56 protein-coding genes and 1 tRNA gene (2 of these 57 only partly in view) are annotated in these 55,015 nt (G+C 67.0%); 40 read left to right on the forward strand and 17 right to left on the reverse strand.

The window, feature by feature from the left end:
• On the reverse strand, positions 1 to 1,031 hold the 5' portion of the coding sequence (locus tag WI26_RS05770; RefSeq protein WP_069225424.1) for a DUF2242 domain-containing protein. Its footprint begins 22 nt before the window's first position; only the first 1,031 of its 1,053 coding nucleotides appear in the window; the start codon lies at positions 1,029 to 1,031; the stop codon falls past the left edge of the window.
• 129 nt (positions 1,032 to 1,160) lie between these two features.
• Positions 1,161 to 2,054 carry a LysR family transcriptional regulator gene (locus WI26_RS05775; RefSeq protein WP_069225425.1) on the reverse strand — a complete coding sequence of 298 codons (894 nt, stop codon included), beginning with the start codon at positions 2,052 to 2,054 and terminating at the stop codon, positions 1,161 to 1,163.
• Between the two features lie 108 nt (positions 2,055 to 2,162).
• Here WI26_RS05775 and WI26_RS05780 point away from each other — a divergent pair, with 108 nt between their 5' ends.
• Positions 2,163 to 2,918, forward strand: a complete 756-nt coding sequence (locus WI26_RS05780) for a TerC family protein (protein WP_069225426.1) — start codon at positions 2,163 to 2,165, stop codon at positions 2,916 to 2,918.
• 60 nt (positions 2,919 to 2,978) lie between these two features.
• Positions 2,979 to 3,281, forward strand: coding sequence for a zf-TFIIB domain-containing protein (locus WI26_RS05785; RefSeq protein WP_069225427.1), 303 nt, complete (start codon positions 2,979 to 2,981; stop codon positions 3,279 to 3,281).
• Between the two features lie 106 nt (positions 3,282 to 3,387).
• Here WI26_RS05785 and WI26_RS05790 read toward each other — a convergent pair whose 3' ends face one another.
• Positions 3,388 to 3,798: an Hsp20/alpha crystallin family protein gene (locus WI26_RS05790; protein WP_069225428.1), complete on the reverse strand. Its 411-nt coding sequence runs from the start codon at positions 3,796 to 3,798 to the stop codon at positions 3,388 to 3,390.
• A 16-nt stretch (positions 3,799 to 3,814) separates the two neighbouring features.
• Positions 3,815 to 4,255, reverse strand: coding sequence for an Hsp20/alpha crystallin family protein (locus tag WI26_RS05795; RefSeq protein WP_069225429.1), 441 nt, complete (start codon positions 4,253 to 4,255; stop codon positions 3,815 to 3,817).
• Between the two features lie 245 nt (positions 4,256 to 4,500).
• Between WI26_RS05795 and WI26_RS05800 the strand changes: the two genes are divergently transcribed.
• Positions 4,501 to 5,418: a 3-hydroxyacyl-CoA dehydrogenase NAD-binding domain-containing protein gene (locus tag WI26_RS05800; RefSeq protein WP_069225430.1), complete on the forward strand. Its 918-nt coding sequence runs from the start codon at positions 4,501 to 4,503 to the stop codon at positions 5,416 to 5,418.
• A gap of 38 nt (positions 5,419 to 5,456) precedes the next feature.
• On the opposite strand, the gene WI26_RS05805 is transcribed toward WI26_RS05800, so the two are convergent.
• Positions 5,457 to 5,735 carry a DUF4148 domain-containing protein gene (locus WI26_RS05805; protein ID WP_069225431.1) on the reverse strand — a complete coding sequence of 93 codons (279 nt, stop codon included), beginning with the start codon at positions 5,733 to 5,735 and terminating at the stop codon, positions 5,457 to 5,459.
• A 180-nt stretch (positions 5,736 to 5,915) separates the two neighbouring features.
• The gene (locus tag WI26_RS05810) at positions 5,916 to 6,764 is read right to left on the reverse strand and encodes a LysR substrate-binding domain-containing protein (protein ID WP_069225432.1); all 849 of its coding nucleotides are present in this window, start codon (positions 6,762 to 6,764) and stop codon (positions 5,916 to 5,918) included.
• A gap of 333 nt (positions 6,765 to 7,097) precedes the next feature.
• Between WI26_RS05810 and madL the strand changes: the two genes are divergently transcribed.
• The 11 genes from madL to WI26_RS05865 all read left to right on the forward strand — a co-directional run bounded on the left by madL (position 7,098) and on the right by WI26_RS05865 (position 16,205).
• The gene (madL, locus tag WI26_RS05815) at positions 7,098 to 7,493 is read left to right on the forward strand and encodes a malonate transporter subunit MadL (protein ID WP_059449382.1); all 396 of its coding nucleotides are present in this window, start codon (positions 7,098 to 7,100) and stop codon (positions 7,491 to 7,493) included.
• Between the two features lie 11 nt (positions 7,494 to 7,504).
• Complete coding sequence (gene madM, locus WI26_RS05820; protein ID WP_069225433.1) at positions 7,505 to 8,272, forward strand: malonate transporter subunit MadM; 768 nt, start codon at positions 7,505 to 7,507, stop codon at positions 8,270 to 8,272.
• A 175-nt stretch (positions 8,273 to 8,447) separates the two neighbouring features.
• Positions 8,448 to 10,094, forward strand: coding sequence for a malonate decarboxylase subunit alpha (mdcA, locus tag WI26_RS05825; RefSeq protein WP_059465573.1), 1,647 nt, complete (start codon positions 8,448 to 8,450; stop codon positions 10,092 to 10,094).
• Positions 10,095 to 10,104: 10 nt separating this feature from the next.
• Complete coding sequence (mdcC, locus tag WI26_RS05830) at positions 10,105 to 10,419, forward strand: malonate decarboxylase acyl carrier protein (protein WP_069225434.1); 315 nt, start codon at positions 10,105 to 10,107, stop codon at positions 10,417 to 10,419.
• Positions 10,416 to 11,339 carry a biotin-independent malonate decarboxylase subunit beta gene (locus WI26_RS05835; protein ID WP_059508742.1) on the forward strand — a complete coding sequence of 308 codons (924 nt, stop codon included), beginning with the start codon at positions 10,416 to 10,418 and terminating at the stop codon, positions 11,337 to 11,339. Before mdcC ends, WI26_RS05835 begins: the two co-directional genes overlap by 4 nt.
• A gap of 181 nt (positions 11,340 to 11,520) precedes the next feature.
• Positions 11,521 to 12,228, forward strand: a complete 708-nt coding sequence (gene mdcE / locus WI26_RS05840) for a biotin-independent malonate decarboxylase subunit gamma (RefSeq protein ID WP_069225435.1) — start codon at positions 11,521 to 11,523, stop codon at positions 12,226 to 12,228.
• A complete protein-coding gene (gene mdcG, locus WI26_RS05845) occupies positions 12,215 to 12,883 on the forward strand; it encodes a malonate decarboxylase holo-[acyl-carrier-protein] synthase (RefSeq protein WP_059465618.1) in 669 nt (222 codons plus the stop codon). The genes mdcE and mdcG overlap by 14 nt, the downstream gene beginning before the upstream one ends.
• Positions 12,880 to 13,752 (forward strand): triphosphoribosyl-dephospho-CoA synthase MdcB, encoded by an 873-nt coding sequence (mdcB, locus tag WI26_RS05850; RefSeq protein ID WP_069225436.1) that lies wholly within the window; start codon positions 12,880 to 12,882, stop codon positions 13,750 to 13,752. The genes mdcG and mdcB overlap by 4 nt, the downstream gene beginning before the upstream one ends.
• Positions 13,749 to 14,681, forward strand: coding sequence for an acyltransferase domain-containing protein (locus WI26_RS05855; protein WP_069225437.1), 933 nt, complete (start codon positions 13,749 to 13,751; stop codon positions 14,679 to 14,681). Before mdcB ends, WI26_RS05855 begins: the two co-directional genes overlap by 4 nt.
• 160 nt (positions 14,682 to 14,841) lie before the next feature.
• Positions 14,842 to 15,363: a phospholipase D-like domain-containing protein gene (locus tag WI26_RS05860; protein WP_069225438.1), complete on the forward strand. Its 522-nt coding sequence runs from the start codon at positions 14,842 to 14,844 to the stop codon at positions 15,361 to 15,363.
• Between the two features lie 173 nt (positions 15,364 to 15,536).
• Positions 15,537 to 16,205: a phosphoribosyltransferase gene (locus WI26_RS05865; protein ID WP_069226357.1), complete on the forward strand. Its 669-nt coding sequence runs from the start codon at positions 15,537 to 15,539 to the stop codon at positions 16,203 to 16,205.
• On the opposite strand, the gene phaZ is transcribed toward WI26_RS05865, so the two are convergent.
• Complete coding sequence (gene phaZ, locus WI26_RS05870) at positions 16,192 to 17,415, reverse strand: polyhydroxyalkanoate depolymerase (RefSeq protein ID WP_069225439.1); 1,224 nt, start codon at positions 17,413 to 17,415, stop codon at positions 16,192 to 16,194. The two genes, WI26_RS05865 and phaZ, sit on opposite strands and share 14 nt — an antisense overlap.
• Positions 17,416 to 17,576: 161 nt before the next feature.
• On the opposite strand from phaZ, the gene WI26_RS05875 reads away from it, so the two are divergent.
• Together WI26_RS05875 and WI26_RS05880 are read left to right on the forward strand one after the other, a co-directional pair.
• Positions 17,577 to 18,206: a glutathione S-transferase gene (locus tag WI26_RS05875; protein ID WP_069225440.1), complete on the forward strand. Its 630-nt coding sequence runs from the start codon at positions 17,577 to 17,579 to the stop codon at positions 18,204 to 18,206.
• A 343-nt stretch (positions 18,207 to 18,549) separates the two neighbouring features.
• A complete protein-coding gene (locus WI26_RS05880; protein WP_044844954.1) occupies positions 18,550 to 18,747 on the forward strand; it encodes a hypothetical protein in 198 nt (65 codons plus the stop codon).
• 109 nt (positions 18,748 to 18,856) lie between these two features.
• Here WI26_RS05880 and proP read toward each other — a convergent pair whose 3' ends face one another.
• The gene (gene proP / locus WI26_RS05885) at positions 18,857 to 20,341 is read right to left on the reverse strand and encodes a glycine betaine/L-proline transporter ProP (protein WP_069225441.1); all 1,485 of its coding nucleotides are present in this window, start codon (positions 20,339 to 20,341) and stop codon (positions 18,857 to 18,859) included.
• 538 nt (positions 20,342 to 20,879) lie between these two features.
• Here proP and WI26_RS05890 point away from each other — a divergent pair.
• Positions 20,880 to 21,212 (forward strand): YnfA family protein, encoded by a 333-nt coding sequence (locus WI26_RS05890; RefSeq protein ID WP_060102980.1) that lies wholly within the window; start codon positions 20,880 to 20,882, stop codon positions 21,210 to 21,212.
• Positions 21,213 to 21,246: 34 nt separating this feature from the next.
• On the opposite strand, the gene dnaQ is transcribed toward WI26_RS05890, so the two are convergent.
• From dnaQ to WI26_RS05905, 3 genes are read right to left on the reverse strand one after another with little or no spacing between them, the layout of a single operon-like run.
• On the reverse strand, positions 21,247 to 21,981 hold the full coding sequence (gene dnaQ / locus WI26_RS05895) for a DNA polymerase III subunit epsilon (protein ID WP_059465584.1): 735 nt from the start codon (positions 21,979 to 21,981) through the stop codon (positions 21,247 to 21,249).
• Between the two features lie 38 nt (positions 21,982 to 22,019).
• Positions 22,020 to 22,463 carry a ribonuclease HI gene (gene rnhA / locus WI26_RS05900; RefSeq protein WP_059540188.1) on the reverse strand — a complete coding sequence of 148 codons (444 nt, stop codon included), beginning with the start codon at positions 22,461 to 22,463 and terminating at the stop codon, positions 22,020 to 22,022.
• Positions 22,460 to 23,272, reverse strand: a complete 813-nt coding sequence (locus WI26_RS05905) for a class I SAM-dependent methyltransferase (RefSeq protein ID WP_059465586.1) — start codon at positions 23,270 to 23,272, stop codon at positions 22,460 to 22,462. Before WI26_RS05905 ends, rnhA begins: the two co-directional genes overlap by 4 nt.
• A gap of 18 nt (positions 23,273 to 23,290) precedes the next feature.
• On the opposite strand from WI26_RS05905, the gene gloB reads away from it, so the two are divergent.
• The 8 genes from gloB (at position 23,291) to WI26_RS05945 (ending at position 33,815) form a co-directional block, all read left to right on the forward strand.
• Positions 23,291 to 24,097, forward strand: a complete 807-nt coding sequence (gloB, locus tag WI26_RS05910) for a hydroxyacylglutathione hydrolase (protein WP_069225442.1) — start codon at positions 23,291 to 23,293, stop codon at positions 24,095 to 24,097.
• A gap of 151 nt (positions 24,098 to 24,248) precedes the next feature.
• Positions 24,249 to 25,823 carry a transglycosylase SLT domain-containing protein gene (locus WI26_RS05915; RefSeq protein WP_069225443.1) on the forward strand — a complete coding sequence of 525 codons (1,575 nt, stop codon included), beginning with the start codon at positions 24,249 to 24,251 and terminating at the stop codon, positions 25,821 to 25,823.
• 159 nt (positions 25,824 to 25,982) lie between these two features.
• Complete coding sequence (locus tag WI26_RS05920) at positions 25,983 to 27,215, forward strand: MFS transporter (RefSeq protein WP_069225444.1); 1,233 nt, start codon at positions 25,983 to 25,985, stop codon at positions 27,213 to 27,215.
• 362 nt (positions 27,216 to 27,577) lie between these two features.
• On the forward strand, positions 27,578 to 28,723 hold the full coding sequence (gene carA, locus WI26_RS05925) for a glutamine-hydrolyzing carbamoyl-phosphate synthase small subunit (RefSeq protein WP_069225445.1): 1,146 nt from the start codon (positions 27,578 to 27,580) through the stop codon (positions 28,721 to 28,723).
• Between the two features lie 37 nt (positions 28,724 to 28,760).
• Complete coding sequence (leuE, locus tag WI26_RS05930; RefSeq protein ID WP_059540192.1) at positions 28,761 to 29,432, forward strand: leucine efflux protein LeuE; 672 nt, start codon at positions 28,761 to 28,763, stop codon at positions 29,430 to 29,432.
• 60 nt (positions 29,433 to 29,492) lie between these two features.
• A complete protein-coding gene (gene carB, locus WI26_RS05935; RefSeq protein ID WP_069225446.1) occupies positions 29,493 to 32,747 on the forward strand; it encodes a carbamoyl-phosphate synthase large subunit in 3,255 nt (1,084 codons plus the stop codon).
• 118 nt (positions 32,748 to 32,865) lie between these two features.
• Positions 32,866 to 33,342 (forward strand): transcription elongation factor GreA, encoded by a 477-nt coding sequence (greA, locus tag WI26_RS05940; RefSeq protein WP_021163362.1) that lies wholly within the window; start codon positions 32,866 to 32,868, stop codon positions 33,340 to 33,342.
• Positions 33,343 to 33,356: 14 nt separating this feature from the next.
• Positions 33,357 to 33,815: a DUF4149 domain-containing protein gene (locus tag WI26_RS05945; RefSeq protein WP_069225447.1), complete on the forward strand. Its 459-nt coding sequence runs from the start codon at positions 33,357 to 33,359 to the stop codon at positions 33,813 to 33,815.
• 63 nt (positions 33,816 to 33,878) lie between these two features.
• Here WI26_RS05945 and WI26_RS05950 read toward each other — a convergent pair whose 3' ends face one another.
• Positions 33,879 to 34,406: a YhbY family RNA-binding protein gene (locus tag WI26_RS05950; protein ID WP_069225448.1), complete on the reverse strand. Its 528-nt coding sequence runs from the start codon at positions 34,404 to 34,406 to the stop codon at positions 33,879 to 33,881.
• 194 nt (positions 34,407 to 34,600) lie between these two features.
• Between WI26_RS05950 and WI26_RS05955 the strand changes: the two genes are divergently transcribed.
• The 11 genes from WI26_RS05955 to phoR all read left to right on the forward strand — a co-directional run bounded on the left by WI26_RS05955 (position 34,601) and on the right by phoR (position 46,826).
• Entirely contained in the window at positions 34,601 to 35,263 is a 663-nt protein-coding gene (locus WI26_RS05955; protein ID WP_059508753.1) for an RlmE family RNA methyltransferase, read from the forward strand.
• 166 nt (positions 35,264 to 35,429) lie between these two features.
• A complete protein-coding gene (gene ftsH / locus WI26_RS05960; protein WP_059465595.1) occupies positions 35,430 to 37,325 on the forward strand; it encodes an ATP-dependent zinc metalloprotease FtsH in 1,896 nt (631 codons plus the stop codon).
• Between the two features lie 28 nt (positions 37,326 to 37,353).
• Positions 37,354 to 38,295, forward strand: a complete 942-nt coding sequence (gene folP, locus WI26_RS05965) for a dihydropteroate synthase (protein ID WP_069225449.1) — start codon at positions 37,354 to 37,356, stop codon at positions 38,293 to 38,295.
• Between the two features lie 36 nt (positions 38,296 to 38,331).
• Positions 38,332 to 39,687: a phosphoglucosamine mutase gene (glmM, locus tag WI26_RS05970; RefSeq protein ID WP_059540195.1), complete on the forward strand. Its 1,356-nt coding sequence runs from the start codon at positions 38,332 to 38,334 to the stop codon at positions 39,685 to 39,687.
• A 440-nt stretch (positions 39,688 to 40,127) separates the two neighbouring features.
• The gene (gene pstS / locus WI26_RS05975; protein ID WP_069225450.1) at positions 40,128 to 41,162 is read left to right on the forward strand and encodes a phosphate ABC transporter substrate-binding protein PstS; all 1,035 of its coding nucleotides are present in this window, start codon (positions 40,128 to 40,130) and stop codon (positions 41,160 to 41,162) included.
• 94 nt (positions 41,163 to 41,256) lie between these two features.
• Positions 41,257 to 42,240 carry a phosphate ABC transporter permease PstC gene (gene pstC / locus WI26_RS05980; protein WP_069225451.1) on the forward strand — a complete coding sequence of 328 codons (984 nt, stop codon included), beginning with the start codon at positions 41,257 to 41,259 and terminating at the stop codon, positions 42,238 to 42,240.
• Complete coding sequence (pstA, locus tag WI26_RS05985) at positions 42,237 to 43,130, forward strand: phosphate ABC transporter permease PstA (RefSeq protein ID WP_059540197.1); 894 nt, start codon at positions 42,237 to 42,239, stop codon at positions 43,128 to 43,130. The genes pstC and pstA overlap by 4 nt, the downstream gene beginning before the upstream one ends.
• Positions 43,131 to 43,145: 15 nt before the next feature.
• Positions 43,146 to 43,994 carry a phosphate ABC transporter ATP-binding protein PstB gene (gene pstB / locus WI26_RS05990; protein WP_059465601.1) on the forward strand — a complete coding sequence of 283 codons (849 nt, stop codon included), beginning with the start codon at positions 43,146 to 43,148 and terminating at the stop codon, positions 43,992 to 43,994.
• A gap of 18 nt (positions 43,995 to 44,012) precedes the next feature.
• Complete coding sequence (gene phoU, locus WI26_RS05995) at positions 44,013 to 44,717, forward strand: phosphate signaling complex protein PhoU (RefSeq protein ID WP_059523442.1); 705 nt, start codon at positions 44,013 to 44,015, stop codon at positions 44,715 to 44,717.
• A 30-nt stretch (positions 44,718 to 44,747) separates the two neighbouring features.
• Positions 44,748 to 45,449, forward strand: coding sequence for a phosphate regulon transcriptional regulator PhoB (gene phoB / locus WI26_RS06000; RefSeq protein WP_006750313.1), 702 nt, complete (start codon positions 44,748 to 44,750; stop codon positions 45,447 to 45,449).
• Between the two features lie 57 nt (positions 45,450 to 45,506).
• Entirely contained in the window at positions 45,507 to 46,826 is a 1,320-nt protein-coding gene (gene phoR / locus WI26_RS06005) for a phosphate regulon sensor histidine kinase PhoR (protein ID WP_059465603.1), read from the forward strand.
• A 119-nt stretch (positions 46,827 to 46,945) separates the two neighbouring features.
• Here the strand turns inward: phoR and ppk1 are convergent, their stop codons facing one another.
• Positions 46,946 to 49,009, reverse strand: a complete 2,064-nt coding sequence (gene ppk1, locus WI26_RS06010) for a polyphosphate kinase 1 (protein ID WP_069225452.1) — start codon at positions 49,007 to 49,009, stop codon at positions 46,946 to 46,948.
• A gap of 279 nt (positions 49,010 to 49,288) precedes the next feature.
• Here ppk1 and ppx point away from each other — a divergent pair, with 279 nt between their 5' ends.
• Complete coding sequence (gene ppx, locus WI26_RS06015; RefSeq protein ID WP_069225453.1) at positions 49,289 to 50,803, forward strand: exopolyphosphatase; 1,515 nt, start codon at positions 49,289 to 49,291, stop codon at positions 50,801 to 50,803.
• Positions 50,804 to 50,845: 42 nt separating this feature from the next.
• Here the strand turns inward: ppx and WI26_RS06020 are convergent, their stop codons facing one another.
• Complete coding sequence (locus tag WI26_RS06020; protein ID WP_059465606.1) at positions 50,846 to 51,286, reverse strand: hypothetical protein; 441 nt, start codon at positions 51,284 to 51,286, stop codon at positions 50,846 to 50,848.
• A 149-nt stretch (positions 51,287 to 51,435) separates the two neighbouring features.
• Positions 51,436 to 51,512: transfer RNA gene (locus tag WI26_RS06025), tRNA-Pro, on the reverse strand.
• 159 nt (positions 51,513 to 51,671) lie between these two features.
• Here WI26_RS06025 and sixA point away from each other — a divergent pair.
• Both sixA and WI26_RS06035 read left to right on the forward strand, forming a co-directional pair.
• The gene (gene sixA / locus WI26_RS06030; protein WP_069225454.1) at positions 51,672 to 52,133 is read left to right on the forward strand and encodes a phosphohistidine phosphatase SixA; all 462 of its coding nucleotides are present in this window, start codon (positions 51,672 to 51,674) and stop codon (positions 52,131 to 52,133) included.
• A gap of 158 nt (positions 52,134 to 52,291) precedes the next feature.
• Positions 52,292 to 53,098, forward strand: a complete 807-nt coding sequence (locus WI26_RS06035) for a GNAT family N-acetyltransferase (RefSeq protein WP_059449345.1) — start codon at positions 52,292 to 52,294, stop codon at positions 53,096 to 53,098.
• A gap of 203 nt (positions 53,099 to 53,301) precedes the next feature.
• On the opposite strand, the gene WI26_RS32620 is transcribed toward WI26_RS06035, so the two are convergent.
• The gene (locus WI26_RS32620) at positions 53,302 to 53,472 is read right to left on the reverse strand and encodes a hypothetical protein (protein ID WP_167357983.1); all 171 of its coding nucleotides are present in this window, start codon (positions 53,470 to 53,472) and stop codon (positions 53,302 to 53,304) included.
• Between the two features lie 135 nt (positions 53,473 to 53,607).
• On the opposite strand from WI26_RS32620, the gene WI26_RS06040 reads away from it, so the two are divergent.
• Entirely contained in the window at positions 53,608 to 53,793 is a 186-nt protein-coding gene (locus WI26_RS06040) for a hypothetical protein (RefSeq protein WP_059540267.1), read from the forward strand.
• A gap of 25 nt (positions 53,794 to 53,818) precedes the next feature.
• On the opposite strand, the gene WI26_RS06045 is transcribed toward WI26_RS06040, so the two are convergent.
• Positions 53,819 to 55,015 carry the 3' portion of an MATE family efflux transporter gene (locus WI26_RS06045; RefSeq protein WP_069225455.1) on the reverse strand. The gene runs 177 nt beyond the window's last position, so the window shows 1,197 of its 1,374 coding nt (coding positions 178-1,374); the start codon falls outside the window, past its right edge — the gene reads right to left on this strand; its stop codon occupies positions 53,819 to 53,821.

The raw sequence follows: 55,015 nt of genomic DNA on the forward strand, positions 1-55,015 counted from the left end.
GCACCGGTCGGTGCGGACGAGGCGACGGGATCGGCGGCAGCGGGCGCGGGGGGCTTGTCCGCCGATGCCGGAGCAGCATTCGACGGAGCCGGTGCGGAGGCCGTCGACGCAGGCGCGGCCGACGCAGGCGCGGGGGTTCGAACGGGGGCAGGTGTCGAAGCCGATGTCGACGCAGGCGCGGGCGCCGAAGTCGACGCAGCAGAGGATGCCGGGACCGCGGCTGAACCCGGCGCAGGCGTCGATGCCGGTGCGCCACCCCGCATTGCCCCCGGCGCGACCACGGCCGAGGCCGCAGCAGGCGCGGCAGGCACGGCCGACGCGCCCGAAGCCGGCGCGACGCCGGGCCCCGACAGCGGCACAGGCGCGGCGGGCGGCGTCGGCGCCACCGGCGTCGTCATCTTCATCGGCTCACCTTGCGGCGTCGGCGCGGGTTCGGGCAGCGGCGTAACGGGTTCCTTCTCGGCTGCCTTGACGGTCGCGCGATCGCGGCGGGCCGGATCGATCTTCAGAAAATGTTCGACGAGATTGAAGAAGCGCTCGTAGAACACGCCGGCGGGAATGGTCTCGCTTGCGGTCTTCACGAGCGCGTCGTCGCTCGACCCGATCGGCAGCGACAGCGAGCCGAATACGCTGAGCCCGACGCTCGCCGACGTATTCGACTTCTTCAGCGTGTAGCGGTCCTGCACTGCGTTCACGTACGCGATGCTCGACGAGCCGTCGGCATTCGCGTCCGCGCACACGACGTGAAACTCGATCACGACGTGCATGTCGTTGCTCGGCTGGAAATTCTTGCTGCCGTCGACCGCATCGTTGCGCGACGACGACACCACGTAGCCCTGGCTCAGCAGCGCGCGCCGCGCGGCCTCGCAGGCCGCATCGGATTTCGAGCGGAACGTGTGCGCATACGGGCTGCTCGTCGCGTCGAACTGCTCCTGCTGATAGATCGGCTTGGGCGGCGACGAGCACGCCGCCAGCACGGTCGCGGCCGCGAGCGCGCACGAAACGGAAAACAGGCGAAATCGGTTGTGCATGGCGTCTTTCAAAAGGCTCGGCGAGATGCCGCGCGGGGCTGCGGGTGCAGCGGCGGGGCCGGTGCGATGCGCGTGGCAATCTCGTATGGCCGGGGCGTCATTATAGTTTCGTTTGATGTCGCGCTCGCTTCAGGCGGCCGGCCCAGGCCGCGCGGCGACGAGCAGTTGCGATGCCAGCGGATGATGTTCGCCGCGCCGCGAGCGGATCGCATGGATCTCCTCGGTCACGTCGCCCGCCCGGCCGAGCCGGCGCAGCCCGCGCAGCAGCGACGCGTCGTTCGCGCCGAGTTCGCTGAGCGGAAACACGCCGAGGCCGCGCGCCGCGAACACGGCCATCAGCGCGCTGTCCTCGAATTCCCCGGTCACGCGCGGCACGATCCGTTCCCGTTCCAGCCACAGGTCGAGGCGTGCGCGCAGCGCCGAGTGAGCGGTCGGCAGCAGCACCGGCAGTTCGGCGAGGCACTGCGGAAAGCGCTGCCGCGCGGCCGGCGTGACGAGCGCAGCGGGTCCGTACCAGTCGACCGGCGACGCGACGAGTCGCTCGCCCGTCACGCGCAGATTCGACCCCGACGGCGCGCCCTGGCCGGCCAGCACGAGGTCGAGATGGTGCAGCGCGAGTTCCGCGAGCAGCGCGTCGTGCTCGCCTTCGTGGCACAGCAGCCGCAACGTGGGCGTGTCGAGCACCGGCGCGAGGATCGCATGCGCGGCGAGCTTCGAGATTCCGTCCGCCAGGCCGACCGCCAGCCGCACGGTCGGCTGGCTGGCCGCCGCGCGTACTTCGTCGGGAATCAGCCTGCCCATCTCGAAGATGACCTCCGCGCGCGCATACGCGGCCCGGCCCGCATCGGTCATTGCGACGCCGCGCCCGGCCGGGCGCAGCAGCTGGTGGCCGAGCGCCTTTTCCAGTTCGCGGACCTGCGCGCTGATCGTCTGCACGGCCATGTCGAGCCGCTCCGCCGCGCGCGCGAAGCCGCCTTCCTTCACGACGACCCAGAAATAGTACAAGTGACGAAAATTCAGCATCGGATCGATATTTCGAAAAAAGCGAACTAAAGATCAGATTCTCTCTGATTTTTTCGAAGTCGTGGGGTGGCTACCATCGGGCTTTCCACCTTCGAATCGGCCCATTTCATGGACTATCTGCTGACGCTTGCCGCCGACCCCGCCGTCTGGGCCGCGCTCCTGACGCTTGTCGTGATGGAAGTCGTGCTCGGCATCGACAACCTGATCTTCATCTCGATCCTCAGCAACAAGCTGCCCGAAGCGCAGCGCGCCCGCACGCAGCGCCTGGGCATCGCACTCGCGCTCGTGATGCGCCTCGCGCTGCTCGGCAGCGTCGCATGGATCGCGAGCCTCACCGAACCCGTATTCACGCTGTTCGATCACGCGTTCTCGTGGCGCGACATGATCCTGCTGTCGGGCGGCCTGTTCCTCGTATGGAAGGCGACCACCGAGATCCATCATCACGTGTCGCACGATGGCGACGCCGCGGGTGCGTCCGGCGGCGCGGCCGGCCTGACGGTATGGGCTGCGATCGGTCAGATCGTGATGCTCGACATCGTGTTCTCGATCGACAGTATCGTGACCGCCATCGGCATGACCGCGCACATCCCGATCATGTTCGTCGCGGTGATCGTCGCGGTGAACGTGATGCTGTTCGCCGCGCAGCCGCTCGCACGTTTCATCGACCGCAATCCGACCATCGTGATGCTCGCGCTGTCGTTCCTCGTCGTGATCGGCATGACGCTGATCGCGGAAGGCTTCGGCTCGCACGTGCCGAAGGGCTATATCTACGCGGCGATGGCGTTCTCGGCGTTCGTCGAAGGCATGAACATGCTGGCGCGGCGGGCGAAGGCGAAGCGCACGGCGCGGGGCGAAGGTCACTGAGAAAGCGGGCGGGGCCGCTCCCGCCATCGATTCGGAATGCTCAACGAAAGGAGAGGCGCGATGAAATGCCCGGTCTGCAAGACGCCCGACCTGCTGATGGCCGAGCGCCGGTCGATCGAGATCGACTACTGTTCGACCTGCCGCGGCGTGTGGCTTGATCGCGGCGAACTCGACAAGCTGATCGCACACGAAACAGGCGATGCGCCGCCGCGTCGCGACGAGCGGCCCGTGCAGCACGATGCGCAGGCGCCGCGCGGGCGTGGCGATGGCTGCGGGCGCGACGGCCGCTCGCACGATGACCGTTATCGGCACGACGGTCGGCGTCGCAAGAAATCGGTGTTCGACCTGTTCGATTTCGATTGAGCGCGACGGCCGCGTGTCTCGTGCCGCGCGATGAAGAAAGCCCCGCCAGGCGTGATGCCCGGCGGGGCTTCATCATGCGCGTCGCGCGATGGGCACGCGCCGGCGCTTACGCGTTGCCGGCCGCCACGGCGATGCGGCGCGGGCGCGCTTCCTCGCGGCGCGGAATCGTCAACGTGAGCACGCCATCGCGCAGACTCGCATCGATCCGCGACGTGTCGAGATCGGTGCTCAGCACGAACGTGCGCGCGAAGCGCGGTGCGCGGACTTCGGCGTGCCGCACGCGCAGGTCGGCCGGCGTGTCGATGCGCGTATCGGCTTCGATCGTCAGCGTGTCGTCGTGCACCTTCACGTCGAGATTCTCGCGCGGCACACCCGGCAGGTCGGCGCGCAGCGTGACGCGATGTCGGTCTTCGACGATGTCGACGGCCGGCGAGATCGCGGGCCGGCGTGTGCTTTCGGCGGCGCGCGCATGGACCGCGCCGGCCTGGCGTTCGGTCAGGGTCTCGTTCATGTTCATGTCGTTCTCCTGAAGGTTACTGAACGTTGATCGCACGCGGCTTCGATGCCTCGCGCCGGCCGATGCGAATCAGCAGGCAGCCGTTTTCGTAACGCGCGCTGACGTTGTCCGCGTCGGCGTTCTGCGGCAGATCGACCACCCGGCGGAACGCGCCGTGAAAGCGCTCCTGCGCATAGGTGCGCACGTCGTCGCCGTGCTCGTGCGGCGCGGTCTTGCGCTCGCCGCTGATCGTCAGCAGATCCTTGTCGATCGAGACGTCGAAGTCGGCCGCGGCCATGCCGGGGGCGAATGCGACGATCTCGATCGCATCGTCGGTCGCGCCGACGTTCAGCGCGGGAAACGCGCTCGGCCGCACCGCACGGATGCCGGTCGGAAACTCGCCGAACAGATTCGCCATCTGCCGCTGCACGCGGGCGAATTCATCGAACAGGTCGTGGCCGTGATGGATACCGCTCATGAAGGTCCTCCGGAACATGAAACGCGAAAGACACGGCGACGCAACGCCGATGGCGAACGCGACGCGCGGTTTTCCGCTGAGTCGAAACGGGGGCAGTGCGTGTGACGGGCGCTGCCGGGCAACGGGTAATTAGAGGTCGCCGCGGCGGTTTTCAAGAGGGGAAGTGCAACCGGCATCAACGCATCGTGACGTGAATCGATGCGACAATCGTCGCGCAATTTACAGACCACGGAGGCGGGACGGGCATGGACATTCAACGCATCGCGATCGTCGGGGCCGGCGTGATCGGCGCGAGCTGGGCGGCTTTTTATCTGTCGAAGGGCTTCGACGTCGTCGCGACCGATCCCGCACCGCAGGCCGATGCGCGGCTGCGCGACGCGCTCGCTGGATTTCTCGGTGAACGGGCCGCCGAACTTTCCGCGCGGCTGTCGTTCGACGCGGATCTTTCCCGCGCGCTCGATGGCGTCGATTTCGTGCAGGAAAACGGCCCCGAACGGCTCGACCTGAAGCGCGCGCTGTACCGGCAGATGGACGACGTGCTGCCCGCGCACGTGCCGATCGCGTCGAGTTCGTCGGGCCTGAAGATGTCCGACATCCAGACCGCGTGCGACAAGCACCCGGAACGTTGCCTGATCGCGCATCCGTTCAACCCGCCGCACTTGATTCCGCTCGTCGAGCTGGTTGGCGGCGACGCGACCGACCCGAGCGTGATCGCGCGCGTGAAGGGCTTCTACGACGCGCTCGGCAAGCAGACGATCGTGCTCAACAAGGAAATGACCGGCCACGTTGCGAACCGGCTCGCGGCCGCGCTGTTTCGCGAGGTGTATCACCTCGTTGGCGAGGGCGTGGTGAGCGTCGCCGACGCGGACAAGGCGGTTGCTTGGGGCCCCGGCTTGCGCTGGGGGCTGATGGGGCAGTGCCTGACCTATCACCTCGGCGGCGGCGCGGGCGGGATCGCACACTTCCTCGAACATCTGTCGGGGCCGATCGCGACGTGGTGGGACGATCTCGGCACGCCGTCGTTCGATCCGGGCGTCGATCGCAAGCTCAACGAAGAATTACGAGCGATCCAGGGCGAACGTTCGATGCAGGAACTGGCGGCCGAGCGCGACCGGTTGCTCGTCGAGCTGATCGACGCGCGGCGCCGCAGCTTCCTGCCCTGAGCGCGTCGCCGCGCGGCGTTTGGGGCGACCTTGACAGGCTATTGCTGGACGGCCGTTCGCGGCGCCCGCGGCGTCTGCGCGAGCCACGCGGGCTGCGCGGCCTGCACCAGTTCGCGATTGCGTGCTCGCGTCGCGGCATTCGGCGGATAGTTGCCGTCGTTGGTCGGCAGTTCGCCGTCGAGGTACGCCTGCTTCAACTGGGCGAGCACCTCCGCGCGCGTCAGGCCCTGCGCGGGCGCAGCGGCATCGGTTTGTGCAAAGGCTGGGGACAGCAGCGCGGCTGCGGCGGTCGCGACGGCGAATCGCAAGACGTTCATGGTGTGCTCCGATCAAGGGGACGGGACAGCGGACGCGCGGCACACTGCCTGCCGTGCATTCCGAGGGGTCCCATTGTCGCGAGCGGGCGCTGCGCGGACGCTGACGCGTTTCGGGCAAGACTGTCAGTTGCGCGCTCACGCCGCAGCGGGGCGGCGTCGGCGTAACGGCGAAGGCGATCGCTACAGCTCGGCCGCCGCCGCGATCAGCGTCGCTTCGAGCGCGAGCGTCGAACGGGATGCGGCCGCGGGCCGGTCGATCACGTATTCGAGTTCGCCGAGCTCGGGCAGCCCCGCGTCGAGCCGCGCGAGCCCGGCCGGAATCACGTAGCCGGCGAACGCGCTGACGCCGAGTCCCGCGCTCGCCGCCGCGCGCAGCACCGCGATGCTGCTGCTCACGACGGCGATCCGGTACGGGCGGCCGACTGCCTCGAGCGACTCGAGCACGCGTCGGCGCGATACGCTGGGCTCCGGATGCATCGCGAGCGGCAGCACGGCCTCGTGGCCGGTGATCCGCGAATCGGGGCCGGTGCACCAGTACAGCGGTTCGCTGCGGATCACGCGGCCGCGCCGGCTGCCCGCGACGCGCTTCGCGAACACCAGATCGTGGCGGCCTTCGTCGAGCGCGTCGAACAGGTCGCCCGACAACCCCGTCGAGATCGCGAGCTCGACATCCGGATTGCGCTGCACGAAGCTCGCGAGCGCGGCCGTCAGGTGCGCGGACGCGAAATCCTCCGACATCGCAAGCCGCACCTTGCCCGACAGCGGCGGGCCGCACACCGACGTGATCGCCTCGTCCATCAGTTCCAGGATGCGCACCGCGTAGCGGAACAGCGCGTCGCCGTGCTGCGACAGGTGCACGTTGCGCGTGTCGCGCTCGAACAGCGGCCGGTCGAGCAGCTCCTCGAGGCGGCGGATATGCTGGCTGACGGTCGATTGCGACAGGCTCACGCGCTCGGACGCGGCGGTGAAACTGCCGGACTGGGCGACGGCGACGAAGCTGCGCAGCAGCTCGGGCGGTAATGGACGCATTGCTAAATCCACTGAATCGGTTTCGACAACTTCATAAATGGCCGGATTTTGCGGCGCTAGTATCGGATCACGCCCTGGTGCGGCCCATGCAGACGGGGCGCAACGGACGCGTAGCCCGTGTCGCGCCGCCGGCTGCATCGGTCAGTCTAAGCCATCCGGCGTCCGGCCCGAAACCGCATCATCCCATCGACCGCCCGAGAACGCGCTCGCACGACGAGCCGCCGGGCCGCGGCGCACCGCCGCGGGAGACAGACCGTCCGCGCCCGGGATCGGCGTGCGGGCCTGACTCCCGCATGCGTCAGGCGCCCGTCACGAAGAGACTGGAGACGACTCATGATCATCTACGGAACCGCGCTGCTGGCGTTCTGCCATCTGGCCGGACTGTTCCTCGGCGACCTGCTGGGCGCCGCGATCGGCGTGAAGACCAACGTCGGCGGCGTCGGTATCGCGATGCTCCTGCTGATCTGCCTGCGCCTGTGGCTGCACCGGCGTGGCTGGCTCCCGAAGGAGACCGAGGCGGGGGTCGGTTTCTGGGGCGCGATGTACATCCCGGTCGTCGTCGCGATGGCCGCGAACCAGAACGTGGTCGCCGCGCTGAAGGGCGGGCCGGTCGCGCTGCTCGCCGCCATCGGCGCGGTCGCGATCTGCGCATGCTGCATCGCGGTACTCGTGCGCACGGGGCGCGACGACACGGCCTTCGCGGGCGTGCCGCAATTCGAACAACAGTGACGGAGGCCGCCATGCTGCAGATGCTCGAAAAAACCGTCGCCCACAACGGGCTCGTCGCGTCGTTCGCGCTGGTCGGCCTGATCATGTGGCTGTCGTCGATCGCGTCGCGCAAGCTCACCTTCGGCCGCGTGCACGGTTCCGCGATCGCGATCGTGATCGGCCTTGCGCTCGCGTATGTCGGCGGTGCGTTCACCGGAGGGGAAAAGGGAATCGCCGACGTGCCGCTGTTCGCGGGCGTCGGCCTGATGGGCGGTGCGATGCTGCGCGATTTCGCGATCGTCGCGACCGCGTTCGAAGTGCAGCCGACCGAGGCGCGCAAGGCGGGCCTCGTCGGCGTCGTGTCGCTGTTGCTCGGCACCGTGCTGCCGTTCATCGTCGGCGCGTGCGTCGCGCGTGCGTTCGGCTACACCGATGCGGTCAGCATGACGACCATCGGCGCGGGCGCCGTCACCTACATCGTCGGGCCCGTCACGGGTGCCGCGATCGGCGCGAGTTCCGACGTGATCGCGCTCAGCATCGCGACGGGCCTCGTGAAGGCGATCATCGTGATGATCGGTACGCCGGTCGCGGCTGGCTTCATGGGCCTGAGGACGCCGCGCTCCGCGATGATCTTCGGCGGCCTCGCCGGCACCGTGAGCGGCGTGAGCGCGGGCCTTGCCGCGACCGATCGCCGGCTCGTGCCGTATGGCGCGCTGGTCGCGACGTTCCATACCGGCGTCGGCTGCCTGCTCGGGCCGTCGGTGCTGTTCTTCACCACGCGCGCGCTGGTCGGTGCGTGAGCGCGCATCGCCCGTCGCGCGCGATCCAGGCGGCCCGCGCGTGCATCCGTCGCGTGCGGGCGCCGGCGCGCCGCATCCATCGCGGTGTCCTCTGAGTCGGATTCGTCAACATCATCAATCGGCGGCGGCGCCAGGCTTAGAATGCCGCTGAACCATCGAAGCGGGAGAACTGTTCATGACGGGATGGAATCACGCGCGGCAGGCGCGCGATGCACGCCTCGCGGCCGGCGCGGCCTTCGCGCGCGGCAAGCGGGTCGATGCGCGCGATACCGTCGCGTTGCTCGAAGCGGTGCTGCGGCCCGGCGACCGCGTGTGCCTCGAAGGCGACAACCAGAAGCAGGCCGACCTGCTCGCGACGGCACTCGCGGACGTCGATAGCGCGAAGATCCACGATCTGCACATGGTGCAGTCCGGCGTCGTGCTGCCCGAGCATCTCGACGTATTCGAGCGCGGGATCGCGAAGCGGCTCGACTTCGCATATTCGGGCCCGCAGTCGCAGCGGATCGCAAAACTGTTGTTCGGCGGCAAGATCGCACTCGGCGCGGTGCACACGTATCTCGAGCTGTTCGCGCGCTACTTCATCGACCTCACGCCGCAAGTCGCGCTGATCGCGGCGGTCAGCGCGGATGCCGACGGAAACCTGTACACCGGCCCTAACACGGAGGACACGCCGACCGTCGTCGAGGCCACCGCGTTCAAGGACGGCATCGTGATCGCGCAGGTCGACCGCATCGTCGACAAGGTGCCGCGCGTCGACATTCCGGGCGATCGCGTGCATTTCGTCGTCGAGGCCGGCCGGCCGTTCTACGTCGAGCCGCTGTTCACGCGCGACCCGGCCGCGATCACCGAGACCCAGATCCTGACCGCGATGCTCGCGATCAAGGGCATCTATGAACCCTACGGGATCAAGCGGCTGAACCACGGGATCGGCTTCAACACGGCCGCGATCGAGCTGCTGCTGCCGACCTACGGCGCGAAGCTCGGGCTGAAGGGCAAGGTCTGCACGCATTGGGCGCTCAATCCGCACCCGACGCTGATTCCGGCGATCGAATCGGGCTGGGTCGAGCAGATCCACTGCTTCGGCTCCGAAGTCGGGATGGACGACTACATCCGCGCGCGCTCCGACGTGTGGTTCACGGGCCCCGACGGGTCGCTTCGCTCGAACCGTGCGTTCTGCCAGACCGCCGGCCTTTACGCGTGCGACATGTTCATCGGCTCGACGCTGCAGATCGACCTGGCAGGCCATTCGTCGACGGTCACGGCCGAGCGCATCGCCGGGTTCGGCGGCGCGCCGAACATGGGCAGCGACGCGCGCGGCCGCCGTCACCCGAGCGAGCCGTGGCTGAAGGCCGGCGCGCAAGCCGACCCCGATACGCCCGCCGCGCTCAGGCGCGGCCGCAAGCTGGTCGTGCAGATCGGCGAGACCTTCGGCGACAAGAACGTGCCGATGTTCGTCGAGAAGCTCGATGCGCTGAAGCTCGCCGACAAGCTGCAGCTCGACCTCGCGCCGATCATGGTCTACGGCGACGACGTCACGCACATCGTCACCGAGGAAGGGATCGCGAACCTGCTGATGTGTCGCGACAAGGACGAACGCGAGCACGCCATTCGCGGCGTGGCCGGCTATACGGAAGTTGGCCGCGGCCGCGACCGCGGGATGGTGGAGCGGCTGCGCGAGCGCGGCGTGATCCGCCGCCCGGAGGATCTCGGCATCGATCCGCTCGACGCCGACCGCCGCTGGCTCGCCGCGCGCTCGATCAAGGATCTCGTGCACTGGTCGGGCGGTCTGTATGCGCCGCCGGCCCGGTTCCGCAACTGGTGAGGAAGAGGGCATGGAACAGTTGAACTATCGCTTCACCGCGCGCGCGCGGGCGCGGGGCGAACTGGCCACGGCGCTTGTCGGCGTGGTCGCGTCGGGCAATCTCGAGGTGCTGGTCGAGCGCGTGCTGCCGGGCAACGAGTGCGAGATCGACATCCGCACCGCGGCGGTCGGTTTCGGCGCGGTGTGGCAGGCGGTCGTGTCGGACTTCGTCGATCGGCGCGCACCGGGCGGCCTCAAGCTGTCGATCAACGACGGCGGCGCGCGGCCCGACATGGTGTCGCTGCGGCTCGCGCAGGCCGTGCGCGCGATCGAGGGAGACGCATGATGACCGACGCGATCCACGACGCACCCGCGTTCGTCGCGAACGCTGCGAGCTGGTACGAAGCGTCGGCGCGCCAGCGCGTCGACGGGCTGCTCGACGCGGGCAGCTTCACGGAATTTCTCGGCCCGGGCGAGCGCGTGACGAGCCCGCACCTGCCGCTGTTCGACCTGCCGCAGCAGTTCGACGACGGGATGGTGGTCGGCCACGGCCGGCTCGACGGCCGGGCGGTGTTCGTCGCCGCGCAGGAAGGCCGCTTCATGGGCGGCGCGTTCGGCGAGGTGCACGGCGCGAAGCTCACGGGGTTGCTGCGTGCGGCGCGCGAACTCGGCACGCCGGTGCTGATCCTGTTCGATACCGGCGGCGTGCGGCTGCAGGAAGCGAATGCGGGCGAGCTCGCGATCGCCGAGATCATGCGTGCGCTCGTCGACGCGCGCGCGGCGGGCGTGCCGGTGATCGGGCTGATCGGCGGGCGCGCGGGCTGCTACGGCGGCGGCGGGCTGCTCGCCGCGTGCTGCTCGGCGCTCGCGGTGTCCGAGCAGGGGCGCATCAGCGTGTCGGGGCCCGAGGTGATCGAGACCAATCGCGGCGTCGAGGAATTCGACGCGAAGGACCGCGCGCTGATCTGGCGCACGATGGGCGGCAAGCATCGTCGGCTGATCGGCGGCGCGGACCGTTACGTGGCCGATACGCCCGACGCGTTTCGCGCGGCCGCGCTCGAGCTGATCGACCGTGCGCCGGCATTCGATGCCGCGATGCTGCGTGCGGAGCAGGCGCGGCTCGAAGCACGCGTCGAGCGGTTCGGCACGTGCAAGGATGCGCTCGACGTGTGGCGCGCGCTCGGCGCGAGCGAGCCGGAAGCGATTCCCGGCATGCCCGACGACGAATTCGCGAAGCTCGCCGATCAATTGCAGGAGCAGAAATGAAACGACTTCCACGCTCACATCGTTCGCTGTCTAACGGAGCCGTCGCTTCAGCGCTTGCTCCGGCGCGATGCATGGCGCCTCACGACGGAGCACCCACCGTCCACGGCCGGCTGGCCGGGCGCGAAGCAGCGCCCCGCGAATTCCTCGCTACGCCCCTTTGGGCTGCCGCGTGGGAGGCAGCATGACGCTCGATGAAGTTCTGAATTCGCTGTTTCCCAAAGGCCATTCGATCCAGCGAAACGGCGGCCTGCTGACGGGCCACGCCGAATTGGCCGGCACGCGCGTCGACGTGATTGGCGTCGCCGAGCGCCTGCCGTTCGGCATCGACGAAGCCGTGACGCTCGCATCGCACGTGCTCGACACGATCGAGCGCGGCGGCGGCACGCCGATTCTCGGGCTCGTCGACAGCGACAGCCAGCGGATGAGCAAGCGCGACGAGCTGCTCGGCCTCAACGAAGGGCTGTCGCATCTCGCGAAATGCCTGATGCATGCGGAGCTCGCCGGGCACCGGACGATCGGGCTGCTGTATGGCCATACGGCCGCGGGCGCATTCATCGCGACCGCGCTCGCGACGCGCACGCTGCTCGCAGTGCCGGGTGCCGAGCCCGAGGTGATGGACCTGCCGTCGATGTCGCGCGTGACGAAGCTGCCGATCGACGTGCTGAAGGAGATGGCGCGCTCGACGCCGGTGTTCGCGCCGGGGCTAGACAATCTCGTGAAGATGGGCGCAGTCGACGCCGTGCTCGATCCGGCTCGCGCGCTCGACGCGCAGGTCGGCGAATGGCTCGGCAAGCCGATCGATCGCACCGACGGTCGTGCGGCGCGCGGCCGGCCGGTCGCGGCCGACGTCGCGCGTCGCGTCGAGGCCCTCGCGCGTGCCGCACGCTGACACGCCGCTGCGCCGCCACACGCTCGTCACGCTGACGGCGGCCGGGTGGAGCGCGGCATGCGCGCGCGATCCCGCGTTGGCGGCCGATCCGCTCGTGCAGGCGTGGGCCGCGCACGGCTGGCCGCTGATCGTGCGCCGCGCGTCGCCCGACGAGGCCGATGCGCGGCGCGTGCCGCTCGGCTTGCCGCTGCCGCCTTCCGCGGGCAAGCGGCGCATTGCACTGAACGTCGCCGCCGACGCGGTGGAGTCGGCCGGCCCGCTGCCCACGCTGGCCGACGTGCTGGACGCTGCGCCCGACGCATGGCACGCGATGCTGCGCGAACTGGACGCGCTCGGCGCGCGCTGCGGCGTGCAGGGCCGCGTGTTCGGCAGCCTCGCATGGCAGGCGCTGACGGGCGAGCGTTACCTGAGCGCGTCGTCCGATCTCGACATCGTGTTCCCGCTGCCGGACGCCGCATCGCTCGGCGCGCTGCTCGACGGCCTGGCGGCACTCGACACGCGCGCCCCGATGCGCATCGACGGCGAACTGCTGCGCGACGACGGGGCGGGCGTGAACTGGCGCGAGCTGCAAGCGCGGCTGCCTGAAGTCGCGGTCAAGACGGCGATCGCCGTCGAACTGATGTCCGCCGACGCATTTACCGGAGGCTCTCGATGAGTGCATGGGCAGCCTGCCGCGCGGCGGCGCTGTCCGAAGCCGAGCGCATCGCCGACCTCGCCGAGCACAGTCTCGTGCTTGAAATCAACACATATCCGAAACCGGGCCTCGTCAGTCACGTCGACACTGGCAGCCATGCGGACATGGACGCGGCGACGTTCGCGCGCAGCGCGGCCGTGCTGCGGCCGTATTTCGCGGAGCTCGCCGACGCCGGCGCGCGCGACGCGGACATGGCCGTGCTGCGCAAGATCGGGCTGCGCGCGGAACACGCGATGCTCGCCGCGACCGGCGGCGTCAACACGCATCGCGGCGCGATCTTCGGGCTCGGGCTGCTGTGCGCGGCCGCCGGCCGCCGGACGGTGTCGGTGTCCGGCACAGCGGCGCGCACGATGACGCTCGGCGCGTTCGTCGCGCAGCGGTGGGGCGCCGAGATCCTTGGCGGCCCGCGGCTGCCCGACAGTCACGGCGAGCGCGCGAGCCGCTGCTACGGTGTCGGCGGCGCACGTCGCGAGGCGGCCGACGGGTTCCCGACCGTGTATTGCGTCGGATTGCCGGCGCTGCGCCGCGCGCAGCGCCGCGTGCCGGACGATGCGGAGGCCGCGCGCGTCGACGCATGCTTCGCGCTGATCGCCGCGCTCGACGATACGAACCTCCTGCACCGGGGCGGGCAGGCCGGCCTCGATTTCGCGCGGGCGACGGCACGCGCATTCGTCGCCCGCGGCGGCATACGCGCTCGCGACTGGCGAATGCGCGCGACCGCCGCACACCGTGCGTTCGTCGCTCGCCGATTGAGCCCGGGCGGCGCGGCCGACCTGCTGGCGATGAGCGTGTTCGTCGATGCACTCGAAGCGGCCGAGGAGGGGCAATGACGCTGGCGATCCTGTGTTCGGGGCAGGGCGCGCAGCGCTCGGACATGTTCGAGTTGACCGGCGCCGCGCGACAGGCCGATGCGCTGTTCGAGCATGCGGGCCGGCTTCTTGGCGACGATCCGCGCGACTGGGTGCGGCACGCCGAAGCGGACGCGCTGCGCGAGAACCGCGCCGCGCAGATCCTTTGCACCGTGCAGGCGCTCGCGGCGGCCGCGTTGCTCGAAGCGGCGTGGCCGCGCCGGCGCTGCGTCGCCGGATACAGCGTCGGCGAAGTCGCGTCGTGGAGCGTCGCGGGGATGATCGATCCGCAGGACGCGCTGGATCTGGCCGACGCGCGCGCGCGCGCAATGGATGCCGCGAGCGGCGGCGACGAACGAATGGCGTTCGTGCGCGGTCTGACGCGCGCGCAGCTCGCGCAACTGTGCGTCGGCCGCGATGCGGCGATCGCGATCGCCAATCCGGGCGACGCATTCGTGGTGGCCGGGCGGCAAGCCGACGTCGCCGCGGTGGCCGACGACGCGGCACGCGACGGTGCGCTGCGCGTCGCGCCCGTGTGTGTGCGGATCGCTTCGCACACGCGCCGGCTTGCGTCGGCGGTGCCCGCGTTCCGCGCGTCGCTGGCCGCTGTGAACGTGCACCGGCCGTTGCCCGGTACGCGACTGTTTTCCGGGATCGACGGCGCGTCGGTGCTCGACGTCGGCGCGGGTCTCGACAAGCTCGCGCGGCAGATCGCGGAGCCGGTCGAGTGGGCGGCTTGCCTGGCCGCGTGCGTCGAGGCCGGCGCGACCGCGTTTCTCGAGCTCGGCCCGGGCCGAGCATTGGCCGAGATGGCGAGCGGTGCATATCCGGCGCTGCCGGCACGCAGCGTCGCGGATTTCCGGTCCGTCGACGGTATCGCGGGGTGGCTCGCGCGCGTCGCGGCCGGCTGACGGGCGGCGCGCGAGTGGCCCGCGAGTGGCCTGGATACGCCTGGCAATCCCGCCAGGATCGATTCCGGAACGGGCCCGCCAGGTGATCGTTTCGCATGGGTGTTGCGCCGGCGCAGCAGCGTCGCAGCCGGCGCTTGCCACGCGAATTGGCGTCGCTAAAATGGCGCCCGCCATGAGACCAGCCGCCTTCCTTCTCGCCGTGCTTTGCTGCGCGGCGGCCGCCCACGCCAGCCCAATTCCGTCCGATGCCGCATCGGTCGGCACGTACTTTTCGTATGACAACGCGGCGGCCGACACGACCGTCGACCTGATCGGACAGGCGCAGCGCCGCGTGCTGCTGGCCGGCTACGCGTACGTGCCGCCCGCAGTCGCGGCGGCGCTGCGTGATGTGCGTTCGCGCGGAATCGAAGTGCGGGTCGTGCTGGTGCGTTCGTCGCGTGCGGGCAAGTACAGCGGCGCGGGTTATCTGAAATCGGCCGGCATCGACGTCGCGATCGATTCGCGGCACGGCGATCCCGCGCCGCGCTTCGTGATCGTCGACGACAGCGTCGCGCTGACGACGCTGTCCGACGGCGCGCCCGCCCACGCGGAAACGGTGAACGTGTTCCAGCGCGCACCGGAGCTCGCGCAGTCGTACGCGCAGTCGTTCTGGCGGCTGTACCGGCAAGCCGGCGGGCTCTGAGCGCCTGACGGCGGCCCGCTTGGGCGAACGCCCCCATCCTTTCCCTGCCGCAATCCGCCTGCCGCGCGCGCCGGTATGACCCCGCTTGCATCGGCGCGTCCGATGAACCATGCTCATTGAACATGATGCCGGTGCGGGTGTCGCGCATCCGGCGCAACGGCAGGGAGCCGATCGTGACCGAATGTTTTGCCGATCGCGCCGACGCGGGTCGCCAGCTTGCGCACGCGCTGCAGGACTATGCGGGGCGTCGCGACGTCGTCGTGCTCGCGCTGCCGCGTGGCGGCGTGCCGGTCGCATTCCCGGTCGCGCAGGCGCTGCGCGCGCCGCTCGACGTGCTGGTGGTGCGCAAGCTCGGCATGCCGTCCGATCCGGAATTCGCGATCGGCGCGATCGCGACCGGCGGAGCGATTCATCTGCAGCATTCGGCGATCCGCGCGATGGGCGTGACCGATGCGCAACTGGCCGATGTGATCGCGCGCGAGACGGCCGAACTGAAGCGCCGCGAAGCGCTGTATCGCGGCGCGCGGCCGCCGCTGCCGGTCGACGGCCGCATCGCGATCGTCGTCGACGACGGCGTCGCCACCGGCGCGTCGATGCGCGTAGCGCTGCAGGCGCTGCGCGAGCGCCATCCCGCGCGCATCGTGGCCGCCGCACCCGTCGCGCCGGACGGTGCGCGGCATGCGTTCGACGATCTGGCCGACGCGTTCGTGACGGTGTTGCAGCCGCTGACGTTCTTCGGGATCAGCCAGTTCTACGCGCGTTTCGACCAGACCGGCGACGACGAGGTGCGCGCGCTCCTCGATGCGGCCCGCGCGCCGGACGACGACATCACGCCCGTCTGATTCGGCGCCGGCGCGATCCCGGGCGACCGGCTTCCGCCTGCGCGAATACGCGCTGCAGCGCCGGATGGACTTCGCCGTGCCAGCGCGTGCCCGTGAACAACCCGTAATGATCGCAATCGTCGATATCGAGGCGCTGGCGCTCGCCGGCCTTGAGGCCACGGCACATGGCAAGCGCTGCATGCGTCTGGCCGGCGCCCGTGACGGCGTCGCAACCGCCTTCGACCGTCAGCAGCGCGACGCCGTGCAGCGCGGCCGGCTCGATGCGCTGACCGCCGACTTCCCACGTGCCGTTCGCGAGGCACATTCGCTGGAACACGATATCGACGGTGTCCAGGAAGTATTCGGCCGGCATGTCGAGCAGCGCCGTGTATTCGCGCAGCGCACGCCGCGCGTCCGCCAGCGCCGTCAGGTCGAAATGCGACGCGGCGCGCGCGTAGTCCTCGATCAGCGTCAGAAAGCGTTGCGGATACAGCAGCGCGATCTCGCCTTGCTGAAGATAGGTTGGGAACACATGCCGGCCACGGCCGGGGAAGCGGGGCGGCACGATGTCGATCAGGTGGCGGTGGCACCACGCGAGCGACCGGGACGCGGCGGTGGTGCCGAGCGTGGTCGGATTGACGCGCGCGTCGAGCGGCCCGCCGATCAGCGTGACGCTCGCGGGCGGGGCGAGGCCGCGAGCGGCGCGCAGCGCGAGTGCGCCGAGCGCGGGAACGGTGGCCTGGCACACGGCGACGACGTGCAACGGCCGCTCGTCGCGCGCGAGCGCGTCGACGAAGCCGTCGAGCGTCGCCACGTATTCGTCGAGCCCGAAGCGGCCCGCCGCAAGCGGGACGTCGCGCGCATTGACCCAGTCGGTCACGCAGACGTCGCCGTCCGCGAGCAGCGCCTCGACGGTTTCCCGCATCATCACGGCTGCATGTCCGGCGAGCGGCGCGCACAGCAGCACCGTGCGCCGCGCATCGTCGCGCGTGAAGCGCCGCAGCTGGCAGAACGGCGTGCGCGCGACGATGCGCTCGTCGACCGCCGGGCGCCCGAACTCGAATCGCGGCGGCCCGACGGCGGGCCCGAGGAGCGGCTCGAACAGGTCGTCGTAGCACGACGACGCGGCGTGTGCCAACGTCGCGGCGGGCCACACGTCGAACGCGTGGCACGTCGCCGCGCGCCAGGCGCGCATCCATTCCCGCTGCTGCTCGACGACGGCATACCACATGGCGAACCTTGACGCGGAAGGGGCGTGAATCTGCATTATGGTCACTCTGGCCGCGCAGCGGGTGCCGGAAACGTAACCAGGCGACGCGCGTCAAGCGCTAGGCGGCGACGCACGGCACTGCTACAGTCGTCGATCCCATTCCCTCAAGTGGAGCGTTCGCGATGAAGCTGATCGGCATGCTGGATTCCCCGTTCGTGCGCCGTGCCGCCATTTCGGCGAAGCTGCTCGACCTGCCGTTCGAACACGAGTCGATCTCGGTGTTCCGCCAGTTCGACCGGTTCCAGGCATTCAACCCGGTCGTGAAGGCGCCGACCCTCGTGACCGACGACGGTGCGACGCTGATCGATTCGTCGCTGATCGTCGACTATCTCGACCATTGCGTCGCGCCCGAGCGGCGTCTGTTGCCCGATACAGCCGGCGCACGGCTGCGCACGCTCGTGCCGGTCGGATTCGCGCTGGCAGCGGCGGAGAAGACAGTGCAGGTGGTGTACGAGCAGGCGCTGCGGCCGGCCGAGAAGCAGCACGCGCCGTGGCTCGAGCGCGTGCTGGGCCAGATCGAGGCCGCGTATGGCGAGCTCGAGCCGCTCGTCGCGGCCGCGAATGGCTGGCTCGGCGGCGCGCGCCTGCTGCAGTCCGACGTGACCGTCGCCGTCGCGTGGCGTTTCACGCAATTCATGACCGCCGATTACCCGGCGCTCGCGCGGATCGATCCGGCCCGATATCCGGCGCTCGCCGCGCATTCGGCGCGGGCGGAAGCGCTGCCGGCGTTTGTCGAGACGCCGCTCGACTGAAGCCGGCGGCTGTCGCGTCGTCACGAGAGGCGCGCGGACGGCGGGCGGTGCAACTGGTGAGCGATCCCGCCGGGACGCGTGCCGGCAACCGGCGCGGATCGACCCGTCCGCCGTCGGCCGCACGGCCGCCCGTTTTTGCCCGGCGCGGGGCCGTGAGACCCCGTCGCGCATCCTCTGTCCTGCGTTCCCGCGCCGTCGGCCGCCACCCGTTCGATCCCGTCCACAGCTGGCCCCGCCGATTGTTCTCCGTCGCTGACAAGTGACTTCGCATTCGCGCTGTTTATCCGGTTGCGGCCGCTCCCTAGAATCCACTCCATCGAATATGCATTGCCTGATGGAGCCGATGATGAGAGCGCTGATCGAATCGAGTCTGTATCACCCGTCCGTCGTGTTGCCGCTTGCCGCGTTGACGCAGCTGATGGTCGAGCGCGATTTCAATCTCGGCCAGGTTGGCCTGATCGTCGCGGCGCGCGGTGCGCAGGCAGCGGTATCGCGTTCGCGGGCGCTGATCTTCTGCCGCCATTGCGAAGCGCACGCATGATCGCGTATCCACCCGGCAGATGAAAAAAAGCCCGGCCGGCGCAAGCCGGTCGGGCGGATCGGATTTGATCGCGCCCCGGCTTTTGCCGGGGCTTTTTCTTGGGCGATGCTCAGGCGCGTGCAGTCGACACGACGCCGTAAATCTCCGCCTCGTCGTCCTCGCGCATCTGACGCACCAGCTGGTGCGCCTCGCGGCGCGTCGCGACAGCCGGCGGCGAGCCCTTGAGCGGCTGGCGCGCGGTTTCGGCGAGCGCGACGACCGACACGATGCCGATCACGGCGGCGCCCATCATGTAGTACGCGGGCATCATCAGGTTGTGGGTCACGTCGACGAGCCATGCGGTCATCAGCGGCGTCGTGCCGCCGAACAGCGACACCGACACGTTGAAGCCGATCGCGAGCGCGCCGTAGCGGATCTCGGTCGGAAACAGCGCCGGCAGCGCCGACGGCATCACGCCAGTGAAGCACGACAGCAGCACGCCGAGGATCAGCAGGCCGCCGAACACCGACGCGGTGGTGCCCGCATGGATCATCATCATCGACGGGATCGACAGCACGAGCAGGCCGACGCAGCCGGCAAGCATCACGGGCTTGCGGCCGATCCTGTCCGACAGGCGGCCGGCGGCGAGCGTCAGCGGCATCATCAGCACCATCACGATCAGCACCAGCACGAGGCTGTGCGATTCGTCGAAGTGCAGCGTCGACGACATGAAGCTCGGCAGGTACGACAGCACCATGTAGTCGGTCACGTTGAAGATCAGCACGAGGCCGACGCAGAGCAGCAGCGCGCGCCAGTTGCGCATCAGCGTTTCGCGGAAGCGCGCCTTCGGCACGGCCTTGTCCTGCGCTTCGCGCTCGTCGGCCTGGCGCTTGAACGCCGGCGTCTCCTCGAGCTTCATCCGGATGTACAGGCCGATCAGGCCGAGCGGGCCCGCGATCAGGAACGGCACGCGCCAGCCCCACGACAGCAGCGCTTCTTCCGACAGCGACGCGGTGAGCAGCGCGACGACGCCGGCGCCCATCACATAGCCGATCAGCGTGCCGAACTCGAGGAAGCTGCCCATGAAGCCGCGGCGCTTGTCGGTCGAGAACTCGGCGATGAAGGTGGCGGCGCCGCCATATTCACCGCCGGTCGAGAAGCCCTGCACGAGGCGGGCGACCAGCAGCAGTATCGGCGCCATGATGCCGATCGACGTGTAGCTGGGGATCAGGCCGATCGCAAAGGTGCCGACGGCCATCATGATCATGGTGGCGGCGAGCACGCGCTGGCGGCCGATGCGGTCGCCGAGCGGGCCGAACACCATGCCGCCGAGCGGGCGCACGAGGAATGCGGCGGCGAACGTGCCGAAGGTCGCGAGCAGCTGCGCGGACGGGCTGCTGGACGGGAAGAACACCTTGCCGAGCGTGACGGCGATATAGCTGTAGACGCCGAAGTCGAACCATTCCATCGCATTGCCGATGGCCATCGCGCTGACGGCGCGCTTGAGCAGGCTCTGGTCGACGACGGTAATGTCGTCCGCGGCGAGCGGGGCCTCGCCGGACGACGTGGAGGAAGAAGCAGCGGTCGGGCTGACGTGTGTTGCGGTCAAGGTCATGCACTCCTTTGACTGCGCCGGAACGGGCGAGCCGTCCGACACGGTTTGCCGGCGAGCGCGATGTCGTGTGCTGCGCGTCGGGGCAGGCCATTTAAGCGCATACTGCGCATGAGGCGGCAAAGGGCCGTAATGGACTGCTTCGACGCGGGCCCGATGGGCCGTCGCGACGGTGCGCTCATGAAGAATGGGCCGCGTGATGCGAGCGGCAGATGCCGGTGCGGACGGAGTCCGGCGTCCCGGCAAGCGCCCCGGAGGGGCAACGAAACGAGAAAAGCGGGCCTGTCGGGCGGGCTTTCCTGTGGATGCAATTTCGGTCGAAGCACCGGCACGCAACGCGCGGACGGACTTCTTTCGAAATCGAATGGACAGAGATTGAATGTTGAAACAGGCGACATGATAGCACGATGACAGACGATCGTGCAAATTGCCGGGAATCCCCGTCTGACGGCGGATCCGGCGGGGCCGGCTCCGGTATGATCGGCGGCGCGCGGCGGGGTCGCGCAGCCCTACCGGGCGGGGTGAATCTGCGAGGAACCGGATGACCGAATTGATCAGGATCGCGGCGCTGTTCGCCGTTACTGCACTGGCCGAAATCGTCGGCTGCTACCTGCCATGGCTCGTGCTGAAGGGCGGCCGGCCCGCGTGGCTGCTGGTGCCGGCCGCGCTGTCGCTCGCGTTGTTCGCGTGGCTGCTGACGCTGCATCCGAGCGCGGCGGGGCGCACCTATGCGGCGTACGGCGGCGTGTATATCGCGGTGGCGCTGATCTGGCTGCGGGTGGTCGACGGCATCGCGCTGTCCCGCTGGGATGTGGCAGGCGCGGTGCTCGCGCTCGGCGGGATGGCCGTCATCGCGCTGCAGCCGCGCGCGTGAGCGCGGCTGCAGGCGGCAGGCGCGTGATGCCGCGTCAGGCGGCTTCGGCGGCGTCTGCGTCCGCCGACTTGCGCCACACGCAGGTGCCCTTGACCGACTTGTCGAGTTCGTCGAGCTGGGCCTGGTGGGCGGCGAGTTCGTCGTCACTCGCCGCGAGAACCGGCAGGTCGAGCGCCGCGAGCGACACGCGTTGGCCGTTCGCCGCACCGCCGTCGGCGCCTGCGTCGTCGAGCATGTCGATCACGAGGCTGTCCTGGCCGCGCGTCATCGCGAGATAGACCTCGGCGAGCAGTTCCGAGTCGAGCAACGCGCCGTGCAGCGTTCGATGTGCGTTGCTGATGCCGAACCGGTCGCACAGCGCGTCGAGCGAGTTGCGCTTGCCGGGAAACATCTGCTTGGCCTGCACGAGCGTGTCGATCACGCCGCCGCAATGCTCGGTGAACGGCGGCAGGTCGAGCCGCGCGAATTCGGCGTCGAGGAACGCGAGATCGAACGGCGCGTTGTGGATGATCAGCTCGGCGTCCTTCACGAAGTCGCGGATCTGGTCGACGACTTCCGCGAACTTCGGCTTGTCGCTCAGGAATTCGGTCGTCAGGCCGTGCACGGCCAGTGCGCCCGGATCACTGTCGCGCTCGGGGTTCACATAGATGTGCAGGTTGTTGCCGGTGAGCCGCCGGTTCAGCAGCTCGACGCAGCCGATTTCGATCAGGCGGTCGCCCGTGCGGGGATTCAGGCCGGTGGTTTCGGTATCGAGAATGATCTGGCGCATGTCGGATAAATCGGGAAAGACTGTAGGGCGGCCTGCGTTCAGGCCACGAGCGATTCGACGCCGCGATTCGCGAGCGCGTCCGCGCGTTCGTTTTCGGGATGGCCCGCGTGGCCCTTCACCCAGCGCCACTCGACCTCATGCTGCACGACGAGCGCGTCGAGCCGTTTCCACAGGTCGGCGTTCTTCACTGGCGTCCTGGCCGCGGTGACCCAGCCCTTCTTTTTCCAGCCGTGGATCCACTCGCTGATGCCTTTCTGCACGTATTGCGAGTCGGTATGGACGATCACGTGGCACGGCCGCTTCAGCGCCTCGAGCGCGGCGATCACGCCCATCAGTTCCATGCGGTTGTTGGTCGTGTCGGGCTCGCCGCCGAACAGCTCCTTTTCGCGGTCGCCGTAGCGCAACAGTGCGCCCCAGCCGCCGGGGCCGGGATTGCCCTTGCAGGCGCCGTCGGTGTAGATATCGATGGTGTCGGTGGTCATGAATGTTCTTGATGGGTGGTTGGGGTGGCCGCCGGCGTGAGGCCCGGCGCGAGCACGGGCTTCTTCATCTTGATCGGGCCGACGAGGCGCATGCCGCGCACGCGCTTGACGGCCGTGACCATGTAGACGGCGCCGAAGATCGGCCACCAGCGGTCGCCGGCGGCTTCCATGAAGCCGTAGCGGGCAAGCCATTTGTCGGTGACGAGCGGCGGCCGGTAGCAGCCGAAGCGGCCGCGCTCGAGATCGAAGCCGAGCAGCTTGATCCAGTCCTTGAGCCGGATGAACGCGATCTGGTCGCGCGCGGCGGGCACGAACGGACGGTTCGCCATGCGCCCGAACGATTGCCGCATGCCCCACAGGCTCAGCGAATTGAAGCCGGTGATCACGAGCTGGCCTTCCGGCATCAGTACGCGCTCGGCTTCGCGCAGCAGGCGGTGCGGGTCGGACGTGAACTCAAGCGTGTGCGGCATCACGATCAGGTCGACGCTTTGCGACTCGAACGGCAGGTCGAGCAGGTCGCACCACGTCGTGCTGCGACCGGCCGGCGCATGGTCGGGCGCGTGCGCCTCGCGCGCCCACGGATACTGATAGGGCGCGCTCGCGCCGCTTGCCGGGTCGAGCACGAGGCCGCGATACGGCATGCGGTTCTCGCGCAGCGCATCGAGCTGAGGCAGGCCGAGCTGCAGCGCGTGAAACCCGAAGACGTCGGACACGATCCGGTCGAGCTGTGCCTGCTCCCAGCCCAGCACGTAGCGGCCGGGCGGCGAGTCGGTCCAGGCGGGCCAGTCTATAATTTGACGATCGGACATAACGATGATTGCGCGCCCATGAACGAGCTGGAATACGTGCCGGTTCCGGCATTCGAAGACAACTATATCTGGCTCGTCTCGGACGGCCGCGATGCGATCGCCGTCGATCCGGGTGAAGCCGCACCCGTACGCCGTGTTCTTGCCGAACGCGGCTGGCGGTTGACCGCTATTTTACTCACGCACCATCACGCCGACCATGTCGGCGGTGTCGCCGCGCTGCGCGATGGCCAACCGGACGATGCGCCGCTGGTCGTGTTCGGCCCTGCGGCCGAGGCGATCAGCGTGGTCACGCGGCCGCTCGCGGGCGGTGATCGCGTGACGCTCGTCGCACCGGCGCTCACGTTCGACGTGCTCGACGTGCCCGGGCATACACGCGGTCACATCGCCTATTTTCAGGCGGCCGGGCAGGGCGCCGCCGCCCCTCATGTGTTCTGCGGCGACACACTGTTCTCGTGCGGCTGCGGCCGCCTGTTCGAGGGCACGCCCGCGCAGATGCTCGCGTCGCTCGACGCGCTCGCGGCGCTGCCCGGCGACACTCGCGTGCATTGCGCACACGAATACACGCTGTCCAACATTCGCTTCGCACTCGCGTGCGAACCAGGCAATGCGGCGCTCGCCGCCTGGCGCGACGACGCACAGGCACTGCGCGCGCGAGGCGTGCCGACGCTGCCCACTACGATCGCGCACGAACGCGCCGTTAACCCGTTCATGCGGTCGGACAGCGCGGCCATCCATGCGACGCTCGCGGCCGAGTTGCACGAAACGGTGCCGGATCGCCTGGCGGCATTCACGCTGATGCGCGAGTGGAAAAACCGGTTCCGATGACGATTTCCGGAGGACTCCAAAGCTCAAGCGGAGTCTGTAAAAATTGCTCCAAATGTAGGATTTGGCTGAGTTTTCGGTGTTTTTATTGACGTGAAGCACGCACTTCCGTAGTATCGCCAGCAATTTCCAGCCGTCGGAAGCCGAGATTTTCATGCGACTTATATTGAGTGCGATGGTGGTCCTGCTGCTCGCCGCTTGCGCGAGCCAGGCTCCTGTCGCCAACAACGCCGCCGATTCACAGGCGGCGTCCAACTACCTCCGTAAATCAGCCACCGCCAAAGAAACTGTCGACGTCGACAAACAATCCGTCGGCGACCTGACCAGTGCCGACTCCGATCTCTGGGGCCGCATCCGTCGCGGCTTCCAGATGCCCGACCTGCAGAGCGACCTCGTCGACATGCAGACGACCTGGTACACGCAACGTCCCGAGTACGTGCAGCGCATGACCGAGCGCTCGCAGAAGTACCTGTATCACATCGTCGAGGAACTCGAGGCGCGCCATATGCCGACCGAGCTCGCGCTGCTGCCGTTCATCGAATCCGCGTTCAACCCGCAGGCGCTGTCGGTCGCGAAGGCGGCCGGCATGTGGCAGTTCATGCCGGGCACGGGCCGCACGTACAACCTGAAGCGCAACATGTGGCAGGACGAGCGCCGCGACGTGCTCGCGTCGACGAGCGCCGCGCTCGATTACCTGTCGCGCCTGCATGACATGTTCGGCGACTGGTATCTGGCGCTGGCCGCATACAACTGGGGCGAGGGCAACGTGCAGCGTGCGATTGCGCGCAATCAGGCGGCCGGCCTGCCGACCGACTACCAGAGCCTGCGGATGCCGAACGAGACGCGCAACTACGTGCCGAAGCTGCAGGCGGTGAAGAACATCATCGCGAATCCTCAGCAGTTCGGCCTGACGCTGCCGGAGATCCCGAACCACCCGTATTTCGTGACGGTCACGACGTCGCGCGACATCGACGTGGCGGTAGCCGCGAAGCTCGCGAACCTGTCGCTCGACGAGTTCCGTTCGCTGAACCCTTCGTTCTCGAAGCCGGTGATCCTGGGCGCGACCGAGCCGCAGATCCTGCTGCCGTTCGACAACGCGGCAGCGTTCGAGAAGAACCTGAAGGCCTACAGCGGCCAACTGTCGACGTGGACCACCTATACGGTCAGCGAGCGCGCGCGCCCGGCCGCGATCGCCGAGAAGATCGGCGTCGATGCCGATACGCTGATGTCGGTCAACAAGATTCCCGCCGGCATGCGCCTGAAGCCGGGCTCGACGATCGTCGTGCCGCGCGGCGATGACGATGACGAGGACATCAGTGCGGACGTCGCGGAAAACGGCGTGCTCGCGATGGAGCCCGACGTGCCCGACACGCGCAAGATGCTGATTCGCGTGCGCCGCAAGCAGTCGATGGCGGCGATTGCCGGCCGCTACGGCGTGTCGGTCGGCCAGCTGAAGGCATGGAACCGCACGCATCGCGATCTCGCGATGCCGGGCCAGGCGCTCGTGCTGCACGTGCCGGTCGGTCGCGCGGTGCCGGCGGAGCCGGGTCCGGAGCGGATCGCGACGTCGACTGCCGGCGCGCATATCGAGCGCGCAAGCCTGTCCGTCGGCGGCAAGTCGCGTGGCGCGAAGCACGGTTCCGCGAAGCCGGTGGCTCGCGCGACGAAGTCTGCTCCTGCGAAGGCGGCGCCGGCCAAGGCTGTTGCACACAAGGGCAAGAAGAAGTAACGCGGTCGCGACCGCGGCGCGGCGGTCCGGCAGGACCGCGCGCTTGCGTTATCATCCGACGAAACGCGAAGGAACGCCGTCACCGAGGTGACGGCGTTTTCGTTTGTGCCTAGCTGCGAGGCCGCTGCTTCGTGGGGCCGCGCTCACAAGGGAGGAACGATGTCGTCGGTGCAGGTGAGGGTGCTCGCGCTGTTTGCGCTCGGATATTTCGTGTCGTATGTGTTCCGCGGCGTCAATCTCGGCTTCGCGCCGTTTGTCACGCACGAGCTCGGGCTCTCGGCCGCCGATCTCGGGCTGCTCACCAGTCTCTATTTCCTTGGCTTTGCCGGCGCGCAGATTCCGGCCGGCGTCCTGCTCGACCATTTTGGCCCGCGCCGCGTGGCGGCCGGGATGCTGCTGTTCGCGGCCGCTGGTGCCGCGGTGTTCGGCGTCGCGCACGACCTCGACACGATGATGGCGGGGCGGCTGCTGATTGGCGTCGGTGTATCGGTGTGTCTCGGTGCGGCGTTCAAGGCGCTTGCACAGCATTTTCCGGTCGGCCGGCTGCCGCTTGTCAACGGCCTCGTGATGGCCGTCGGCGGCCTGGGCGGCGTCGCGGTTGGCTCGCCGCTGACCTGGCTCCTCGGGATGACGAACTGGCGTGTGATCTGCGGTGGCCTCGCGGTGCTGACGATCGTCGTCGCGGCCGCGATCGGCTTCGGCGCGCCGGAAGCCGAGCAGCCGCGCCATCAGGGCGGACTCGTCAGCCAGTTCAAGGGCACGTGGCACATCCTCGGCAGCCGCGCGTTCTGGAAGATCTCGTCGTTCTCGATCGTCACGCAGGGCGTGTTCTATGCGATGCAGTCACTGTGGGTCGGTCCGTACCTGCGCGACGTCGCCGGATTCGATGCGCAGCACGCCGCGCGACTCGTGTCGGTGCTCGGCTTTGCGATGATGACCGGCTGCGTCGGTTTCGGCGCGGCGGCGCGCGTGCTCGAGCGCCGCGGCGTGTCCGTCCAGGCGTTCTGCGGCGTCGGCATGGCGTTGTTCGTTATCACGCAGGCCGCGATCGTCGCGCGCGTTGCGCTGTCGCCGGCTGTGCTGTGGGCGGCCTACGGGATGTTCGGCGGCGTCGGAATCCTGACTTATGCGGTCCTGGCCCGGCACTTCCCGGCCCATCTGATCGGCCGCGCGAATACGACGCTGACGCTTGTGATCTTTGTGCTGATCTTTGCGTTCCAGATCGGTATCGGCGCGGTGCTGTCGCACTGGCCGGCCGTCGACGGCCATTACCCGGCTGCCGCGCACGTCACCGCGTGGAGCGTGCTGCTCGTGCTGCAGCTCGCGAGCGCGGTCTGGTACGTCTGGCCCGCGCGCAGTGCTGGCAAGCACGTTGATCCGGCGGTACGCTGACGGGTAGGGCGGCTGCCGAAAACGGGGCCGCAGCAAGACGTGGCGCGCGCGATGCCGTGGCATCGCGCGCGCCATATGCGCGATCGGACGGCCATGTCGATTGAAGATAAGGCCATTTTCGGGCTATAATTTGAAAGTTTGTGCTGATCAACCTCGCACCCTAGCGCCTACCTCACTTATCCCGTTCATCCGCCGCACGCCGCCTGTCGGGCGATGCCGCGAAGCCTCGTGCGCCACGCGCCGGGTTCGCGTGCCGACACCGCAGGTCGCGTCCAGCGAGCGACTCCGCGCGCCTACGCAGCGCGGCGCTCGCGCGGCAGGGTAAACAGGTCGGCAGCAGGGTGTTCCCCAAGGAGCCTCCCGTGTTGCCGTCTTTTTCTCCCGCCTTGCTTGCACTCGCCGACGGCACGGTCTTTCGTGGTTATTCGATCGGGGCCGAAGGCCACACGATCGGTGAAGTCGTGTTCAACACCGCGATTACCGGCTATCAGGAAATCCTGACTGATCCGAGCTACGCGCGTCAGATCGTCACGCTCACCTACCCGCATATCGGCAACGTCGGCGTCAACGCCGAAGACGTCGAAGCCACGAAAGTCCATGCCGCCGGCCTGATCATCCGTGATCTGCCTACGCTCGCATCGAACTTCCGCATGGACCGCACGCTCGGCGACTACCTGCGCGACGAAGGCGTCGTCGCGATCGCCGGCATCGATACCCGCAAGCTGACCCGTATCCTGCGCGACAAGGGCGCGCAGAACGGCTGCATCCTGGCCGGCTCGAATGACGAGGCGAAGGCGATCGAACTCGCGCGCTCGTTTCCGGGCCTCGCGGGCATGGATCTCGCGAAGGTCGTGTCGACCACGAAGCCGTTCGAGTGGAAGCAGACCGAATGGCGCCTCGGCAGCGGTTACGGCATGCAGGAAGCCCCGAAGTACCGCGTCGTCGCGTACGACTTCGGCGTCAAGTACAACATCCTGCGCATGCTCGCGGAGCGCGGTTGCCACGTGACGGTGCTGCCGGCCGAGGCGAGTGCTGCCGACGCGCTCGCGCTGAATCCGGACGGCATCTTCCTGTCGAACGGCCCGGGCGACCCGGAGCCGTGCGACTACGCGATCGCGGCAGCCCGGGAATTCATCGAGCGCGGCGTGCCGACCTTCGGCATCTGCCTCGGTCACCAGATCATGGGCCTCGCGGTCGGCGCGAAGACGTTGAAGATGAAGACGGGCCACCACGGCGCGAACCATCCGGTGAAGGATCTCGGCGACGGTCGCGTCGTGATCACGTCGCAGAACCACGGTTTCGCGGTCGACGCGAATTCGCTGCCGGCCAACGCGCGCGTGACGCACGTGTCGCTGTTCGACGGCACGCTGCAGGGCTTCGAGCTGACCGACAAGCCGGCATTCTGCTTCCAGGGCCACCCGGAAGCGTCGCCCGGCCCGCACGACATCGCGTATCTGTTCGACCGTTTCACCGCACTGATGGACGCGGCGAAGCAGCGCACCGCCTGACGCAACTGAAGCAATCGAAGAACGGGAGATTCGCATCATGTTCGGCCACGCACTCGGCATCACGGATATCTGGACCTACGTGTTCGGCGTGATCTTCATCGTCCTGCTGCCGGGGCCGAACTCGATGTACGTGCTGTCGCTCGCGGCGCAGCGCGGCGTGAAGGCCGGCTATCGCGCGGCCTGCGGCGTGTTCCTCGGCGACACGGTGCTGATGGTGCTGTCCGCCGCGGGCGTCGCGTCGCTGCTGAAGGCGAACCCGCTGCTGTTCTCCGTCGTCAAGTACGGCGGTGCCGCGTACCTGCTGTACATCGGTGCCGGGATGCTGCGCGGCGCGTGGCAGAAGCTGCGCGCGCGCGCCGATGCACCGGCCGATGCGCCGCGTGCGGTCGACGGCGAGCGGTCCTTCGACAAGCCGTTCCGCAAGGCGCTGATCGTGAGCCTCCTGAATCCGAAGGCGATCCTGTTCTTCATCTCGTTCTTCATCCAGTTCGTCGACCCGGCATTCCCGCATCCCGCGCTGTCGTTCGTCGTGCTCGGGGCGATCGCGCAATGCGCGAGCTTCCTGTACCTGAGCACGCTGATCTTCGCGGGCGCACGGCTCGCCGAGCATTTCCGCCGACGCCGCAAGCTCGCGGCGGGTGCGGCGAGCAGCGTGGGTGGCCTGTTCATCGGCTTCTCGGTGAAGCTCGCGCTGGCCACCATGAGCTGAGCGCAGCCGCCGATTCCGCGACATCGCCACGACAAAGATTACTTACTGAATTCACAAGCCATGCCAAAACGCACAGACATCAAAAGCATCCTCATCATCGGCGCCGGCCCGATCATCATCGGCCAGGCTTGCGAGTTCGACTATTCGGGCGCGCAGGCTTGCAAGGCGCTGCGTGAAGAGGGCTACAAGGTCGTCCTCGTGAACAGCAATCCGGCGACGATCATGACCGACCCCAACACGGCCGACGTCACCTACATCGAGCCGATCACGTGGGAAGTCGTCGCCCGCATCATCGAGAAGGAGCGCCCGGACGCGATCCTGCCGACGATGGGCGGCCAGACCGCGCTGAACTGCGCGCTCGACCTGCACCACCACGGCGTGCTCGAGAAGTTCGGTGTCGAACTGATCGGTGCGTCGCCGGAAGCGATCGACAAGGCGGAAGACCGCCAGAAGTTCAAGGAAGCGATGACCAAGATCGGTCTCGGCTCCGCGAAGTCGGGCATCGCGCATTCGATGGAAGAAGCGACCCAGGTGCATGCCGAAATCATGGCCGGCACCGGCGGCAGCGGCTACCCGGTCGTGATTCGCCCGTCGTTCACGCTCGGCGGCTCGGGCGGCGGCATCGCATACAACCGCGAGGAATTCGAGGAGATCTGCAAGCGCGGCCTCGACCTGTCGCCCACGCGTGAACTGCTGATCGAAGAGTCGCTGCTCGGCTGGAAGGAATACGAGATGGAAGTCGTGCGCGACCGCGCCGACAACTGCATCATCGTCTGCTCGATCGAAAACCTCGACCCGATGGGCGTGCACACCGGCGACTCGATCACGGTTGCGCCGGCGCAGACGCTCACCGACAAGGAATACCAGATCCTGCGCAACGCATCGCTCGCGGTGCTGCGCGAGATCGGCGTCGACACCGGCGGCTCGAACGTGCAGTTCTCGATCAACCCGAAAGACGGCCGCATGGTCGTCATCGAGATGAACCCGCGCGTGTCGCGTTCGTCCGCGCTCGCGTCGAAGGCGACCGGCTTCCCGATCGCGAAGGTCGCTGCGAAGCTGGCGGTCGGCTACACGCTTGACGAGCTGAAGAACGAAATCACCGGCGGCCAGACGCCGGCATCGTTCGAGCCGACGATCGACTACGTCGTCACGAAGATCCCGCGTTTCGCGTTCGAGAAGTTCCGTGAAGCCGATTCGCGCCTGACCACGCAGATGAAGTCGGTCGGCGAAGTGATGGCGATCGGCCGCACGTTCCAGGAATCGTTCCAGAAGGCGCTGCGCGGTCTCGAAGTCGGCGTCGACGGTCTCGACGAGAAGTCGACCGACCGCGACGAGATCGCGATCGAGATCCACGAGCCGGGCCCGGACCGCATCTGGTACGTCGGCGATGCATTCCGCATCGGCATGACGGCCGAGGAAATCTTCGCGGAAACGGCGATCGATCCGTGGTTCCTCGAACAGATCGAGCAGATCATCCTGAAGGAAAAGGCGCTGTCGGGCCGCACGCTCGCATCGCTGACGTTCGACGAGTTGCGCTTCCTGAAGCAGAGCGGCTTCTCCGACCGCCGCCTCGCGAAGCTGCTCGGCGCGACGCCGGAAGACGTCCGCCGCCGCCGCGTCGAACTGAACGTGCGCCCGGTCTACAAGCGCGTCGACACCTGCGCGGCCGAGTTCGCGACCAAGACGGCCTACATGTACTCGACCTACGAGGAAGAGTGCGAGGCGCAGCCGACCACCAACAAGAAGATCATGGTGCTGGGCGGTGGCCCGAACCGGATCGGCCAGGGCATCGAGTTCGACTACTGCTGCGTGCACGCGGCGCTCGCGATGCGCGAGGACGGCTACGAAACGATCATGGTCAACTGCAACCCGGAAACGGTGTCGACCGACTATGACACATCCGACCGCCTGTACTTCGAGCCGCTGACGCTGGAAGACGTGCTCGAGATCGTCGACAAGGAAAAGCCGGTCGGCGTGATCGTCCAGTACGGCGGCCAGACGCCGCTTAAGCTCGCGCTCGACCTCGAGGCGCACGGTGTGCCGATCATCGGCACGTCGCCGGACATGATCGATGCTGCCGAAGACCGCGAGCGTTTCCAGAAGCTGCTGCAGGACCTCGGCCTGCGCCAGCCGCCGAACCGCACCGCACGCGCCGAAGAAGAAGCGCTCGCGCTGGCGGCCGAAATCGGCTACCCGCTCGTCGTACGCCCGTCGTACGTGCTGGGCGGCCGCGCGATGGAAATCGTCCACGAGCCGCGCGACCTCGAGCGCTACATGCGCGAGGCCGTGAAGGTATCGAACGATTCGCCGGTGCTGCTCGACCGCTTCCTGAACGATGCGATCGAGTGTGACGTCGACTGCATCTGCGACGGCGAGTCGGTGTTCATCGGCGGCGTGATGGAGCACATCGAGCAGGCGGGTGTCCACTCGGGCGACTCGGCATGCTCGCTGCCGCCGTACTCGCTGTCGAAGGAAACCGTTGCCGAGCTGAAGCGCCAGACCGGCGCGATGGCGAAGGCGCTGAACGTGGTCGGCCTGATGAACGTGCAGTTCGCGATCCAGCAGGTGCCGCAGGCGGACGGCTCGAAGCAGGACATCATCTACGTGCTCGAAGTGAACCCGCGCGCATCGCGCACGGTGCCGTACGTGTCGAAGGCGACCAGCCTGCCGCTCGCGAAGATCGCGGCGCGCGCGATGGTCGGCCAGAAGCTCGCGCAGCAGGGCGTGACGAAGGAAGTCGAGCCGCCGTACTTCAGCGTGAAGGAAGCGGTGTTCCCGTTCGTCAAGTTCCCGACCGTCGACCCGGTTCTCGGACCCGAAATGCGTTCGACCGGCGAAGTGATGGGCGTCGGCCGGACGTTCGGCGAGGCGCTGTTCAAGTCGCAGCTCGCAGCGGGCTCGCGCCTGCCGGAGTCGGGCACGGTGCTGCTGACCGTGATGGACGCCGACAAGCCGAAGGCCGTCGAAGTCGCGCGCATGCTGCACGACCTCGGCTACCCGATCGTCGCGACCAAGGGCACGGCTGCCGCGATCGAAGCGGCCGGCGTGCCGGTGAAGGTCGTCAACAAGGTGAAGGACGGCCGTCCGCACATCGTCGACATGATCAAGAACGGCGAGATCGCACTCGTGTTCACGACGGTCGACGAGACGCGCCAGGCGATCGCCGATTCGCGTTCGATCCGCATGAGCGCGCAGGCGCACAAGGTCACGTACTACACGACGATGTCGGGCGCGCGCGCGGCCGTCGAAGGCTTGCGCTACCTGAAGGATCTGGAAGTCTATGATTTACAAGGTCTTCACGCTCGCCTAAACTAAGCGGTCAGTTTCCTGTCGAAGCAACACGTGCCGCGATTAAGCGGTGTTTCCGGTTCGCCGGAAATGCGCTTAATCGCGGTGATTTTTTTTATAGCCGTTTTTAGCGATTGAGCCGTTTATGAGCACCATTCCGTTGACAAAGCGTGGCGCAGAGCAACTGCGCGATGAATTGCAGCGCCTCAAGTCCGTCGAGCGGCCGGCCGTGATCAACGCGATCGCGGAGGCCCGCGCACAGGGCGATCTGTCCGAAAACGCCGAATACGACGCTGCGAAAGAAAAGCAGGGCTTCATCGAGGGTCGCATCGCGGAAATCGAGTCGAAACTGTCGGCCGCACAGGTCATCGATCCCACCGTGCTCGACGCCGAAGGCCGCGTGGTCTTCGCGTCGACGGTCGAACTCGAGGATCTCGAGTCGGGCGACACCGTCAAGTACCAGATCGTCGGCGACGACGAAGCCGACATCGATCACGGCCTGATCTCGGTCAGTTCGCCGATCGCGCGCGCGTTGATCGGCAAGTCCGAAGGCGACGTCGCGGCCGTGCAGGCGCCGAGCGGCGTGCGCGAATACGAAATCATCTCGGTCAGCTACATCTGAAGCGGGGCGACGTGATGCCGCATCGCGTGTTCCGTCTGCTGTCGGCCGTGTGGGTCGGCAGCCTGCTGACGATCGGGTATGCGGTCGCGCCCGTGCTGTTCAGGACGCTGGAGCGGATGACGGCCGGCTCGGTTGCCGCCCAGTTGTTCCGCATCGAGGCGATCCTCGGTGTCGTATGCGGCGTGTTGTTGCTCGCGCTGTCGAACCAGCAGGTGCGGCGCGGCAGCGGCGATTACCGGCGCGTGCGCTGGATCGTCGCGGCGATGGTCGTGTGCGTGCTGGTCGGGTATTTTGCGCTGCAGCCGTTCATGAACGCGCTGCGGGTGGCCGCGATGGATGCGGGCACCGATATCGCGAACTCGCCGTATGCGAGCCGCTTCGGGATGCTGCACGGCATCTCGAGCCTGTTCTATCTCGTCGAGAGCGTGCTGGGGCTGATGCTGATCTGGCGTCTGCCGGCGCAAGACGCCTGAGCCTGAAGGCCTGAGCGTCGCACCGGCAGGGCGGCACGGGGTACCCCGTGCCGCGCGGCAGGATTACTTGTCCTGGTGCGGCCGCTTCGTGCTGGCCTGACGCTTTTTCGCGCGCTTCACGGTGCCGCCCGCCGTCACGCGTTCGTTGCCGCGCACCGTGACCTTGACCGGCCGCGGGCGACGCACGGGGCTCGCGTTCGGCGACACCTTGACGACCTTGACGGTGCGCGGCGCACGGCCTTTCTTGTCGTCGACGGCTTCGGCCGCGCTCGGCAGCGCGCCGGCGCGACGGCCACGGGCCGGGGCCGCCACGGCAGTCTCGGGCTTCCAGATCACCAGCAGCTTGCCGATGTGCTGGATCGGCGCGGCGTTCAGGCGGTCACAGATCTCGTCGTAAATGGCGACGCGCTCGTCGCGCTCGTCACCGAACACACGGATCTTGATCAGCTGGTGCGCGGCGAGGTGCACCTTGATTTCCTTCAGCACGGCGTCGGTCAGCCCTTCGGCGCCGATCAGCACGACGGGCTTGAGCGCATGGGCCTGGGAGCGCAGCGCGGAGCGCTCGGCGGGGGAAAGCGAAAGGGCGGGCATGGAAATGTCGAAATCAAAATAGGGGCGCGCTGCGTCAGAAGCGAATCGCGGGAAGTTACAGCATCAGCCGCGCGCCGAAACCACGTAAAATCGCGGCTTGGGCCCCGGAAGGGGCCGCAGCCGCGCGAAGAAGACGCGTATTATCCGCCAAAAGCACGGCTTCACGAAGCAAATAGCAGCAATCTCTCTCTCGAATGGCAAAAAACCGCTTTAACCAGCACTGGCTGCACGACCACATCAACGACCCGTACGTCAAAATGGCGCAGCGGGAGGGCTATCGCGCGCGTGCCGCGTACAAGCTGAAGGAAATCGACGAGCAGGACAAGCTGATCCGTCCGGGCCAGGTGATCGTCGATCTCGGCGCGACGCCGGGCAGCTGGAGCCAGTATGCCCGTAACAAGCTCGCGCAGGGCAAGAAACGTGACGCGGAGCGCGAAGGCGGCATCGACGGCACGATCGTTGCGCTCGACATCCTGCCCATGGAGCCGATCGCCGACGTCCATTTCCTCCAGGGCGACTTCCGCGAGGACGACGTCCTTCATCGGCTCGAGGAGGTGCTCGAAGGCCGCTCGGTGGATCTTGTTATTTCAGACATGGCCCCCAACCTCTCGGGCGTGGCCTCGGCGGACGCGGCGCGCATCGAGCATCTGTGCGATCTGGCGCTTGAATTTGCGCAGAATCATCTGAAGCCGGAAGGTGCGCTGCTCGTGAAGTGTTTCCACGGCAGCGGCTACAGCCAGATCGTCGAAAAGTTCAAACAGCAGTTTAAGGTCGTCGCGCCGCGCAAGCCGAAGGCGTCCCGCGACAAGTCGTCCGAAACGTTCATTTTGGGCCGGCAGCTGAAGCATCCGCGGTGACGCGGAGCGCGGTGCCGCAAACGGGCTCCGGCCCTTGCCAGACAAGCGAAGCGCTATCGCGACGGTTGTCAATGCTTATGGCGGGGGTGGTCGGACTGGATTAGAATGACCGAGGAGCGCCGCAAGGAAAATGTAGGCGCTCGTCTACGAGTGAAGGAGTGGTGCTTTGAACAACAATATGTTTTCGAAGGCAGCAGTGTGGCTGGTGATCGCACTGGTGCTGTTTACGGTGTTCAAGCAGTTCGACAAGCCCCGCGTCCAGGAAGGTGTGTCCTATTCGCAGTTCATGGACGACGCCAAGAACGGCAAGGTCAAGAACGTCATCGTGCAGGGGCGCAACCTCACCGTCACTCCGGCTGATGGCCAGAAATACCAGATCGTGTCGCCCGGCGACATCTGGATGGTCGGCGACCTGATGAAGTACGGCGTCCAGGTCAGCGGCAAGGCCGATGACGAGCCGAACGCGCTGATGTCCGCGTTGTACTACCTCGGGCCGACGATCCTGATCATCGTGTTCTGGTTCTACATGATGAGGCAGATGCAGGGAGGTGGCAAAGGCGGCGCGTTTTCGTTCGGGAAATCGCGTGCGCGGCTGATCGACGAGAACAACAACGCGGTGAACTTCTCCGACGTCGCGGGCTGCGACGAAGCGAAGGAAGAAGTGTCCGAGCTCGTCGACTTCCTGCGCGACCCGCAGAAATTCCAGAAACTGGGCGGCCGCATTCCGCGCGGCGTACTGCTCGTCGGCCCTCCGGGTACCGGCAAGACGCTGCTCGCCCGCGCGATCGCCGGTGAAGCGAAGGTGCCGTTCTTCAGCATCTCGGGTTCCGACTTTGTCGAAATGTTCGTCGGCGTCGGCGCGGCCCGTGTGCGCGACATGTTCGAGCAGGCGAAGAAGCACGCGCCGTGCATCGTGTTCATCGATGAAATCGACGCGGTCGGTCGTCATCGCGGCGCCGGCATGGGCGGCGGCAACGACGAGCGCGAGCAGACGCTGAACCAGATGCTGGTCGAGATGGACGGCTTCGAAGCGAACTCGGGCGTGATCGTGATCGCCGCGACCAACCGTTCCGACGTGCTCGACAAGGCGCTGCTGCGCCCGGGCCGTTTCGACCGCCAGGTCTATGTCGGTCTGCCGGACATCCGCGGCCGCGAGCAGATCATGCGCGTGCACCTGCGCAAGGTGCCGATCGCGAACGACGTCGATGCGGCAGTCATCGCGCGCGGCACGCCGGGCTTCTCGGGCGCCGACCTCGCGAACCTCGTGAACGAAGCGGCGCTGTTCGCTGCCCGCCGCGGCAAGCGCATCGTCGAGATGCAGGATTTCGAGGACGCGAAGGACAAGATCTTCATGGGTCCGGAGCGCAAGTCGGCGGTGATTCGCGAAGAAGCGAAGCGTGCGACGGCTTACCACGAGTCGGGCCACGCTGTGATCGCGAAGCTGCTGCCGAAGGCCGACCCGGTGCACAAGGTCACGATCATCCCGCGCGGTCGCGCGCTGGGCGTCACGTGGCAGTTGCCGGAGCATGACAACGAGACGTACTCGAAGGATTACCTGCTCGACCGCCTGGCGATCCTGTTCGGCGGCCGCGTGGCCGAGGAACTGTTCCTGAACCTGATCAGCACCGGCGCGTCGGACGACTTCAACAAGGCGACGCAGACGGCGCGTGCGATGGTGGCGCGTTTCGGCATGACCGATGCGCTCGGGCCGATGGTCTACGTCGACGACGAGAACGACAGCGGCCCGTTCGGCCGCGGCTTCACCCGCACGATCTCGGAAGCGACGCAGCAGAAGGTCGATGGCGAAATCCGCCGCGTGCTCGACGAGCAGTACGGCCTTGCGCGCCGCCTGCTCGAAGAGAACCGCGACAAGGTCGAGGCGATGACGGCCGCGCTGATGGAGTGGGAGACGATCGACGCCGATCAGATCAACGACATCATGGAAGGGCGTCCGCCGCGCTCGCCGAAGAGCTCGCCGGCCGTCGGCGGCGATTCGTCGGGTGGCGGCACGGCCGCCGAAGTGAAGCCCGGCAACGCGCCGGCGCCTGCTTCGCCGGCCTGACCTCCGCCGTAGCACCGTTCACGGGCTGGTGTGGCTTCACACCGGCCCGTTTTGCATTCATCAACACCTCCCGCCCGTGCCCGAATCCGCAGTTTCAGCCTCCATTCCCGCGCCGCTCCAGTGCGGCCGTTTCTCGCTGACGTTCGAACGCCCGCTCGTGATGGGCATTCTCAACGCCACCCCCGATTCGTTTTCCGACGGCGGCCGCTTCCTCGCGCGCGACGATGCGCTGCGGCAGGCCGAGCGGATGATCGCCGAAGGCGTCGACCTGATCGACATCGGCGGCGAATCGACGCGTCCCGGTGCGCCGCCCGTGCCGCTCGACGAGGAACTCGCACGCGTGATCCCGCTGGTCGAAGCGCTGCGGCCGCTGAACGTGCCGCTGTCGATCGACACTTACAAGCCGGCCGTGATGCGCGCGGCGCTCGCTGCCGGCGCCGATCTGATCAACGATATCTGGGGGTTCCGCCAGCCGGGTGCGATCGACGCCGTGCGCGAAGGCAACAGCGGGCTGTGCGCGATGCACATGCTCGGCGAGCCGCAGACGATGCAGGTCGGCGAGCCCGACTACCGTGACGTCGTGACCGACGTGCACGACTTTCTCGCCGCACGCGCGCAGGCGCTGCGCGATGCGGGGGTCGCACCGGAGCGGATCTGCGTCGATCCGGGTTTCGGGTTCGGCAAGGCCGTGGTCGACGACAACTACGCGCTGCTGGCCGCGCTGCCGGACACGGCGCCCGCGCGGCCCGACGGGCGCGCGTATCCGATTCTCGCGGGCATGTCGCGCAAGTCGATGCTTGGCGCGGTGATCGGCGGCAAGCCGCCGATCGAACGCGTCGCGGCGAGCGTGGCGGCCGCGTTGTGCGCGGTCGGGCGTGGTGCGGCGATCGTGCGTGTGCATGACGTCGCTGCGACGGTCGATGCACTGAAAGTATGGAACGCCGTGCGCGAAGCCGCGCGGCAACGATAAGTCAGAAGTCAGAAAGACGAAGGAGGAAGGTTCGCCATGGGACGTCGATATTTCGGCACGGACGGCATTCGCGGCACGGTGGGCGATGCGCCCATCACGCCTGATTTCGTGTTGCGTCTCGGCTATGCAGCCGGCAAGGTGTTGGCCGGCGCGGCCGACGTCGCGGCGGGTGCGCGTCCGACGGTGCTGATCGGCAAGGACACGCGTGTTTCGGGCTACATGCTCGAGGCCGCGCTCGAGGCCGGCTTTTCGGCGGCTGGCGTCGACGTGATGCTGGCCGGCCCGATGCCGACGCCGGGCGTTGCGTACCTGACGCGCGCGCTGCGCCTGTCGGCCGGTGTCGTGATCAGCGCATCGCACAACCCGTATCAGGACAACGGGATCAAGTTCTTCTCCGCCGACGGCAACAAGCTGCCCGACGATACCGAGGCGGAGATCGAAGCATGGCTCGACAAGCCGCTCGACTGCGCGTCGTCGGACCGGCTCGGCAAGGCGCGCCGCCTCGATGACGCGGCCGGCCGCTACATCGAGTTCTGCAAGAGCACGTTCCCGGCCGCGTACGACCTGCGCGGGCTCAAGCTCGTGATCGATTGCGCGCACGGCGCCGCATACCAGATCGCGCCTCACGTATTCCACGAACTCGGCGCGGACGTGATCCCGATCGGTGTCGCGCCGAACGGCTTCAACATCAACGATGGTGTGGGCGCCACGGCGCCCGACGCACTGGTGCGCGCGGTGCGAGCAAACCATGCGGACCTCGGCATCGCGCTCGACGGCGATGCCGATCGCCTGCAGGTCGTCGATTCGACGGGCCGCCTGTACAACGGCGACGAGTTGCTCTACGTGCTCGTGAAGGACCGGATCGCGACTGCCGGCAAGGTCGACGGCGCGGTCGGCACCCTGATGACGAACCTCGCGGTCGAGGTCGCGCTGCAGCGCGAGGGCGTGCAGTTCGTGCGGGCGGCCGTCGGCGATCGCTACGTGCTCGAACAACTGCGCGAGCGCGGCTGGCAGCTCGGCGCGGAAGGCTCGGGCCACATCCTGTCGCTCGACCGCCATTCGACCGGCGACGGCATCGTGTCGGCACTGCTCGTGCTCGCTGCGCTCAAGCGCAGCGGCCGCACGCTTGCGCAGATGCTGGACGGCGTTACGCTGTTCCCGCAGAAGCTGATCAACGTGCGGATGAAGCCGGGTGCCGACTGGAAGGGCAGTGCATCGATTCGCGCGGCGATCGACGCGGCCGAAAGCGCGCTCGCCGGCCGCGGCCGTGTGCTGATCCGCGCGTCGGGCACCGAGCCCGTGCTGCGCGTGATGGTCGAGGCACAGCATGCGGCCGACGCGACCCGCCACGCGGAAGCGATTGCCGACGCAGTGCGCGCGGCGACGAGCTGAGCCGAATTGGCGATGGCGCACGATGGTCCGGCCGGGCGCGTGCAGCCTCGCCGATGATCCGACAGGCGGCGCCTTCGGGCGCCGCAATTCGTCAGACGCAAAGGTTTGCGCTATTAAATAGAGAGGGCCTTCGACGCGGATTTCGTCGGAACAAAAACATCCGACCCCGAATCGTGATGGCCAATGGCGATGGGCCTCCGACCCCGGATTCGGCGAATGCGCTTCGCTCGAACCTCGCATGGGCGGGGGCCGCACACCCTTCCTGACCGGCAGTTCTTGCCGCCATTTCCGCGCCGCGCGGCCGCCCGCACAGGGCCCGATACACCCTTTCAACTAGTCATGTTACTGTCACGCCAGTTTCATCGATTGTCACATTATCGTCATGAGGAGCCCCTAACCTTCGCGGTGCCGTAGTCATCCGCTCACACACTGGAGGTCTCATGAAATTGATGCAAACCGCGATTGCCGGCCTGGCTGGCGCGCTTTTCGCAGTCGCCGCGCAAGCTGCCGACATCACGGGCGCAGGCAGCACGTTCGCGATGCCGATCTATACGAAATGGGCTGCCGACTACCAGCAGGCCGGCGGCGCGAAGGTGAACTATCAGGGTATCGGTTCGTCGGGCGGTCTCAAGCAGATCAACGCGAAGACGGTCGATTTTGCCGGTTCGGACGCTCCGCTGAAGGACGAAGAGCTCGCGAAGGAAGGCCTGTTCCAGTTCCCGACGGTGGTCGGCGGCGTGGTGCCGGTCGTCAACGTGCCGGGCGTGAAGGCCGGCGAACTGACGCTGTCGGGCCCGGTGCTCGGCGACATCTACCTCGGCAAGATCAAGAAGTGGAACGATCCGGCGATCGTTGCGCTGAACCCGAAGGTCAAGCTGCCGGATACGGACATCGCCGTGGTTCGCCGCGCTGACGGTTCGGGCACGAGCTTCATCTGGACGAACTACCTGTCGAAGGTCAACGACGAGTGGAAGTCGAAGATCGGCGAAGGCACGACGGTCAACTGGCCGACGGGCACGGGCGGCAAGGGCAACGACGGCGTCGCGGCCTTCGTGCAGCGCCTGCCGGGCGCGATCGGCTACGTCGAGTGGGCGTACGCGAAGAAGAACAACATGACCTACACGGCCCTGAAGAACTCGACGGGCACGGTGGTCGAGCCGAAGACCGAAACGTTCAAGGCCGCTGCTGCCGGCGCGAACTGGTCGAAGTCGTTCTACCAGATCCTGACGAACCAGCCGGGCAAGGAAGCATGGCCGGTCGTCGGCGCGACGTTCGTGCTGCTGCATGCGAAGCAGGACAAGCCGGAGCAGGGCGCCGAAACGCTGAAGTTCTTCAGCTGGGCGTTCAAGAACGGCGAGAAGGCCGCCGACAGCCTCGACTACATCTCGCTGCCGGCGTCGGTCGAGACGGAAATCCGCAAGCAGTGGAAGACGAAGGTGACGGACGCATCGGGCAAGCCGGTCGCCGCAGAGTAAGCAATCCAGCGGTTCGCTGCCCGGCCGTGCAGGCCGGGCAGTGTGTGCGGTAAGGCCGGGCGTCACGGCGCCCGGCGATCCAGAACAGGCGCCCATGTCTGATATTTCCTACTCGTCTTCCCGGTCTGATGGCGCGCAGCAACGCGCGCCGAGCCGTCTCGGAGACGTTCTGTTCGGCGGCCTCGCACGGCTGGCCGCGATCGTGACCCTGCTGCTGCTGGGCGGGATCATCGTTTCCCTGATCATTGCGTCGATGCCGACCATCCAGAAGTTCGGCCTCGGCTTCCTCTGGCAAACCGAGTGGGATCCGAACTCGGACATCTACGGCGCAGTCGTGCCGATCTACGGCACGATCGTGACGTCGATCATCGCACTCGTCATCGCGGTACCGGTCAGCTTCGGCATCGCACTGTTCCTCACCGAATTGTCGCCCGTGTGGCTGCGTCGCCCGCTCGGCATCGCGATCGAGCTGCTCGCCGCGATTCCGTCGATCGTGTACGGCATGTGGGGCCTGCTCGTGTTCGCGCCGATCTTCGCCGAATACTTCCAGAAGCCGATCGGCCGTCTCTTCAAGGACGTGTGGGTGCTCGGTCCGCTGACGGCGGGTGCGCCGATCGGCATCGGCATTCTCGCGGCCGGCGTGATCCTCGCGATCATGATCATCCCGTACATCGCGTCGGTGATGCGCGACGTGTTCGAAGTCACACCCGTGCTGCTCAAGGAGTCGGCCTATGGGATCGGCTGCACGACGTGGGAAGTGATGTGGAAGGTCGTGCTGCCCTATACGAAGACCGGCGTGATCGGCGGCGTGATGCTCGGCCTCGGCCGCGCGCTCGGCGAAACGATGGCCGTGACCTTCGTGATCGGCAACACCAACCTGCTCGACAGCGTGTCGCTGTTCGCGCCGGGCAACAGCATCACGTCGGCGCTCGCGAACGAATTCGCGGAAGCGCAACCGGGCCTGCATACGTCCGCACTGATGGAACTGGGCCTGATCCTGTTCGTGATCACGTTCATCGTGCTGTCCATCTCCAAACTGCTGCTGCTTCGTCTCGAGAAAGGAGAGGGCAAGAAATGAGCGAGCCCGTCATGAATTTCCCGGGGCCGAACGGCGCCGTGCTCGACGCGATGCGCAACCGCCTGCAGCGCAAGCGCAAGATGATCAACGCGATCGCGCTGACCGCATCGCTCGCCGCCATGGCGTTCGGCCTGCTGTGGCTCGTATGGATTCTCTACACCACGGTGCATCTCGGCGTCGGCGGCCTGTCGCTGCAGCTGTTCACCGAATCGACGCCCGCGCCGAACACCGAAGGCGGCGGCCTGGCGAACGCGATCGTCGGCAGCTTGCTGCTGTGCGGTTTCGGCACGCTCGTCGGCACGCCGATCGGCATCCTCGCGGGCGTCTATCTCGCCGAATACGGCCAGAAGAACCTGCTGGCGAGCACGATCCGCTTCATCAACGACATCCTGCTGTCGGCGCCGTCGATCGTCATCGGGCTGTTCGTGTACGCGATCGTCGTCGCGAAGTCGGGGCGCTTCTCGGGCTGGGCCGGTGTGATCGCGCTCGCACTGCTGCAGATTCCGATCGTGATCCGCACGACCGAGAACATGCTGAAGCTCGTGCCGAACGCGCTGCGCGAAGCAGCCGTCGCGCTCGGTACGCCGAAGTGGCGGATGGTGCTGAAGATCACGCTGCGCGCATCGGTCGGCGGGATCGTGACGGGCGTGCTGCTCGCGATCGCGCGGATCGCCGGCGAAACGGCGCCGCTGCTGTTCACCGCGCTGTCGAACCAGTTCTTCTCGTGGGACATGAGCCAGCCGATGGCGAACCTGCCCGTCACGATCTACAAGTTCGCGATGAGCCCGTTCGCCGAATGGCAGTCGCTCGCGTGGGCGGGCGTGTTCCTGATTACGCTCGGGGTGCTCGGACTCAACATCCTGGCGCGCTCGATCTTCTCGAAAAAGTAACGGCGGAGCAATCCGATGAATATGGCAGAGAGCCACCTGAATCCCGTCGAGCGCGCTGCTGCGCCCGCCGGCACGCAAGACGCGGCACATGGCCGCCCGCTGGCGCCGCTGAACGCGAAGATCGAGGTCAACAACCTCAACTTCTTCTACAACAAGTTCCATGCGCTGAAGAACATCAACCTGCGCATTCCCGAAGGGAAGGTGACGGCGTTCATCGGTCCGTCGGGTTGCGGCAAGTCGACGCTCCTGCGCACGTTCAACAAGATGTATGCGCTCTATCCGGAGCAGCGCGCCGAAGGCGAGATCCTGATGGACGGCGAGAACCTGCTGACCACCAAGCGCGACATTTCGCTGCTGCGCGCGCGGATCGGCATGGTGTTCCAGAAGCCGACCCCGTTCCCGATGTCGATCTACGACAACATCGCGTTCGGCGTGAAGATGTTCGAGAAGCTCACGCGCTCGGAGATGGACGATCGCGTCGAGTGGGCGCTGACGAAGGCCGCGCTGTGGAACGAAGTGAAGGACAAGCTGAACCAGAGCGGTTACGGGCTGTCCGGCGGCCAGCAGCAGCGTCTGTGCATCGCGCGCGGTATCGCGATCCGTCCGGAAGTGCTGCTGCTCGACGAGCCGTGCTCGGCGCTCGACCCGATCTCGACCGGCCGCATCGAGGAGCTGATCGCGGAGCTGAAGAGCGACTACACGGTCGTGATCGTCACGCACAACATGCAGCAGGCCGCGCGCTGCTCGGACTACACGGCCTACATGTACCTGGGCGAACTGATCGAATTCGGCGACACCGAGAAGATCTTCATCAAGCCGGTGCGCAAGGAAACGGAAGACTACATCACCGGCCGTTTCGGCTGATGACGGAGAATCACAACCATGTCGGATAAACATCTGTCGAGCCAGTTCGACGCGGACCTGAATGCCGTGTCGTCGAAAGTGCTGGAAATGGGCGGACTCGTCGAGTCGCAGATCGTCGGCGCGATGCATGCGCTCAACGAATTCGACCGCGAGACGGCCGAGAAGGTGATCGCGGCCGAGGAAACGCTGAATGCGATGGAAGTCGACATCGACCAGGAGTGCGGCAACATCATCGCGCGGAGGCAGCCGGCCGCGCGCGATCTGCGTCTTCTGATGTCGATTTCGAAAACGATTACGAACCTCGAGCGCGCCGGCGACGAGGCCGAGAAGATCGCGAAGCGCGTGCGTCGTCTGATCGACGAGCCGGCCGCGCGTGCGGTGAACATCGCCGAGATCAAGGTGTCGGGCGAGATGGCCGTGACGATCCTGCGCCGCGCGCTCGACGCATTCGCGCGCCTCGATACGGTGGCGGCCGCGCAGATCGTCAAGGACGACAAGGAAATCGATCTCGAATTCCGCGCGTTCGTGCGCAAGCTCGTGTCGTACATGCAGGAAGATCCGCGCACGATCTCGGTCGGCCTCGAGTACCTGTTCATCGCGAAAGCGATCGAACGGATCGGCGACCACGCGAAGAACATCGCCGAATTCATCATCTACATCGTGAAGGGCACCGACGTGCGGCATCAGCCGCGCGACACGCTCGATCGCGAAGCCAACAGTTAATCGACTCCGTAAGGAAGAACAGAGGTGCCGATGCCCAGCAACATTCTCGTCGTTGAAGATGAGCCCGCGATTTCCGAACTGATCTCGGTGAATCTCCAGCATGCCGGTCACTGCCCGATCCGCGCGTACAACGCGGAGCAGGCGCAGAACCTGATCAGCGACGTGCTGCCCGATCTCGTGCTGCTCGACTGGATGCTGCCGGGCAAGTCCGGCATTGCGTTCGCGCGCGACCTGCGCAACAACGAACGGACCAAGCACATCCCGATCATCATGCTGACCGCGCGCGGCGACGAGCAGGACAAGGTGCTCGGCCTCGAGATCGGCGCGGACGACTACGTGACGAAGCCGTTCTCGCCGAAGGAACTGATGGCGCGCATCAAGGCCGTGCTGCGCCGCCGCGCGCCGCAGCTGACCGAGGACGTCGTGTCGATCAACGGGCTGCGCCTCGATCCGGCCACGCACCGGGTCGCCGCGCATGGCGACGGCAGCGAGATCAAGCTCGATCTCGGTCCGACCGAATTCCGCCTGCTGCATTTCTTCATGACGCATCCGGAGCGCGTGCACAGCCGCACGCAGTTGCTCGACCAAGTCTGGGGCGATCACGTGTTCGTCGAAGAGCGCACCGTCGACGTCCACATCAAACGATTGCGCGCGGCCTTGAAACCGGCCGGCTGCGATGCGATGATCGAGACCGTGCGCGGCAGCGGCTACCGGCTCGCCAAGCACGCGTAACGTATTCGGGCATGCCGTGTGCCACGGCATGCCGTTCATTCTTTCGGGCGCTGAATCATGAACATCATCTGGGCGCGCTTTCTCGTGTCGCTCGTGCTGCTCGTGCTGATCAGCGTATTGGTCGGCGTGTTCGCCGGCCCGATCGCGGGCCTCGGGTTCGCGGTCGTGATGCTGGTCGCGCAGGGTTTCTTCAGCACCTTCCATACGCAACGCCTGTGGCGTTTGCTCGATGCGCCCGTCTACGGGGAGGTGCCGAGCGCACCGGGCATCTGGGGCGAAATCTACTACCGGCTGCACAAGCTCGCGAAGCAGTGGCATGCGCAGGTGCGACAGGTCGAGCAGCAGCATTCGCGCTTCATCCAGGCGATCCAGGCGTCGCCGAATGGCGTCGCGATGCTCGACGACCACGACCAGATCGAGTGGTGCAACGCGATCGCCGAGGTGCATTTCGGCCTCGATGCGAAGCGCGACCTGCGCCAGCACATCACGAACCTGGTTCGTCATCCGGATTTCGTCCGCTACCTGAACGCACAGCATTACGACGAGACGCTCGTGATGCGCGGGATGGGCGACTCGCGTCAGAACGTGCTCGAAGTGCAGGTGTTCCCGTACGGCGAGAACCGCAAGCTGCTGCTCACGCAGGACATCACGGAACTCGAGCGGACCGACGCGATGCGGCGCGACTTCGTCGCGAACGTGTCGCACGAACTGAAGACGCCGCTTACCGTGCTGTCGGGCTTTCTCGAGACGATGCGCGAACTGCCGCTGAACGAGGAAGATCGCGCGCGCTATCTCGAGATGATGGAGCAGCAGGCGTCGCGGATGCGGCACATCGTCACCGATCTGCTGGTGCTCGCGAAGCTCGAGGGCGAAAGCAAGCCGCCGATGGATCACGCGATCGACATGCGCGCCGTGTTCGACCATCTGAAGGAAGATGCGCAGACGTTGTCGAACGGGCATCACGAGATCACGTTCACGATCGACGAGACGCTCGGCGTCACGGGCGCGCAGACGGAAGTCTTCAGTGCGTTCGCGAATCTCGTGACCAACGCGATCCGTTATACGCCGGACGGCGGCAAGATCGTCGTATCATGGCGGCGCGAAGGCGCGCAGGGCGTGTTCTCCGTCACCGACAGCGGCTTCGGCATTCCGGCCGCCGACCTGCCGCGGTTGACCGAGCGCTTCTACCGCGTCGACCGCAGCCGTTCGCGCGATACGGGTGGCACGGGGCTCGGCCTCGCGATCGTCAAGCATGTGCTGCAGCGCCACGACTCGCACCTGTACGTGCAGAGCGAGGAAGGACGCGGCAGCACGTTCACCGCGCGCTTCCCGGCCTCGCGGATCATCGCGATCCGGCCGGCCGCGTTTGAAGCGTGAGTGTGTGACGCGATCCGGGCGCCTTGTGTCGGCATCTCGCCGGAAATAAAAAGCACAGCCCTCGGGCTGTGCTTTTTCGTTTGGTGGCGCGGCAAGCGAAACCGCGCGCCGCCCCGTGTCTACGAACAGAACTTTGCGAGCAGCCCGAGCTGCGCGTTGCGGATCGTCTTGCCCGCACGGCGCCGGCGGTAGTGGCCGTCGCTGAGCATCTGCCAGGCCGACTGGTTGTCGCCGAGGCAGACCGACAGCCCTTCGGCGATCACGCGGCGCTTCAGCTTGCGCTCGCGGATCGGGAACGCGACTTCGACGCGGCGGAACAGGTTGCGGTCCATCCAGTCGGCGCTCGACAGATAGACGTCCTCGGCGCCGCCCGCGTGGAAATAGTAGATGCGGTGGTGTTCGAGGAAGCGTCCGACGATCGAGCGAACCGTGATGTTCTCCGACAGCCCCGGCACGCCAGGCTTCAGCGCGCACACGCCGCGCACGATCAGGTCGACCTTCACGCCGGCCTGCGACGCTTCGTACAGTGCGGCGATCACCGACGGCTCCAGCAGCGCGTTCATCTTCGCGACAATGCGCGCGCGCTTGCCGGCGCGTGCATTGTCGATCTCCGCGCGGATCGATTCGATGATGCGCGGATGCAGCGTGAACGGCGATTGCCACAGCTCGTGCAACATGAGTTCGCCGCCGATCCCGGTCAGCTGCTGGAAGACGTGGTGGACGTCCTCGCAGATCTTCTGGTCGGCCGTCATCAGCCCGAAGTCGGTGTAGAGGCGGGCAGTGCGCGGGTGATAGTTGCCGGTGCCGAGGTGAACGTAGCGGCGCAGCGACGCCTTGCCGTGCTGCACGACGCGCCGCACGATCAGCATCATCTTCGCGTGGCACTTGTGGCCGACCACCCCGTACACGACGTGCGCGCCGACGGCTTCGAGCTGCGATGCCCAGTTGATGTTGGTTTCCTCGTCGAAGCGTGCGAGCAGTTCGACGACGACGGTCACTTCCTTGCCGTTGCGCGCGGCTTCCATCAGCGCGTCCATCAGCGGCGAATCGGTGCCGGTGCGGTAGATCGTCTGCTTGATCGCGACGACGCTCGGATCCTTCGCGGCCTGCTGCAGCAGCTCGAGCACCGGCTGGAAACTTTCGTACGGGTGGTGCAGCAGGATGTCGCCGTCGTCGATCGCGTCGAACATCGTCGGCGCGTTGACGATCGCGGGCGGGATCGATGCGACGAACGGTGCGAACTTCAGGTCGGGTCGATCGACGAGATCGGGGATCTGCATCAGCCGCACGAGGTTCACGGAGCCGGCCACGCGATAGCAGTCCTTCTCGCCGAGCAGGCTTTCCTCGAGCAGGCGCCGCACGATATGCGCCGGCGTGTCGGCCGACACCTCGAGCCGCACGGCGTTGCCGAGGTGGCGCGCGGGCAGTTCGCCCTGCAGCGCGACGCGCAGGTTGGTGATTTCGTCCTCGTCGACGAACAGCTCGCTGTTGCGCGTGATGCGAAACTGGTTGCAGCTCTTCACGACCAGTTGCGGGAACAGTTCGCCGACGAAGCGCTGCATGAACGAGCTGAGCAGCACGAAGCCGTGCTCGAAGCCCGACAGCGCCTGCGGCATGCGCACGACGCGCGGCAGCGCGCGCGGCGCCTGCACGATGCCCATCACCGCCTGGCGGCCGAATGCGTCGCGGCCCTCGAGCTCGACGACGAAATTCAGGCTCTTGTTCAACACGCGCGGGAACGGGTGCGCGGGATCGAGGCCGATCGGCGTCAGCACGGGCAGCAGTTCATCGAGAAAGTAGCGGCGCGCCCATTCGAGCTGTTCTTCGTTCCACGTGTCGCTCGCGTGGAAGTAGATGCCTTCCTGTTCGAGCGCGGGCAGCACGGTTTCGTGCAGCATCGTGTACTGGCGGTGCACGAGCCGTTGCGCGCGCTCCACGACGAGGTCGTAAGCGTGCTGTAACGACATGCCGTCCGGCGTCAGTGCGCCGGGGTTGTCGCGGATCTGTTCCTGAAGGCCGGCCATCCGGACTTCGAAGAATTCGTCGAGGTTGCTGCTGGTGATGCAGATGAAGCGCAGTCGCTCGAGCAATGGAATCTGTGGGTCAGCCGCCTGGGCCAGCACGCGCTCGTTGAAACCGAGGATGCCGAGTTCACGATTGAGAAGCGGATAACGGACGGACATCGGCAGAGTAGGGGATGATTCGGGCGATGATTCGAAAGGACGCTCGGAAACTCTCACGGTACGATGACGTGCAGATGACGATGGTGTATTTATATCGGGAAATTCTACGCCTGAACCGTTTCGTCTCATAAATGTTTCGGCCATATACAATCTACCCGTGTACATGCCCGTGAAGCGTGGCAACGGCAAGCGTTCCACGCTTAAAATGTCGCCTTTGATTGATCGCCCAGCGTGGCCGGACCGGCTGCCGCGGGCGAACGCGCACGGAGCCCCCTTCTGATGGTTAATTCCCCCCACTTGCTGGCTGCCGTCGATCTCGGCTCGAACAGCTTTCGGCTGATCGTCGGGCGCGTCGAGGAAACGCCGGCGGGCAGCCAGATCTATCCCGTCGACGCGCTGCGCGAGCCCGTTCGACTGGCCGCGGGCCTGTCGAGCGACAAGATGCTCGATCGCGCGTCGCAGGAGCGTGGCTGGGAGGCGCTCAAGCGGTTCGGCGAACGCCTGCGCGATTTCCATCCCGATCATGTGCGCGCGGTGGCGACCAACACGCTGCGCGTCGCGAAGAACGCGGGCGAGTTTCTCGGCGAGGCCGAAGCGGCGCTCGGTTTTCCGATCGAAGTGATTGCGGGCCGCGAAGAGGCGCGCCTGATCTACGCGGGTGCCGCGCATTCGGTGCCGGCGAGCGCCGGCAAGCGGCTCGTCGTCGACATCGGCGGCGGCTCGACCGAATTCATCATCGGCTCGCACTACACGCCGCTCGTGATGGAGAGCCTCTACATCGGCTGCGTAAGCCATAGCCGCTCATTCTTCCCGGCCGGCAACGTCGACGAATACACGATGCGGCAGGCCGAACTCGCGGCCAAGCGCGAGATCCAGATCATTTCCAGCGAGTACAAAAAAGCGGGATGGGACCAGGCAATCGGTTCGTCCGGCACCGCGCGTGCGCTCGCGGAACTCGTCGAGGCGAACGGCTTCAACGACGCGGGCATCACGCACGGCATCTCGCGCGGCGGGCTCGAACGCCTCAAGCGCGCGCTGATCAAGTCCGAGAACGTGAACCGGCTGAAGCTGATCGCGCTGAAGCCCGACCGCGTGCCGGTGCTCGCCGGCGGCCTCGCGATCATGCTCGCGGTATTCGAGGAGCTTGGGGTCGACTACGTCGATACCACCGACGGCGCACTGCGTCTCGGCGTGCTGTACGACCTGCTCGGCCGGACCCAGCACGAGGACATGCGCGCGGTGACCGTCGAGGGCTTCACGCGCCGCTACGGCGTGGATCGCGCGCAGGCCGGGCGCATCGGTGCGCTCGCGGTGCGGTTCTACGACGAGCTCGACGAATCCGACGACGAAGCACGGGAGGAAGGCCGGATGTTCCTCGGTTGGGCCGCCGCGTTGCACGAGATCGGCCTGTCGATCTCGCATAGCTCGTATCACAAGCATTCGGCCTATATCGCGAGCAACGCCGACATGCCCGGTTTCTCGCGCACCGATCAGGCGCGTCTTGCCGCGCTCGTGCTCGGGCATGCAGGCAAGCTCGGCAAGCTGTCGCAGGCGCGCGACGTCGAGTGGCCGCTGTTGTTCTGCCTGCGGCTCGCGGCGCTGCTGTGCCGGCGCCGGACCGATGCCGGGCTGCCGGACATTTCCGTGTCGCAGATGAAGAAGGGCGGGTATGAAGTGCGCCTGCCGAGCGCATGGGTCGAGCAGAACCCGCTGACCGACTACAGCCTCAGCCAGGAAGCGGCCGAGTGGGAGAAGGTTGGTATTCCGTACCGAGTGGTTTATACGGGCGCGTGACGCGGCGGCGCGCTTGCGCCGTCAGGCTGCCTTACGACGCGCTCAGTCCGAGCACACGATCGCGGTCAGGAACGGGAATGCCTGCTTGACGGTCGCATCACTACCGGCCTTGCGCACGGCCTGCTCGACCGCGTTCTTCGTGCCGCGTACCACGACGCCATATGCCCAGTCGCCGATCGGCGTGCCGTCGCCGGGCTGGAAGATTGGGTCGTTCGCCTGGTAGCCGAGCACGACATAGACGCCGAAGCCATAGGCGGTCAGCGGATGGTTCGTGCGGAATGCGTTCACCGAATTCGATTCGACGTGCATCGGCTCCGACTGGATATCACCCGCCGCGAGCAGCGGTGCGACGAATTTATGGCCGTTCGAATGGCAGTCGAGCGCGTCGTCGAGCGACTTGGCCGATGCGACGCCGGACGCGCCGACGGTTCCGATTGCGAGCAGCGCGCCGAACAGGGCGGTCTTGAAAGCGTGGTTTTTCATGCGCGGTTGCGGGTTGGTCGCGGATATTATCGCGTGTTCCCGCAAGTTTCGTGCGCGGGCTGCGGGCAGTGCGGCACTGGTGGCGGCTGGCGCACCAAACGAAAAAGGGTTGCAAGCGCAATGGCTTGCAACCCTTGTCGTGTATCTCGTGGTCGGAGCGATAGGATTCGAACCTACGACCCTCTGATCCCAAATCAGATGCGCTACCAGGCTGCGCTACGCTCCGACGAGCCAAAGATTGTATCGTCTAATGGGTGGCCGGGTCAACAACGTTCTGTATGCGGCGGACATCATCACGAATCGCTCACGATTGGCGACAATTCGGGGAGTGATCGCCCGGCCCGCAGGTGCGGCCGGATCTTTCGTCGAAGCATGGAGAGACATCATGATGAACCTGATCCTGTGGCGCCACGCCGAGGCCGAAGACTACGCGGCAAACGACCTCGCACGTCAGTTGACGGCCCGCGGGCGCAAGGAAGCGCAGGCCATGGCCAAATGGCTGCGCGGCCGGCTCGAGTCGAGCAGCGCGATCCTCGCGAGCCCGGCGGCGCGCACCGTGCAGACCGTGGAGGCGCTGACGGACCAATACCGGACAGTGGACGCGCTCGCGCCGGGCGGCAGCGTCGACGACGTGCTGGCGGCCGCCGGATGGCCTGACGGCATCGCGCCGACGGTCGTGATCGTCGGACACCAGCCGACCCTCGGCAGTGTCGCGGCGCAGCTGATCGCGGGCAACGACGACAGCTGGAGCGTCAAGAAGGGCGGTATCGTATGGCTCGTGAGCCGCACGCGCGACGGCAGCCGTCAGGCCGTGCTGCGCGCGGTATTGACGCCGGACCTTGTCTGAAGGGCGCCAGCGCATTGATCATACGGTTTCGCAAGCTTTCTGCTAAAGTCAATTCGGCGACACGTCATTGAAAGGACACGGTCGTGCCACAGAACGGTAACGACCGGTTACTACATTGGCTGGCATGTCGTTCTATTCCTTACGATCAGGAAAGCCTAATGCGAGAACTGCCGACGCCTACGCTCCCCTTTGCCTCGCTTCCCCTCGACACGTCGCGGCGTCACCTGCCGCGCGCTGCTGAAACCGTCACATCCGAGTACCGTCTGCGCGCCGCCTGGGCGCGCACGGAAGACGAACTGCGCGAGGCCCAGCGCCTGCGTTACACCGTGTTCGCCGAAGAAATGGGCGCGCAGGTCAGTGGTCCGTCCGGTCTCGATGTCGATCCGTTCGATGCCTATTGCGATCATCTGCTGGTGCGCGATCTCGATACGCTGAAGGTGGTCGGCACGTACCGTGTGTTGCCGCCGCACCAGGCCGCGCGTGTGGGCCGTCTGTACGCCGAAGGCGAATTCGACCTGTCACGCCTCACGCACCTGCGCGGCAAGATGGTTGAAGTCGGCCGCTCGTGCGTGCACAGCGACTACCGCAGCGGCGCCGTCATCATGGCGCTCTGGGGCGGTCTCGGCGCGTACATGATGCAGAACGGCTACGAGACGATGCTCGGCTGCGCGAGCGTGTCGATGGCCGACGGCGGACACTATGCGGCGAACCTGTATCAGTCGCTGCCGGCCAACTCGCTGACGGCGCCGGAATATCGCGCGTTCCCGCATACGGCGCTGCCGGTCGACGAACTGCAGACGGGCACCGTCGTTGCACCGCCGCCGCTGATCAAGGGCTATCTGCGTCTCGGTGCGAAGATTTGCGGCGCGCCGGCGTGGGATCCCGACTTCAACTGCGCGGACTTCCTGACGCTGTTCCGGCTGTCGGACATCAACGCGCGCTACGCCCGACACTTCCTGGGCTGAGCCGCTCTGATCGCAGCGCGCCGGTCACGACGCGCACACGAATGAACGCCGTCGCATGGCAACCTGCCACGCGACGGCGTTCGTTCCGACGATCGTGATTTATCCGGCCCCGTTAATTTGATCGATACGCGTTCACCACCGTGCGGCCACGCGCACGTTCGGAACGGACCGCGGGCGCGGCCCGGGCGACAGGGCGGGCTTGCCTAGTGCTTGCGCCGCCAGTCGAGCAGGTGGTGTTCGGCCATCCAGTGATGGATCATCCCTTCGCCGCCGTGGCTGCGCTTGTATTCGCGCGACTCGAAATACGACAGGGCGACGAGCACCATCAGACCGATAAACAGGCCAATCAGGCCAGCGATCTCTTCGGACGTCATGGCAGCCTCCTTTCAACGGCACAGCGCCATGGCTACATGGTAGAACATGCGCAGGACAACCCCTAACCCGGAATTCCGCTAGACTCGGCGCGGTCGTGGCGCGCGATGGGCGCGCCGTTTTCCGGAGCCTTCCCGATGACCCGTTTCATGCTGGCCGTGCTGGCCGCGTCCATTCTCGCCGGCTGTTCCAGTGATCCCCGTCAGGCCCGTCGTGGCCACCCGCCGCAAGATCCGGCCGATTACCACGGCGTGCCGACCGACATGACGCCGCCGTCGATGCTCGGTGAGCCGGCGCCGTCGGCATCCGCGCCAGCGCAATAACGAAACCGGCCTGCCTGCGTGGCCGTCAGGCGCCGGCTGCGGGGGCGTCGTCGGCGCCGATCCGCTGCGTCAGCGCCGGCAGGTAGCGCGCGAGCGTCGCGCCGCGCGCGACCATGAACAGCAGCAGCGCGAACCACAGCCCATGATTGCCGAACGGGCCGACAGCCGCCAGCGTTGCGGCGATGAAGATCGCGAACGACGCGATCATCGCGCGCATCAGCGATTGCGTCTGCGTCGCGCCGATGAACACGCCGTCGAGCAGGAACCCCCACACGGACACGATCGGCGAGATCGCCGCCCACGGCAGGTATTGCAGCGCGACCGCACGGATCCCAGCTTGGTCGGTCAGCCGTGCGACGATCCAGCCGCCGGCCGCCCAGTAGACGAGCGCGAACAGCAGTGCGCCGAGCGCGGACCACAGCACCGTGACACGTACGGCCCGCCGGAATGCGACGCGGTCGCGCGCGCCGGCTGCCGCGCCGACGAGCGCCTCGGCCGCATGCGCGAAGCCGTCGAGCCCGTATGCCATGAAGGTCTGGAAATTGAGCAGCAATGCGTTGGCCGCGAGCGTCGCATCGCCCTGTTTGGCGCCCAGGTGCGCGAACCAGCCGAACGCGCCGAGCAGGCATAGCGTGCGCAGGAAGATGTCGCGATTGAGCGCGATCAGCCGCTTGAGTGCCGCACGATCCGCCAAGGCACCCGCGGCCAGCGGCGCGAGGCCGCGCGGGCGCAGGCACCACAGCATCCATGCGCCGAGCGCGAAGCCGCACGCATCCGCGGTCGCGGTTGCTGCACCGATCCCGGCGATACCCCAGCCGAAGCCGTACACGTACAGCAGCACGGCACCGATGTTCACTGCATTGATGAAGACCTGCGCGACAAGCGCGAGCCGCACGCGCTGCACGCCGAGCAGATAGCCGAGCACGACGTAGTTCGCGAGCGCGAACGGCGCGCTCCAGATTCGTGCGTGGCCATAGGCCAGCGCCGTCGCGCGGACAGCGTCGCTGCCGCCCATCGCGGTCAGCGCGAACGACAGCAGCGGCACCTGCAGTGCGAGCACGGCGGCGCCGAGCGCGAACGCGACGATCAGCGCACGCAGTACGTTGAGCCGGATGCCGGCGGCGTCGCCGGCGCCATGCGCCTGGGCGACGAGGCCGGTCGTGCCCATGCGCAGGAAGCCGAAGCCCCAGAACACGAAGTTGAAGAACAGCCCGCCGAGCGC

The organism is Burkholderia diffusa, from assembly GCF_001718315.1.
Classification (GTDB): domain Bacteria; phylum Pseudomonadota; class Gammaproteobacteria; order Burkholderiales; family Burkholderiaceae; genus Burkholderia; species Burkholderia diffusa_B.

Excerpts from the sequence above, each read along its gene's own strand:
- WI26_RS05775 (WP_069225425.1), bottom strand. The coding sequence starts at position 2,054 with ATGCTGAATTTTCGTCACTTGTACTATTTCTGGGTCGTCGTGAAGGAA.
- WI26_RS05780 (WP_069225426.1), top strand. The coding sequence starts at position 2,163 with ATGGACTATCTGCTGACGCTTGCCGCCGACCCCGCCGTCTGGGCCGCG.
- WI26_RS05785 (WP_069225427.1), top strand. The coding sequence starts at position 2,979 with ATGAAATGCCCGGTCTGCAAGACGCCCGACCTGCTGATGGCCGAGCGC.
- WI26_RS05790 (WP_069225428.1), bottom strand. The coding sequence starts at position 3,798 with ATGAACATGAACGAGACCCTGACCGAACGCCAGGCCGGCGCGGTCCAT.
- WI26_RS05795 (WP_069225429.1), bottom strand. The coding sequence starts at position 4,255 with ATGAGCGGTATCCATCACGGCCACGACCTGTTCGATGAATTCGCCCGC.
- WI26_RS05800 (WP_069225430.1), top strand. The coding sequence starts at position 4,501 with ATGGACATTCAACGCATCGCGATCGTCGGGGCCGGCGTGATCGGCGCG.
- WI26_RS05805 (WP_069225431.1), bottom strand. The coding sequence starts at position 5,735 with ATGAACGTCTTGCGATTCGCCGTCGCGACCGCCGCAGCCGCGCTGCTG.
- WI26_RS05810 (WP_069225432.1), bottom strand. The coding sequence starts at position 6,764 with ATGCGTCCATTACCGCCCGAGCTGCTGCGCAGCTTCGTCGCCGTCGCC.
- madL (WP_059449382.1), top strand. The coding sequence starts at position 7,098 with ATGATCATCTACGGAACCGCGCTGCTGGCGTTCTGCCATCTGGCCGGA.
- madM (WP_069225433.1), top strand. The coding sequence starts at position 7,505 with ATGCTGCAGATGCTCGAAAAAACCGTCGCCCACAACGGGCTCGTCGCG.
- mdcA (WP_059465573.1), top strand. The coding sequence starts at position 8,448 with ATGACGGGATGGAATCACGCGCGGCAGGCGCGCGATGCACGCCTCGCG.
- mdcC (WP_069225434.1), top strand. The coding sequence starts at position 10,105 with ATGGAACAGTTGAACTATCGCTTCACCGCGCGCGCGCGGGCGCGGGGC.
- WI26_RS05835 (WP_059508742.1), top strand. The coding sequence starts at position 10,416 with ATGATGACCGACGCGATCCACGACGCACCCGCGTTCGTCGCGAACGCT.
- mdcE (WP_069225435.1), top strand. The coding sequence starts at position 11,521 with ATGACGCTCGATGAAGTTCTGAATTCGCTGTTTCCCAAAGGCCATTCG.
- mdcB (WP_069225436.1), top strand. The coding sequence starts at position 12,880 with ATGAGTGCATGGGCAGCCTGCCGCGCGGCGGCGCTGTCCGAAGCCGAG.
- WI26_RS05855 (WP_069225437.1), top strand. The coding sequence starts at position 13,749 with ATGACGCTGGCGATCCTGTGTTCGGGGCAGGGCGCGCAGCGCTCGGAC.
- WI26_RS05860 (WP_069225438.1), top strand. The coding sequence starts at position 14,842 with ATGGCGCCCGCCATGAGACCAGCCGCCTTCCTTCTCGCCGTGCTTTGC.
- phaZ (WP_069225439.1), bottom strand. The coding sequence starts at position 17,415 with ATGTGGTATGCCGTCGTCGAGCAGCAGCGGGAATGGATGCGCGCCTGG.
- WI26_RS05875 (WP_069225440.1), top strand. The coding sequence starts at position 17,577 with ATGAAGCTGATCGGCATGCTGGATTCCCCGTTCGTGCGCCGTGCCGCC.
- WI26_RS05880 (WP_044844954.1), top strand. The coding sequence starts at position 18,550 with ATGATGAGAGCGCTGATCGAATCGAGTCTGTATCACCCGTCCGTCGTG.
- proP (WP_069225441.1), bottom strand. The coding sequence starts at position 20,341 with ATGACCTTGACCGCAACACACGTCAGCCCGACCGCTGCTTCTTCCTCC.
- WI26_RS05890 (WP_060102980.1), top strand. The coding sequence starts at position 20,880 with ATGACCGAATTGATCAGGATCGCGGCGCTGTTCGCCGTTACTGCACTG.
- dnaQ (WP_059465584.1), bottom strand. The coding sequence starts at position 21,981 with ATGCGCCAGATCATTCTCGATACCGAAACCACCGGCCTGAATCCCCGC.
- rnhA (WP_059540188.1), bottom strand. The coding sequence starts at position 22,463 with ATGACCACCGACACCATCGATATCTACACCGACGGCGCCTGCAAGGGC.
- WI26_RS05905 (WP_059465586.1), bottom strand. The coding sequence starts at position 23,272 with ATGTCCGATCGTCAAATTATAGACTGGCCCGCCTGGACCGACTCGCCG.
- gloB (WP_069225442.1), top strand. The coding sequence starts at position 23,291 with ATGAACGAGCTGGAATACGTGCCGGTTCCGGCATTCGAAGACAACTAT.
- WI26_RS05915 (WP_069225443.1), top strand. The coding sequence starts at position 24,249 with ATGCGACTTATATTGAGTGCGATGGTGGTCCTGCTGCTCGCCGCTTGC.
- WI26_RS05920 (WP_069225444.1), top strand. The coding sequence starts at position 25,983 with ATGTCGTCGGTGCAGGTGAGGGTGCTCGCGCTGTTTGCGCTCGGATAT.
- leuE (WP_059540192.1), top strand. The coding sequence starts at position 28,761 with ATGTTCGGCCACGCACTCGGCATCACGGATATCTGGACCTACGTGTTC.
- carB (WP_069225446.1), top strand. The coding sequence starts at position 29,493 with ATGCCAAAACGCACAGACATCAAAAGCATCCTCATCATCGGCGCCGGC.
- greA (WP_021163362.1), top strand. The coding sequence starts at position 32,866 with ATGAGCACCATTCCGTTGACAAAGCGTGGCGCAGAGCAACTGCGCGAT.
- WI26_RS05945 (WP_069225447.1), top strand. The coding sequence starts at position 33,357 with ATGCCGCATCGCGTGTTCCGTCTGCTGTCGGCCGTGTGGGTCGGCAGC.
- WI26_RS05950 (WP_069225448.1), bottom strand. The coding sequence starts at position 34,406 with ATGCCCGCCCTTTCGCTTTCCCCCGCCGAGCGCTCCGCGCTGCGCTCC.
- WI26_RS05955 (WP_059508753.1), top strand. The coding sequence starts at position 34,601 with ATGGCAAAAAACCGCTTTAACCAGCACTGGCTGCACGACCACATCAAC.
- glmM (WP_059540195.1), top strand. The coding sequence starts at position 38,332 with ATGGGACGTCGATATTTCGGCACGGACGGCATTCGCGGCACGGTGGGC.
- pstS (WP_069225450.1), top strand. The coding sequence starts at position 40,128 with ATGAAATTGATGCAAACCGCGATTGCCGGCCTGGCTGGCGCGCTTTTC.
- pstC (WP_069225451.1), top strand. The coding sequence starts at position 41,257 with ATGTCTGATATTTCCTACTCGTCTTCCCGGTCTGATGGCGCGCAGCAA.
- pstA (WP_059540197.1), top strand. The coding sequence starts at position 42,237 with ATGAGCGAGCCCGTCATGAATTTCCCGGGGCCGAACGGCGCCGTGCTC.
- pstB (WP_059465601.1), top strand. The coding sequence starts at position 43,146 with ATGAATATGGCAGAGAGCCACCTGAATCCCGTCGAGCGCGCTGCTGCG.
- phoU (WP_059523442.1), top strand. The coding sequence starts at position 44,013 with ATGTCGGATAAACATCTGTCGAGCCAGTTCGACGCGGACCTGAATGCC.
- phoB (WP_006750313.1), top strand. The coding sequence starts at position 44,748 with ATGCCCAGCAACATTCTCGTCGTTGAAGATGAGCCCGCGATTTCCGAA.
- phoR (WP_059465603.1), top strand. The coding sequence starts at position 45,507 with ATGAACATCATCTGGGCGCGCTTTCTCGTGTCGCTCGTGCTGCTCGTG.
- ppk1 (WP_069225452.1), bottom strand. The coding sequence starts at position 49,009 with ATGTCCGTCCGTTATCCGCTTCTCAATCGTGAACTCGGCATCCTCGGT.
- ppx (WP_069225453.1), top strand. The coding sequence starts at position 49,289 with ATGGTTAATTCCCCCCACTTGCTGGCTGCCGTCGATCTCGGCTCGAAC.
- WI26_RS06020 (WP_059465606.1), bottom strand. The coding sequence starts at position 51,286 with ATGAAAAACCACGCTTTCAAGACCGCCCTGTTCGGCGCGCTGCTCGCA.
- sixA (WP_069225454.1), top strand. The coding sequence starts at position 51,672 with ATGATGAACCTGATCCTGTGGCGCCACGCCGAGGCCGAAGACTACGCG.
- WI26_RS06035 (WP_059449345.1), top strand. The coding sequence starts at position 52,292 with ATGCGAGAACTGCCGACGCCTACGCTCCCCTTTGCCTCGCTTCCCCTC.
- WI26_RS32620 (WP_167357983.1), bottom strand. The coding sequence starts at position 53,472 with ATGACGTCCGAAGAGATCGCTGGCCTGATTGGCCTGTTTATCGGTCTG.
- WI26_RS06040 (WP_059540267.1), top strand. The coding sequence starts at position 53,608 with ATGACCCGTTTCATGCTGGCCGTGCTGGCCGCGTCCATTCTCGCCGGC.